At 52.2% G+C, this 57,671-nt stretch carries 53 protein-coding genes, 3 tRNA genes and 1 pseudogene (2 of these 57 cut by a window edge); 28 read left to right on the forward strand and 29 right to left on the reverse strand.

Features of this window, described 5'->3' with window-relative positions:
- The 4 genes from AABA21_RS19050 to AABA21_RS19065 form a co-directional block, all read right to left on the reverse strand.
- A protein-coding gene (locus AABA21_RS19050; RefSeq protein ID WP_338252966.1) for a glycosyltransferase crosses the window boundary here: on the reverse strand, window positions 1–494 show its beginning. The gene continues 730 nt to the left of window position 1, outside the view; only the first 494 of its 1,224 coding nucleotides appear in the window; its start codon is at window positions 492–494; its stop codon lies off the left edge, out of view.
- 178 nt (window positions 495–672) lie between these two features.
- Window positions 673–1,509 carry a hypothetical protein gene (locus tag AABA21_RS19055; protein ID WP_338252968.1) on the reverse strand — a complete coding sequence of 279 codons (837 nt, stop codon included), beginning with the start codon at window positions 1,507–1,509 and terminating at the stop codon, window positions 673–675.
- 86 nt (window positions 1,510–1,595) lie between these two features.
- Entirely contained in the window at window positions 1,596–2,441 is an 846-nt protein-coding gene (locus tag AABA21_RS19060; protein WP_338252970.1) for a histidine phosphatase family protein, read from the reverse strand.
- Between the two features lie 655 nt (window positions 2,442–3,096).
- A complete protein-coding gene (locus tag AABA21_RS19065) occupies window positions 3,097–4,128 on the reverse strand; it encodes a DUF929 family protein (RefSeq protein WP_338252972.1) in 1,032 nt (343 codons plus the stop codon).
- 287 nt (window positions 4,129–4,415) lie between these two features.
- On the opposite strand from AABA21_RS19065, the gene AABA21_RS19070 reads away from it, so the two are divergent.
- The 3 genes from AABA21_RS19070 (at window position 4,416) to AABA21_RS19080 (ending at window position 6,428) form a co-directional block, all read left to right on the forward strand.
- Window positions 4,416–4,832 carry a VOC family protein gene (locus AABA21_RS19070; protein ID WP_338252974.1) on the forward strand — a complete coding sequence of 139 codons (417 nt, stop codon included), beginning with the start codon at window positions 4,416–4,418 and terminating at the stop codon, window positions 4,830–4,832.
- A gap of 182 nt (window positions 4,833–5,014) precedes the next feature.
- A tRNA-Glu gene (locus tag AABA21_RS19075) sits at window positions 5,015–5,088 on the forward strand.
- A gap of 113 nt (window positions 5,089–5,201) precedes the next feature.
- Window positions 5,202–6,428: a molybdopterin molybdotransferase MoeA gene (locus tag AABA21_RS19080; RefSeq protein ID WP_338252976.1), complete on the forward strand. Its 1,227-nt coding sequence runs from the start codon at window positions 5,202–5,204 to the stop codon at window positions 6,426–6,428.
- On the opposite strand, the gene AABA21_RS19085 is transcribed toward AABA21_RS19080, so the two are convergent.
- The 4 genes from AABA21_RS19085 to serS all read right to left on the reverse strand — a co-directional run bounded on the left by AABA21_RS19085 (window position 6,425) and on the right by serS (window position 11,507).
- Entirely contained in the window at window positions 6,425–7,489 is a 1,065-nt protein-coding gene (locus AABA21_RS19085; protein ID WP_338252978.1) for a sigma-54 interaction domain-containing protein, read from the reverse strand. The two genes, AABA21_RS19080 and AABA21_RS19085, sit on opposite strands and share 4 nt — an antisense overlap.
- 58 nt (window positions 7,490–7,547) lie before the next feature.
- Window positions 7,548–9,074 carry a DUF4388 domain-containing protein gene (locus AABA21_RS19090; protein ID WP_338252980.1) on the reverse strand — a complete coding sequence of 509 codons (1,527 nt, stop codon included), beginning with the start codon at window positions 9,072–9,074 and terminating at the stop codon, window positions 7,548–7,550.
- 294 nt (window positions 9,075–9,368) lie between these two features.
- A tRNA-Ser gene (locus AABA21_RS19095) sits at window positions 9,369–9,451 on the reverse strand.
- Between the two features lie 715 nt (window positions 9,452–10,166).
- On the reverse strand, window positions 10,167–11,507 hold the full coding sequence (gene serS, locus AABA21_RS19100; protein WP_338252982.1) for a serine--tRNA ligase: 1,341 nt from the start codon (window positions 11,505–11,507) through the stop codon (window positions 10,167–10,169).
- 101 nt (window positions 11,508–11,608) lie between these two features.
- Between serS and AABA21_RS19105 the strand changes: the two genes are divergently transcribed.
- From AABA21_RS19105 to AABA21_RS19145, 10 genes and pseudogenes are all read left to right on the forward strand, one after another.
- Window positions 11,609–12,433 (forward strand): sugar phosphate isomerase/epimerase family protein, encoded by an 825-nt coding sequence (locus AABA21_RS19105; RefSeq protein ID WP_338252984.1) that lies wholly within the window; start codon window positions 11,609–11,611, stop codon window positions 12,431–12,433.
- 521 nt (window positions 12,434–12,954) lie between these two features.
- The gene (abc-f, locus tag AABA21_RS19110) at window positions 12,955–14,592 is read left to right on the forward strand and encodes a ribosomal protection-like ABC-F family protein (RefSeq protein ID WP_420917162.1); all 1,638 of its coding nucleotides are present in this window, start codon (window positions 12,955–12,957) and stop codon (window positions 14,590–14,592) included.
- A 223-nt stretch (window positions 14,593–14,815) separates the two neighbouring features.
- A complete protein-coding gene (locus AABA21_RS19115; protein ID WP_338252986.1) occupies window positions 14,816–15,511 on the forward strand; it encodes a hypothetical protein in 696 nt (231 codons plus the stop codon).
- Between the two features lie 142 nt (window positions 15,512–15,653).
- On the forward strand, window positions 15,654–16,127 hold the full coding sequence (locus tag AABA21_RS19120; RefSeq protein WP_338252988.1) for a ribonuclease FAU-1 family protein: 474 nt from the start codon (window positions 15,654–15,656) through the stop codon (window positions 16,125–16,127).
- A gap of 59 nt (window positions 16,128–16,186) precedes the next feature.
- The gene (locus AABA21_RS19125; RefSeq protein ID WP_338252990.1) at window positions 16,187–16,624 is read left to right on the forward strand and encodes a HEAT repeat domain-containing protein; all 438 of its coding nucleotides are present in this window, start codon (window positions 16,187–16,189) and stop codon (window positions 16,622–16,624) included.
- Window positions 16,625–16,793: 169 nt separating this feature from the next.
- Entirely contained in the window at window positions 16,794–17,141 is a 348-nt protein-coding gene (locus AABA21_RS19130; RefSeq protein ID WP_338252991.1) for a GlsB/YeaQ/YmgE family stress response membrane protein, read from the forward strand.
- 241 nt (window positions 17,142–17,382) lie between these two features.
- Window positions 17,383–17,847, forward strand: coding sequence for an HAD family hydrolase (locus tag AABA21_RS19135; protein ID WP_338252993.1), 465 nt, complete (start codon window positions 17,383–17,385; stop codon window positions 17,845–17,847).
- Between the two features lie 169 nt (window positions 17,848–18,016).
- Complete coding sequence (locus tag AABA21_RS19140; RefSeq protein ID WP_338252995.1) at window positions 18,017–19,687, forward strand: class I adenylate-forming enzyme family protein; 1,671 nt, start codon at window positions 18,017–18,019, stop codon at window positions 19,685–19,687.
- 7 nt (window positions 19,688–19,694) lie between these two features.
- Window positions 19,695–19,748 (forward strand): annotated as a pseudogene (locus AABA21_RS39445) (hypothetical protein); the annotation flags it as partial.
- Between the two features lie 6 nt (window positions 19,749–19,754).
- On the forward strand, window positions 19,755–20,495 hold the full coding sequence (locus AABA21_RS19145; protein WP_338252997.1) for a lysophospholipid acyltransferase family protein: 741 nt from the start codon (window positions 19,755–19,757) through the stop codon (window positions 20,493–20,495).
- A gap of 52 nt (window positions 20,496–20,547) precedes the next feature.
- Here AABA21_RS19145 and AABA21_RS19150 read toward each other — a convergent pair whose 3' ends face one another.
- The 4 genes from AABA21_RS19150 to AABA21_RS19165 form a co-directional block, all read right to left on the reverse strand.
- Complete coding sequence (locus tag AABA21_RS19150; protein ID WP_338252999.1) at window positions 20,548–21,408, reverse strand: DUF429 domain-containing protein; 861 nt, start codon at window positions 21,406–21,408, stop codon at window positions 20,548–20,550.
- Between the two features lie 86 nt (window positions 21,409–21,494).
- Window positions 21,495–22,070 carry a GTP-binding protein gene (locus AABA21_RS19155; RefSeq protein WP_126595049.1) on the reverse strand — a complete coding sequence of 192 codons (576 nt, stop codon included), beginning with the start codon at window positions 22,068–22,070 and terminating at the stop codon, window positions 21,495–21,497.
- 15 nt (window positions 22,071–22,085) lie between these two features.
- On the reverse strand, window positions 22,086–22,580 hold the full coding sequence (locus AABA21_RS19160; protein ID WP_338253003.1) for a roadblock/LC7 domain-containing protein: 495 nt from the start codon (window positions 22,578–22,580) through the stop codon (window positions 22,086–22,088).
- A 61-nt stretch (window positions 22,581–22,641) separates the two neighbouring features.
- Window positions 22,642–23,007, reverse strand: coding sequence for a roadblock/LC7 domain-containing protein (locus AABA21_RS19165; RefSeq protein ID WP_126595051.1), 366 nt, complete (start codon window positions 23,005–23,007; stop codon window positions 22,642–22,644).
- Between the two features lie 447 nt (window positions 23,008–23,454).
- On the opposite strand from AABA21_RS19165, the gene AABA21_RS19170 reads away from it, so the two are divergent.
- A complete protein-coding gene (locus AABA21_RS19170) occupies window positions 23,455–23,979 on the forward strand; it encodes an N-acetylmuramoyl-L-alanine amidase (RefSeq protein WP_338253008.1) in 525 nt (174 codons plus the stop codon).
- Window positions 23,980–24,141: 162 nt separating this feature from the next.
- Here AABA21_RS19170 and AABA21_RS19175 read toward each other — a convergent pair whose 3' ends face one another.
- The 3 genes from AABA21_RS19175 to AABA21_RS19185 form a co-directional block, all read right to left on the reverse strand.
- On the reverse strand, window positions 24,142–25,464 hold the full coding sequence (locus AABA21_RS19175) for an IS4 family transposase (protein WP_338253010.1): 1,323 nt from the start codon (window positions 25,462–25,464) through the stop codon (window positions 24,142–24,144).
- A 147-nt stretch (window positions 25,465–25,611) separates the two neighbouring features.
- Window positions 25,612–27,114 carry an IMP dehydrogenase gene (gene guaB / locus AABA21_RS19180; protein ID WP_338253012.1) on the reverse strand — a complete coding sequence of 501 codons (1,503 nt, stop codon included), beginning with the start codon at window positions 27,112–27,114 and terminating at the stop codon, window positions 25,612–25,614.
- A gap of 313 nt (window positions 27,115–27,427) precedes the next feature.
- Window positions 27,428–27,595 carry a lmo0937 family membrane protein gene (locus AABA21_RS19185; protein WP_126595054.1) on the reverse strand — a complete coding sequence of 56 codons (168 nt, stop codon included), beginning with the start codon at window positions 27,593–27,595 and terminating at the stop codon, window positions 27,428–27,430.
- A gap of 261 nt (window positions 27,596–27,856) precedes the next feature.
- Here AABA21_RS19185 and AABA21_RS19190 point away from each other — a divergent pair, with 261 nt between their 5' ends.
- From AABA21_RS19190 to AABA21_RS19200, 3 genes are read left to right on the forward strand one after another with little or no spacing between them, the layout of a single operon-like run.
- Entirely contained in the window at window positions 27,857–28,825 is a 969-nt protein-coding gene (locus tag AABA21_RS19190) for an ABC transporter ATP-binding protein (protein WP_338253016.1), read from the forward strand.
- 4 nt (window positions 28,826–28,829) lie between these two features.
- Window positions 28,830–29,627 carry an ABC transporter permease gene (locus tag AABA21_RS19195; protein WP_338253018.1) on the forward strand — a complete coding sequence of 266 codons (798 nt, stop codon included), beginning with the start codon at window positions 28,830–28,832 and terminating at the stop codon, window positions 29,625–29,627.
- A gap of 18 nt (window positions 29,628–29,645) precedes the next feature.
- The gene (locus AABA21_RS19200) at window positions 29,646–30,164 is read left to right on the forward strand and encodes an MOSC domain-containing protein (protein ID WP_338253020.1); all 519 of its coding nucleotides are present in this window, start codon (window positions 29,646–29,648) and stop codon (window positions 30,162–30,164) included.
- A gap of 43 nt (window positions 30,165–30,207) precedes the next feature.
- Here AABA21_RS19200 and AABA21_RS19205 read toward each other — a convergent pair whose 3' ends face one another.
- The 5 genes from AABA21_RS19205 to AABA21_RS19225 form a co-directional block, all read right to left on the reverse strand.
- Complete coding sequence (locus tag AABA21_RS19205) at window positions 30,208–30,723, reverse strand: vitamin K epoxide reductase family protein (RefSeq protein WP_338253022.1); 516 nt, start codon at window positions 30,721–30,723, stop codon at window positions 30,208–30,210.
- A 174-nt stretch (window positions 30,724–30,897) separates the two neighbouring features.
- Window positions 30,898–31,935: an ABC transporter ATP-binding protein gene (locus tag AABA21_RS19210; RefSeq protein ID WP_338253024.1), complete on the reverse strand. Its 1,038-nt coding sequence runs from the start codon at window positions 31,933–31,935 to the stop codon at window positions 30,898–30,900.
- A gap of 33 nt (window positions 31,936–31,968) precedes the next feature.
- Window positions 31,969–33,045: an ABC transporter ATP-binding protein gene (locus AABA21_RS19215; RefSeq protein ID WP_338253026.1), complete on the reverse strand. Its 1,077-nt coding sequence runs from the start codon at window positions 33,043–33,045 to the stop codon at window positions 31,969–31,971.
- On the reverse strand, window positions 33,042–34,802 hold the full coding sequence (locus tag AABA21_RS19220; protein WP_338253028.1) for a RecQ family ATP-dependent DNA helicase: 1,761 nt from the start codon (window positions 34,800–34,802) through the stop codon (window positions 33,042–33,044). The genes AABA21_RS19215 and AABA21_RS19220 overlap by 4 nt, the downstream gene beginning before the upstream one ends.
- Window positions 34,803–35,004: 202 nt before the next feature.
- Window positions 35,005–36,462, reverse strand: a complete 1,458-nt coding sequence (locus tag AABA21_RS19225; RefSeq protein WP_338253029.1) for a response regulator — start codon at window positions 36,460–36,462, stop codon at window positions 35,005–35,007.
- Between the two features lie 323 nt (window positions 36,463–36,785).
- On the opposite strand from AABA21_RS19225, the gene AABA21_RS19230 reads away from it, so the two are divergent.
- A complete protein-coding gene (locus AABA21_RS19230) occupies window positions 36,786–37,916 on the forward strand; it encodes an ABC transporter ATP-binding protein (RefSeq protein WP_338253031.1) in 1,131 nt (376 codons plus the stop codon).
- 28 nt (window positions 37,917–37,944) lie between these two features.
- Here the strand turns inward: AABA21_RS19230 and AABA21_RS19235 are convergent, their stop codons facing one another.
- Window positions 37,945–38,112 (reverse strand): hypothetical protein, encoded by a 168-nt coding sequence (locus AABA21_RS19235; RefSeq protein ID WP_338253033.1) that lies wholly within the window; start codon window positions 38,110–38,112, stop codon window positions 37,945–37,947.
- Window positions 38,113–38,312: 200 nt separating this feature from the next.
- On the opposite strand from AABA21_RS19235, the gene AABA21_RS19240 reads away from it, so the two are divergent.
- Complete coding sequence (locus AABA21_RS19240) at window positions 38,313–38,693, forward strand: hypothetical protein (protein WP_338253035.1); 381 nt, start codon at window positions 38,313–38,315, stop codon at window positions 38,691–38,693.
- 118 nt (window positions 38,694–38,811) lie between these two features.
- Here AABA21_RS19240 and AABA21_RS19245 read toward each other — a convergent pair whose 3' ends face one another.
- Window positions 38,812–39,696, reverse strand: a complete 885-nt coding sequence (locus tag AABA21_RS19245) for a beta-ketoacyl-[acyl-carrier-protein] synthase family protein (protein ID WP_338253037.1) — start codon at window positions 39,694–39,696, stop codon at window positions 38,812–38,814.
- Between the two features lie 303 nt (window positions 39,697–39,999).
- The gene (locus AABA21_RS19250) at window positions 40,000–41,763 is read right to left on the reverse strand and encodes a thiamine pyrophosphate-binding protein (protein WP_338253039.1); all 1,764 of its coding nucleotides are present in this window, start codon (window positions 41,761–41,763) and stop codon (window positions 40,000–40,002) included.
- 969 nt (window positions 41,764–42,732) lie between these two features.
- On the opposite strand from AABA21_RS19250, the gene AABA21_RS19255 reads away from it, so the two are divergent.
- Window positions 42,733–43,302, forward strand: coding sequence for a hypothetical protein (locus tag AABA21_RS19255; protein ID WP_338253041.1), 570 nt, complete (start codon window positions 42,733–42,735; stop codon window positions 43,300–43,302).
- Between the two features lie 83 nt (window positions 43,303–43,385).
- Window positions 43,386–44,468, forward strand: a complete 1,083-nt coding sequence (locus AABA21_RS19260; RefSeq protein ID WP_338253043.1) for a hypothetical protein — start codon at window positions 43,386–43,388, stop codon at window positions 44,466–44,468.
- A gap of 97 nt (window positions 44,469–44,565) precedes the next feature.
- Here the strand turns inward: AABA21_RS19260 and AABA21_RS19265 are convergent, their stop codons facing one another.
- Both AABA21_RS19265 and AABA21_RS19270 read right to left on the reverse strand, forming a co-directional pair.
- Entirely contained in the window at window positions 44,566–45,786 is a 1,221-nt protein-coding gene (locus AABA21_RS19265) for a restriction endonuclease (protein ID WP_338253045.1), read from the reverse strand.
- A gap of 379 nt (window positions 45,787–46,165) precedes the next feature.
- The gene (locus AABA21_RS19270; protein ID WP_338253047.1) at window positions 46,166–47,698 is read right to left on the reverse strand and encodes a cellulose-binding protein; all 1,533 of its coding nucleotides are present in this window, start codon (window positions 47,696–47,698) and stop codon (window positions 46,166–46,168) included.
- Window positions 47,699–47,712: 14 nt separating this feature from the next.
- Here AABA21_RS19270 and AABA21_RS39450 point away from each other — a divergent pair, with 14 nt between their 5' ends.
- Window positions 47,713–48,138, forward strand: coding sequence for a tyrosine-type recombinase/integrase (locus tag AABA21_RS39450; RefSeq protein WP_420917163.1), 426 nt, complete (start codon window positions 47,713–47,715; stop codon window positions 48,136–48,138).
- 137 nt (window positions 48,139–48,275) lie between these two features.
- Here AABA21_RS39450 and AABA21_RS19275 read toward each other — a convergent pair.
- From AABA21_RS19275 to AABA21_RS19290, 4 genes are all read right to left on the reverse strand, one after another.
- Window positions 48,276–48,347 (reverse strand) — tRNA-Arg (locus tag AABA21_RS19275).
- Window positions 48,348–48,584: 237 nt separating this feature from the next.
- Window positions 48,585–49,559: a tyrosine-type recombinase/integrase gene (locus AABA21_RS19280; protein WP_338253048.1), complete on the reverse strand. Its 975-nt coding sequence runs from the start codon at window positions 49,557–49,559 to the stop codon at window positions 48,585–48,587.
- Window positions 49,549–51,045, reverse strand: coding sequence for a hypothetical protein (locus AABA21_RS19285; protein ID WP_338253050.1), 1,497 nt, complete (start codon window positions 51,043–51,045; stop codon window positions 49,549–49,551). The genes AABA21_RS19280 and AABA21_RS19285 overlap by 11 nt, the downstream gene beginning before the upstream one ends.
- 1,023 nt (window positions 51,046–52,068) lie before the next feature.
- Window positions 52,069–52,308 carry a hypothetical protein gene (locus AABA21_RS19290; RefSeq protein WP_338253052.1) on the reverse strand — a complete coding sequence of 80 codons (240 nt, stop codon included), beginning with the start codon at window positions 52,306–52,308 and terminating at the stop codon, window positions 52,069–52,071.
- 202 nt (window positions 52,309–52,510) lie between these two features.
- On the opposite strand from AABA21_RS19290, the gene AABA21_RS19295 reads away from it, so the two are divergent.
- From AABA21_RS19295 to AABA21_RS19320, 6 genes are all read left to right on the forward strand, one after another.
- Window positions 52,511–53,356: a hypothetical protein gene (locus AABA21_RS19295; protein ID WP_338253053.1), complete on the forward strand. Its 846-nt coding sequence runs from the start codon at window positions 52,511–52,513 to the stop codon at window positions 53,354–53,356.
- Between the two features lie 10 nt (window positions 53,357–53,366).
- On the forward strand, window positions 53,367–53,981 hold the full coding sequence (locus AABA21_RS19300) for an SRPBCC family protein (protein ID WP_338253055.1): 615 nt from the start codon (window positions 53,367–53,369) through the stop codon (window positions 53,979–53,981).
- Window positions 53,982–54,259: 278 nt separating this feature from the next.
- Entirely contained in the window at window positions 54,260–54,601 is a 342-nt protein-coding gene (locus tag AABA21_RS19305) for a hypothetical protein (protein ID WP_338253057.1), read from the forward strand.
- A gap of 744 nt (window positions 54,602–55,345) precedes the next feature.
- A complete protein-coding gene (locus AABA21_RS19310) occupies window positions 55,346–55,996 on the forward strand; it encodes an SRPBCC family protein (RefSeq protein WP_338253059.1) in 651 nt (216 codons plus the stop codon).
- Between the two features lie 180 nt (window positions 55,997–56,176).
- A complete protein-coding gene (locus AABA21_RS19315; protein ID WP_338253061.1) occupies window positions 56,177–56,962 on the forward strand; it encodes a ComEA family DNA-binding protein in 786 nt (261 codons plus the stop codon).
- A 256-nt stretch (window positions 56,963–57,218) separates the two neighbouring features.
- On the forward strand, window positions 57,219–57,671 hold the 5' portion of the coding sequence (locus AABA21_RS19320; protein ID WP_338253064.1) for an RRXRR domain-containing protein. The gene runs 642 nt beyond the window's last position; 453 of the gene's 1,095 nt are visible here — the first part of the coding sequence; it begins with the start codon at window positions 57,219–57,221; its stop codon lies off the right edge, out of view.

Below are 57,671 nucleotides of genomic sequence, written 5' to 3' on the forward strand. Positions count from 1 at the left end.
TGATGAATCAGTCGCTGCTCCATCTCCAGGCGCAGCGGCGGCTCTGCCTCAGAGGGATTGGCCAGCTGCTTTAAGCGGCCCAGGGTGTGAAACATGGTGATGTGTGGCACACCCCAATGGCAGGCCAGGCGCATTGCGGCCACTCCCGACAGCCAGTAATGGCTGTGGATAATGTCGTAGCGGCGATGTTCACGACGACGGAATTCTTCAATGTGACGGGCAAAGGTAGGGGTGTACTGGTAGAGATCGTTCTTATGCAATGGGGCAACAGGGCCCGCTTTGATATGAATGATGCGCACATTTGGATGCAGTTGTACGACGGTCGGGGTATCTTCCCGGGTGCGACGCGTAAATATATCAACCTGAACGTTCAGGGCGGCCAGTTCCAATGTTAATTCGCGCATATAGACGTTCATGCCTCCAGCATCCTTCGTACGCCCTGGATTATCCAGCGGCGACGTGTGAATGCTGAGCATGGCAACAGCATACGACATGTCGTAGGACTCCTCTATTTCTATTGTGGGCTGCAACTAAAGGTTGCAGATACGTGGCCAGCGTCCTTCGCTAGCATAAAGCTGAATTAAGGACATAGGTGCTCCCTCCTTACGTTTCATACCTGTATAAACACAATCTACTAGAAGCTATATTCCAGCGCCGAAATGAAAAACCTATTTAAGCTTCTTTTTCATGCAGATCACTAATTGCTTCAAACATATCTTCCATATCGACACCTCCCTGCTGAGAAATCTCTTGCATGCAGGCGATCCGACGCTGCAGGGCTGATTGAAAATCCTGAGGCTTCATACCGATCCAGCCCGCCAGGTCTGCCAGCAGAAGGGCATCGGCATGCTCAAACGTGTCGTCAAAAGAGTTCCAGAGTGACAACGGAACCGGAACAATGGCGTCGGGACGGTCAGGATCAGCATAGGGCTGGACAAAATGGGTGCTAAACCAGCGCCGGCGCGCCGGATACGCCCGCCCGACCAGGCCGATATTAATAATCAATCCCAGGCGCCTCACGTCTTCCGGACGCAGCCGCAGATCGTGTTGATACATATACATTACGTCATCAATCGTGTCTGCGTGGACACTGGTCGCCACGTGGTATCCCTGGGCAGGCAACTGTAAATAGCGACGCGCGATGCGGCCCCACATATAAATTGGCAGGTGATCGCTGACTTCATTACAAAGCGCATAGGTAGTGGCAGGATCGATATCGGGCAGGCGCGTAAAAGAAAAATTTTCATACATGCCTGACATATACGCCAGCGCCGTTCCCTCTGGCAAAAATTGGAGTAGAGCATTGAGTGTCGTGGTCTTACCAACGCCAGGCTGCGGATCAGTTGGGCCCGCGACGGTCAGCGATACCCCATTCTCCAGCAAGAGCCAGACCAGGGCTGCGGTCTCCGCATCGACACTTTGTAACGCAACGATTTGAGCGACTGACAACGGTCGGCGTGACTCGTAATGCCAATAGTAACGCTCATAGGGATCACGGGGATCAAACATGCTCAATTTCCTTCCAGACACAAGCGGATAGTGCTTGAAACAAACGCGCTACGCAAGATCGACAGATAGAGAGATAAGAAATTTATCTACGTCTTTTGCTCACCGGCCTCCTGGGTATCGGTCGGCGCTGGCTTCTCGGGCTCGGGCGCTTTGAGCCAACCGGGCTGGGGATTCCATCCAATCGCGACAACATGCGGATGGGATTCCTCTGGCTTGTCTCTGGGAATCTCGACCATGCTCACGGAGGCGTTGTCTATCGTGAGTACGCCGGCCTGCGCTGGATTGAGGCCCGCGTAGTGAGCCAGCAGGAGTTTGACCACATCGGCGTGGGCGACAAAGACTGGATATGCTCCGATATTCTCTCTGGCCAGCCAGCGCTCTACCGCTGCCACCACGCGCTGCTGCACCTGCGGAAACGTCTCGATCCCTTCGGGGGCGACCGTCGGATCTTTAACATAGGCTTTCCAGGCGGGATCGTTTTTTGCCAGTTCATCAATTACCTGGCCAGCCCAGGGACCCACGTTGGTATCCATCAGGTCTGGCTCACGTATGATCTCCAGGTCGCGGCCCTGGGCCAGATACTCAGCGGTATGATAGGCACGCTCTAAAGGGCTGCTAATAATGGAACTTAACGGCAGCACCCGCAGCGCTTCCGCCAGGCGCGCGGCCTGCTGGCGTCCCACTTCATTGAGCGAGACGCCAGGTAGCTGACCGGGTAAACGATGCTCTACATTCCAGGTGGTCTGCCCATGTCGGACAATCAGCAAAGTCTGTTTCATCGGCGTTTGTATACTTTCTCGTTGCTCTGGATACAGCCAGAGGCGCATCCGCCAGGAGACATAACGCCACTCAACACCAAGGCAAAACCACCATAGACGTAACCAGCCAGACAACCCTGTTCGCCATCTCGGTTGCGTGTCTTGTTGTCCCATATCAGTATCTTTTCTATCGACGCTGGACGTGCCCGCTATCAGGTGCCTGTACTGGATAGATTGGTAAATACAAAAAAACCAGAAACCCATCTGGTGGACACAACAATCCAGGAAACATGCGCGTCTCCAGTGGACTGAGCTTATAGAAGATATATAGTGGCAGCAGTGTTGATCGCAATATTCTCCAATGGTTGCTTTTTCTCATAGCTGACAGGCTTCCAGTTGAGCCAAACTAATTGTCTTTTATTGTACCAGCGTAGCTATTCAAGGTGCAACTGGCGATATTGCATATCGTTGTCACTGACAACTGCCTTTTTTATAGAGGGTGCCTTGTTCTCATCGTATTGGGGCACGTGAGCGCCCCCGCACGGGCGTCCGCTACGCGGCCGCATTAGTTTTATATGTTGGTGCATCGGGTGCGCAGATGCGCACCCGATGCACCAACACAAAACTGGTATGGGGACATGCGTGCGCTTTCGCTCCTGCGGCGCTCCACGATCCTCGTTGAGTTGATGCGACAGGGACGTAGTAGCGCCTCTGTCACATCAATTCAAAAACTGGTATGGGGGCATGTGTGCGCTTTCGCTCCTGCGGCGCTCCATGGCCATAGTCGAGTTGATGCGGCAGGGCGCTAACGCGCTCCTGTCGCATCAACTCAAAAACTGGTGCGGCCGCGCACGCGGACGCCCGTGCGGGGGCGCTCACGTGCCCCTGTACTCGGCAGGGGGGCATTGCCACCAGATGGAAGAGCAGCCCTGGGCAACTTACCCTGAATGGTGGGGATCGGATCGGCTGTGCATACATTGCCTGGCTGGTTATCAGTCGTTTTGCAGATCTGCGCGATGAGATAGTTCGCCGAACCAAGTATGTTACGCGACATATCAGTGGTGGGATCCTGTATCTGCCTGATGATGTCATCATAAGTATGCCCCACCAGCGTATCAGGAGAAAAATACGCGCCAACAGAGAGATATCGATTGCCCACGCTCACAAAAGGGAAACTTCCAGCGCTCTCCTCGCTGGTATAGGGGGGAGCGTCGTACTTTTTTACCAGCGCTTCTTGTTCAGGAGTCAGCTTGTCCAGCGGCTTTGGCGACTGCTGATTGTCGTTGACTTCAACCGGTACAAAATCAAGATAATTGCTTTTATAAGCGGTCGGATGGAAGGAGTACGTGGGGACATTCGATTCGCTAGAAACAATGGCCGTCAGCGGCGTCTCAAATGTCCCAAACTTACTCAGGGCGATAATCATCGGCCAGCGTTGCGCCGCACAGAACGGGCAAAAATCACCACCCATATAAAACAGTTCTGGCTTACCAGATGGTCCCTTGAGGAGGGGAGCACTTTTTACCGGCTTCAGGATCGAACTGACGGTCTTATCTAGTCCACCGCTCCCAACCATGGAGAGCAGTTCCGGCTTTACCGTGGTCAACTGCTGAAAAACACCAGGGGTTGCGGTCCTGGTGACGGTAGCCTTTTGTTGCTCCCCGAAATAGATAAACCCTCCAATTATAAGAACCAGGGCCACGATGATTCCTCCCAGCAAGAGCCAGGTATTACGTGATGATCTACGCTTCCTGCGCCTGCCACCATTCCGCGAACGTGTATTGGTATTCTGCTGCACACGCCGGAGCCGTTCCTGCTCACGCCGCTGCGCCGCTGATGCTGGATGCCTGGGTTTTGCCATGCGTCTCTACCTCTTCAACGAGTGGTTTAGATTAAGAAAAAACTCTCAATCCGTTATAGTGCAGGGGAAATGATTATGGCTAGATGACAATCTACTATTCGTTATCTATTCCATCATATAAAGGATCAGCCATCCCCCATCAGGATATGGCCGCTTGCCCCTGTTTCCTCCCCCTCTATATTCCATGATAAGAAATCAAGATAATTCTATGTATGGTATACTGGGCATATCCCATAAATGCCGGTAGAGTGTCCACAAAAATAAAGTAACAGTCCAGGAGGAAAAACATGCCGTCCAGTCATGAGCGCGATGGGATCAAGCTTCCCCGCCTACAACATGTCTCCCTATCGATCAAGAGCGGCTCGCAAGATCAGATTCGAGCTTTCTATAGCGGCCTGCTTGGATTTCAGGAGAAGCAGGCGCCAGCTAGCCTGGCGGCCAGAGGTGTCGTCTGGTTTGCCGCAGGCGTAGGTGAGATAGAGCTCCATTTTGTGCCAGATAGCTATTTACAAAGATCGGAAGAGGCCCGTCATTTTTGTCTGGAGGTTAGCGATGTAGAGGCATATCGCAACGCCCTCAAAGAGGCGGGCTATCAAATCATTGAAGCCGAGCCGATCCTCCATCGCCCTCGCTTCTTCACCATCGATCCCTGCGGCAACCACCTGGAGATCACCACTATCCTTGGCGATTATACCGAAGCCTGAGAAAGCGTATTAAATATTATGAGTCATCCCGGGTTTTGATACCGCTGGCTAACCGAAGGGTTAGCCAGCGGTATCAAAACCCGGGATGACTCATAATAAAAAAAGATAGAAATGCACGCTTGACAAAGTCTCCACAGTAAGATATAATCCACTTCGTTGACGCAAAAGCGAAAACAAAACCAGCCTCGTTCGTCTAGCGGCCTAGGACATCGCCCTTTCAAGGCGGAGATCACGGGTTCGAATCCCGTACGAGGTACTTTTTTTTAGCAATAGATATTGCGGTATTTAGAAGAGCCTGGCATCACAAGATTATTTACGTGGGCCAGGCTTTTCTGCATTACCGGCATTGTTTGAGGAGGACCCCATTTCATGATCAGTGTTGAGGAAGCACTCGCGCGTATCCTGGCGGAGATCGCTCCGTTGCCGACGGTTCGTGTCCCACTCTCGGAGGCTCTGGGCCTTGTTCTGGCCGAAGACGTGATCGCCCAGGAAGCTATCCCTCCATTCGACAACTCTGCCATGGATGGCTTCGCATTGCTGAGCCAGGATAGTAAGCAGCAGCAGGACCAACCCCCTCGCTTGAAGGTGACCGGTACGGTGGCGGCGGGCTACGTAGCTGATCACGCGGTTGAGCCCGGCACAGCCATGCGTATTATGACCGGGGCCCCGGTACCTCCGGGAGCCGATACGGTCATTCAGGTTGAGCTAACGCGCCACGGTGGGCCGGAGAGCGACTGGGTTGAGATTTTGCAGGAGGTCAAACCAGGCAACAATATTCGTCCGGCCGGTGAAGATATGCGCCATGGACAATTGATCTTGCCACGCGGCACCGAGATCGGTGCGTGGGAGATCGGGGTCCTGGCAACGCTCGGCTGGGCCAGTGTGCCCGTGACGCGCAGGGCTCGCGTCGCTATCCTGGGGACGGGCGATGAGGTGATTGAGATCGATCAGCCGCTACAGCCGGGCAAGATCCGCAATAGCAATAGCTACCTGCTCGAAGCCGCGGTCAGGCGCGCCGGTGCCATTCCTGAGCGGTTAGGGGTCGCGCGCGATACCGTGGAGAGTCTGCGCGAAAAGTTTTCGCAGGCCATCAACGCCGATCTGATCCTGACCTCCGGTGGAGTTTCGGTGGGCGATTTTGACCTGGTCAAGAATATTATGTCTGAACAGGGCGAGATACAGTTCTGGCGCATCAATATGCGTCCCGGCAAACCGGTGGCCTTCGGTCATATTGGCACGGTTCCACTGCTTGGATTGCCGGGTAATCCTGTCTCCAGCGCGGTGACCTTCGAGCTCTTTGGGCGTCCCATTCTGCGCAAGCTTCAGGGCCATACCCACTTGCTGAAACCTCAAATAGAGGTGACGGTAGAAGATGGGGTCCAGGAACGAGCCATGCGACGCCACTATGTGCGTGCCTACGTCAAGTGGCAGGATGGAAAGTTTGTGGCCCGTACGACTGGCAACCAGGGTTCACATATCATGACTTCACTGCTACAAACAAATGCCTTGCTGATCGTGCCAGAGGGAGGCGTGGCCGTCCAGCCCGGCGATACCGTACAGGCCATTATGCTCGACTGGCCCGAAGACGCCAGCTAGCCTGCCGGCGACCTCATCGCTTTTTCAAGCAGGCGGTAGCGCAGCTGGTCGCGCGAGAGGCCGAGGAGTTGCGAGGCGTGCACCTGATTTCCTCCGCACCGTTTCAAGGCCTCTTGAATAAAGGATCGCTCGATCGTATTCAACAGGGCTGGCAGGTCCAGGCCCTTGTCGGGGAATTGAAGCTTCGAGAGAAGTTCGATCAACTGCTGGTCGGCATACTGGGGCGTAACAGGAAGGGAGCTGAGAATATCTTTAGGCTGAATGACATTATTGTCGCATAGGATATCACCGCGCTCGATAGCATTTAACAGTTCACGGACGTTGCCCGGCCACGAATAGCTCTCCATGAGACGCATGGCTTCAGGACTTACCGTCAGCGGCGCCTCCCGATTGGCGCTTACGCGGCGCACGAAGTGCTCAATCAGTAGCGGCAAGTCTTCACGCCTTTCACGCAGCGGCGGCATGTAGATGGGGAAGCCATTGAGCCGGTAAAAGAGATCCTGTCGAAACGCTTTACGCGCCACGGCCGCCTGCAAGTCCGTGTTGGTAGCCGAGATGATACGCAGGTTGACGTGTATCTCTTTCATCCCACCAACCTTGCGGAAGCTGCGCGTCTCTAATACACGCAATAACTTGGCCTGCAGCAACAGCGGCATCGAGCCGATCTCGTCGAGGAAGAGCGTTCCCCGGTGCGCCCGTGAAAGCCAGCCATCGCGTGAAACCTTGGCATCGGTATACGCGCCCGCCTCGACACCAAATAACTCGCTTTCTAACAGCGTCTCCGGAATCGCCGCGCAGTTGATGGGGATAAACAGGCTGCCTGGAGACGTAGCGGTGCGACCCAGTTCGTGGATGGCACGCGCCAGGACATCTTTGCCGGTACCGCTCTCTCCCTGGATTAATACGGTGGCGGTCGCGTGCGAGGCTATCTTACGTGCCGCCGCGATCACTTGTTGGATCGCCGCACTCTTCCCAATAATCATGCCCTCAATCGGATCATCCGGCTGCAGCGTCGTTACCGATTGAGCGGCCAACCCCTTTTCAGATGAAAATTCGTCCATCACAACCTCCTCCACATAATCATCCACACAGGGTCACAATGTTATTGCTAGCGCGGATTTAAAACCCATTTCCGGCTGGAGCGTATGTACCGCCTGGCGCAAAGTTCAAGGGCCCACTTGATTGCAGCGGCTGTATGGGTTGGGGCGTGGTGACCCAACCGCGTCCGGGCACAAAGGTCGCGCCATTTCCACCATTGCCCCACTGCGATTCGGTCTCTACACTATTTCCAATCACCGACCCACCGGGCATCGGGGTGTTCCCATCAGATGCTGGAATAGCTGGCATGGAGGCCGACCAGGGTGAAGCGGCGGCCGAGGCATAGCCTGGCGCGACATAACCGTTACCCAGCCCCGAGGCGACCAGTTCACGCGCCACCGGCGAGGTTTCCTGCAAAGACTGTTCACCGGGCAAGGAGGCCGTAATCAGCCCTTCTGCGATCAATTCACCTATAATGGGACATACAATGTCGGGCGTCGATCCCAATTCCTGGCAGATGACGGTCAAGGGTGTGCGACCATCGACACGTGTGAGTATGCACCACTGATCAGGCGTTAATTGTACCTGGGGGTTCTGCTCACGATAGGCCGAGAGGTCCGTGGGCAGCAGTACCATGTCGGGCAACATGAACGAGGTATCGATGCGCCTGGGCGGAACCGGATTCATCACTGGCACCGGCTGTAAGGCGGGCGCGGCCTGCGGAGCGCTGGGCTCATCGTCACCAAATAAAGATGGAAATCCACTATCGGTCTGCGACGGCGCCACATCGGCAAATGGAGTGGAGATATCGGCAAATGAAGCTACGTCGGCAAACGATGGCATCTCTGGCTCGGCCTTTTTCACCACAGGCTCTATACCCTCAGTAGCCGGAAATGAGGTGGCAACAGATGATGCGGCAAAAGATGAGTCGTCCAGGAATTGAGACGCGCTCATCAGGGTCGGCACGCGCGCGACATCTGGTGACGGGGTGCGTGGAGTGGTTGCCGGCCTGGTCATCTGCGGTGTCGCTGGTGCTGCCGCCGATGACATAGGTGGCACTGGCTGCACCGGCATGACTGGTGTAGTGCCAATTGAGGTATATACCGATGGCTTGACAGCAGGAGTAGGTGTGGATAGGGCGGCCGTAGCACTGGAAAGCAGGGTAGAAATAGACATAGAGACAAGCAACCGCTCCGTAGGAGCCGGAGCACCCTCATCAAAATAAATCTCGCCCGAGGTCCACATCAGTAACACCTTGAGGACTTCCGTTGTATTCTTGATCGTCCAGTTGCGCAGATCATCACGGGTGACGTGGCGAAGCTCCATTAAAGTGCGGGCCGTCTGAGCTTCATTCTTGCTGGCCTCGCCGAGTACGCGCGAAATCTCCTGAAAAGCAGCGGGCGAAATAATGCCGTCGTGTAGTAGACGCTCACCCAGCGTTGCATTTGTACGCAGTGGACCCACGCATAAGAGGCGGCCGTCACGGATGTAAAACTCGATCCACTGCGCACCCTGGCGGATCGTCAGCAGACCAGTCTTTTCATGTCCCTCTGTTCGTTGCAACACATTTGCTAGACTAAATTGCTCTAATGTACCTATCAGTGACACAATACTTCACCGTCCGTCCAGAAAACGACCCTCATGCAGTCTATGAATCCCGCTCTCCACCCGTTCCCAGATTTCTTTATCGTCATCCATAGACCGTCGTATAAGAGAGCCAACTACTACTTTTCGTATTCTTTTGTGTGCACAGTGTAGATTCTCGTAAAGCACCTTGAGATTTGCTGGTAGCGTCGATAGCGGCCAGATGCAACAGGGAGCATTACATCCCCGGCACGTGTGGGGCGAACAAAAGTTCGTAAAGACAAATCTAGAGCAGATGTATATTTATCTGCTCTAGTACGGAAGGAGAGGGATTCGAACCCCCGGGGCTCTCACCCAGCTGTTTTCAAGACAGCCGCAATAGACCACTCTGCCATCCTTCCGCAGATAATATACCACAACTGTGCCACCTTGTGAAGGGGGTTTTCTGTCATTTTAATAAATGTTGTAAACATTTATTAAAATGACTGCTCCCTTATTTGTGTTGCCGCCTGCGGCGGCGGGAGAAGGTTTGGCGGGGACACCCCGCTCCCCGGCAGGAGGGGCTCATCGCCCCTCCTGCACCTCCCCCTCTTTTGTTCGCGTGCCGCCTGCGGCGGCGGGAGAGGGAGAAGTTCGTGGGGAACACCCCCACTCCCCCGGCAGGAAGGGCTCGTCGCTCCTCCTACACCTCCCCTCTTTCGTTCGCGTGCCGCCTGCGGCGGCGGGAGAGGGAGAAGTTCGTAGGGAACACCCCCACTCCCCCGGCAGGAGGAGCTCGTCGCCCCTCCTGCACCTCCCCTCCTTTGTTTTGTTGCCGCCTGCGGCGGCGGGAAAGGGGGGTTCCTCGTAGATTCGGCCCTTGCGGCCGATTTCTCTCGCCTCGTGATCATGCCTCTTGTGGGTTCGGCCCTTGCGACCGATTTCCCTCGCCTCACGATCATGCCACGGTGGGTTCGGCTCTTCCGGAAATGCCCTCTTTATTGTATGCACGTTTTGGGAGGGCTTTTTTTGCGCTTCCCCTTTTTGGGTATTAAATATGAGAATCTATCGATGTTTGGCTTTACCTGATTTTGAATCGATTGAGATAAATATTTTGCCTTTATAAGGGTACGTAGGTTAAGAGAGTATAGATGTGCCCATGTAGGGGCGTAGGACTTTTGGGACGACTATCGTGCCATCTGCCTGTTGATAGGTTTCTAGAATGGCGGCCATGGTGCGTCCAACGGCGAGTCCGGATCCATTCAGGGTGTGAACATAGCCGGGCCGCGCGTGATTTTCTGGACGGTACTTGATGTTGGCTCGCCGGGCCTGAAACGCCTCGCAGTTGCTGATGGAGGAGACCTCTATGTATTCTTGAATGCCTGGCATCCAGACTTCAAGGTCATAGGTTTTGGCGGCAGCAAAAGGTAGGTGCGCGCTGTTGAGAACGACGATACGATAGGGCAATTCGAGCATCTGTAGGATGACTTCCGCATGCTGACGCATGTGTTCAAGCCGGGCATATGAATGCTGGGGCTCACTGTATTGAAATAATTCAATTTTATTGAATTGATGCAGCCTGAGCAGACCACGGGTATGGCGCGAAGCAGAGCCCGCTTCACGCCGGTAGGCGGTTGTCCAGGCCACGTAGCGTAGAGGCAGATCTTCTTGCGCGAGGATGCTGTTGCTGTGCATACCTACCAGCGGCACTTCGGCCGTGGGGTTAAGGTAGAGCGCGTCTTCGCTGCAGACGTATGCCTGGTCCTCAAATTTGGGCAGCTGACCTGCCCCGATCATAACTGAGCGGCGTACCAGCTGGGGCGGCATGATCTCGGTATACCCATGTTCGCGGGTATGGATATCTAGCATAAAAGAGATCAGCGCTCGCTCCAGGCGCGCACCATGGCCTTTAAGCACGATGAAGCGGTTGCCGGCAATGCGTGAGCCCATATCTGTATCGATCAGCCCCAAACGCTCGGCCAGAACCCAGTGCGGCTGTAGCTCAAAGTGCAAATGCTGAGGATTGCCAGGTTCTCCCCATGTTAAAACAACGTCATCGGGAGAGTCTGGCCGGCCGATCGGTACGCTCTGATGAGGCAGGCTCGGTAGGGCAAGCAACAACATCTGCAGACGCGTGTCCAGGTCCGCTTTATCCAGTTCGAGCTTGCTGATCTCCTCAGACAACGCTTTGATGCTCTTATTGAGATCAGCACGGCGGTCGATGGGAGAGACGCGAACAGCCTCCCGCTGCTGCTTCAGCGTCACATAAAGACCATCCCGCTGGGCGGCCAGGCTTTTATGCTGCTCGGCTAGCTGCAGTATCTCATCAATATTGCGCGTCTCGGCGCGCTTTTGTAGCGCATCCCGTACCACGTCGGAATGCTGACAAACAAAATCAAGACTCAGCATATAGTGTAGTATAGCATAGCACAAACGTTTTATCCGCTTTTTGGTACCACGCACTGCTACCTTCTCCACGACAGAGACGATCTCCCTGGTTGCGTATTGTCTCCAGTGATGCATACAATGGCAGAGAAGCCAGGTTCTCTATATTTTATGAGGAGAGAAATACAATCCATATGAGCCAATCCATACAACTACTCTGTTCTACAGGAGTCTTTAGTCGCTATCCCGATCTTACCGGTTACAAAGCCATTGTGAAATATGGTCCCTTGCTGGATGCCGATGGCTTTGAAGTTATGTTTTATCCATCCTGGTATTCCCGCGTTGAGGAGATCGCCGATGAGCTGCGGCGCACAGGACTGCGCTTCCCGGCTATGCATACCGAGAAAAATATCGGTACGGCCCTCGGGCAACCCGATCCTGTAGAGCGCGAGCGGGGTGTGCGGCTACTAGCGGAGAATTGCCGCCTCGCCAGTCTGCTTGGCTGTCGAATACTGGTGCTCCACCTGTGGAACTGGCCCGAGTTGGATGATAACCTGGATAACAATCTATCTTTGCTGGACAAGTGCTACGATATCGCTCTGAGCAATGGGATAGAGCTGGCGCTGGAAAGTATTCCCGGTCGTCACTTTGACCCTCTAACCAATCTGCACCGGGCCCTGGAACGTGATGCACGCAGCCACTTTGGCCTCGATACTGAATTTCTGGCGAACTACAATCAGCTGGAGCAGGTCTTCGAGACCCCCTGGCTCTGGCAGGATGATCGTACCCATCATGTTCATATCAAAGATTCCAACGGGCAACCGTTTGTTGATGGCAAGCGCCGCTATCTTCATCCCGGCGAGGGTAATATCGATTTTACCAGCTTTTTCAGCCGCCTCAAGCAGCGCGGCTTTACAGGTAATCTGAGCCTGGAATCGCCCGCCATCACCATCGATGGAGAGGTCCACCTGGATCAACTGCATGATAGCCTGAATTTCATTCGCCGCTACCTTTGGTAATAAGGTTTTAGTAGGTAGTTGGTGTAACGCAACAGGTGAGGCGCATCCGCGCCTCACCTGTTGCGTTACACCAACTACCTACTAAAACTATCCTCTATTTTTGCTTGACAAGCAACTTATGGATCAGGTATGATTATTATGTTATGCAGAATGAATATATTTGCCGCGCCGAGCAAGATAAGATTGCTCAGTTTCTGGCTTACCACTACCCCTATAAAGCCATTACGCATGTGCGCGCCGCATAAGCCTGGTACATCGCTTATGCGGCGGAAAGCAGTGCTGATGTCGTGGATGACGTACGGTCGCACTTCAAGTAGACCGTAAGTTCGTTGCTTCCTGTCTGTACTCCTCTCCTGCCTGATCTGTGCCCATACGCTACCCATCATCTCATCGTCTTCCTCTGCAGTTGATGGCCAGGTTCTATCCCCAACGGTAACGCTGTCTTACGTACTCTCTACCCGTACGCAGCTCACCCCCGGCCTGGTTGTGCGCTGCCCCATTCGTTTCAGAAGGAAGCTACGATGTTATTAGTACAATTCTCCAAGGTCAGCAAGGATTATGCTGGCAATGCCGTCTTTGATCAATTGGATCTAGAGGTTCTCACCGGCGAACGCATTGGCCTGGTGGGTGAGAACGGCTGCGGTAAATCTACGCTGCTGCGCCTGATGGCCGGCCTGGATACGCCAACGGAAGGGACCATTTCGCGCAAGCGCCGCCTGACAATAGGCCATCTCTCACAGGAGATTGACCCGCGCCAGCACGCGAAGACGATCTTTGAGGTCGTGCAGGAGGTTTCGGAGGAGTTCGCCGCCCACGTGGCCTATCAGCAGCACCTGGAGCGGCAGATGGCTGTTCCAGCCGTCTGTGCCGATCCCGATGCCCTGGAAAGGGTCCTTGAGGCTTATGGCAAGGCCCAGGAGCGCTTTGAAGCTCTGGGCGGCTATATAGTGGAGCATAAGGCCAAAGCTGTGCTGAGCGGACTGGGTTTTAAGGATTCCGATTATACTCAACTGGTCGGAACCCTCAGTGGCGGCGAGAAGAAGCTGGTCAACCTGGCGCGCATCCTGGTGCAGACACCAGATCTGCTGCTGCTGGATGAGCCCGATAATCACCTGGACATGCAGGTCAAACAATGGCTGGAGGCATACATCCAGGACTATCCCGGCGCGGTAGTAATCATCTCGCACGACCGTCATCTGCTCGATCGTACCGTCAATAAAATCTTCCAGCTGGAGGATGGCGCGATCGATGTGTATATAGGAAACTACACAGCGTATGTGAAGGAGCGCCAGCTGCGTCTGCAGCAACGCTACGAGTACTATATGACGCAGCAGGACGAGATTAAACGTCTGGAAGCTAGCCTGGTGCAGTTGCGCGAATGGGCGAAGATGAACGATAAGTTCGCGGGTCGCATGCACAATATGGAGAAGCGCATCGCGCGCATTAAAGAAGATCTGGCTGAGAAGCCGGTGCTCGTACGCAACAAGATGAAGGTAAAGCTGGATCCTGAGCGCAGCAGTAAGAAGGTGCTGGAAATTAAGAATCTGGGAATCTCCGTTGCCAACCAGGTCCTGTGCAAGCCATTTGACCTGACGATCATGCACGGTGAGCGGATCGGGATCGTGGGCGAGAATGGCAGTGGCAAGTCGACACTGATGAAGACGTTACTTGGTCTGCTACCGGTGCAACAGGGCGAGGTGCGCATCGGCCCCAGCATCATTCCAGGTTACTATTCACAGGAACAGGAAACCCTGCCATTCAACAGCACACCCATCGAGTTTGTGACGCGGCTGAAAAACATGAGTGAGGGACAGGCCATCGCCCTGCTGCATCGCCTGCTCTTCTCGTACCGGGACATGCACAATACGATCGCCAATCTCAGCGGCGGCGAGAAGAGCCGCCTGCAGATCGCCCGTTTGATGCTGACCGAGGCCAACTTTCTCTTACTCGATGAGCCAACCAACAACCTGGATATCCCATCCGTCGAGGTGCTGGAGACCGCCCTGCAGCAATTCGATGGCACCCTGCTGATGATCTCACACGATCGCTACTTTCTTGATAAGCTGGCGACCAGGATCATCGCCATCGAATCCGACCAGACCCTGCGCGTCTATCCCGGCAACTTCTCGTACTATAGCGAGAAGCTGCAGTGCGCCTGAATATAGCATTGTGGAGGGGAGAATAGCTTTTATCCTCCCCTCCGTTCTCTATCAACTGGCACGAAATATCCATTTATCCCTTCTTCAAATAGATTTGTTATAGCTGTGCAGTTTACACGTCCTTTCTATTGATGAGTTCCAAGACATGCATATATCTTCTAGCTCTTTATGGTTGACATATTTTTATCGTTCTTTTATGTACGTACAAGGAAGTAGCTACATTATGTATTTCAGACCTAGAAATAGAAGTAGCGATATCGCTTTTCGCATGGTCGCCTATCTCTTCCTTACCCATGTGGGCAGGATTATTATGGGCTCCGCATTTTTAATCGGTGGACTGCTATACGGTTTCAACTCGCACACGATTTCTTATCAGAGTGTTAATCTTGTCCATTTTCAGCTCTACTCTAGCCAGCAGGATGTAAAATACTACCTGCGAGATACCAGTACCGGCCTGATCTATACGGCGAACCTGACCGACTTCTCCACCTATTTTTCTGAGCAGGATATTGCGCAGTCCCGGCTCGCGCTTATCTATGATGACAGTTCTCAGAGCGTTACTATGCCTCTGGTGGATGGAAGTTCTCTCACCGGTACAGGTCACCAGATTCTTAAGTTGACCATTCTGAGTCAACAGGACAATGCCAGTAATTCATTTGAAACCTATCAATATCAGAGCCACCCACAATCGTATTTTGAGAATCACTGGGGCATCGCCAGCATCCTGGCCGGGATCGGTGCCTGCATTCTTCTGGCAACGCTCCTCATCTATCTAATAGCGCGCCAGCACAATCCCGAGGAACAGCCGCAGCTTTCAACCGAGGAGGTCGAACAGGCGTATCGTAAACAGACCAGGGATGCCTGGCGCCTGGGAATGGATTCACGCGGGCCAATCGATTTTAAGAAATTGACGCGTTAAGCCTGAAGATAAAGACTGGCACGTAGTGTTTTGAAAACCCGTGCCAGCCATTGAATATTAGATAGATTTGAGCTACACTATAAACTGTTTGCAACAAACGGTTGCTTATTAGATACGTGTCATTCGTATATTGAGAGGAACCATGGTTACCGTTATTAAACTCGATCCACTTGGGACCGAAAAAATTCGCTATGATGGCGATGTGATCAAGCAGTCAGACAAGGAGATCGTCATTCAGGCCAGCTGGACGATGGGAGAGCGCGACCTGGGCTATACACGTTTCGAGCCGGGGGATCGCTTTATCGAGTATTATTACGCGGATCGCTGGTTCAATATCTTTGATATCGCGCATAAAGATGGGCAGCGCAAAGGCTGGTACTGCAATATCGCGGAGCCTGCACATATCCAGGAGAACACCATCGAGCAGGTGGATCTGTTCCTGGATGTCTGGGTAGATGTCAGTGGTACCCCGCTGCTTCTCGATGAGGATGAATTTAACTCGGCGGCAATGCTCACTACCAGCCAGCATCAGGGCGCACTTCAGGGTCTGCAGGCCCTTCTACACATGATAGAGAATCGCCAGGAGGTCTTTTCCAGCCTGGCCGTGTATTCGTAGCGTTTTGTTGAATTATTAGCAGCAAGGGCCAGACCAATGCCCTGAAAGGACATATCTTGATGGAAAGATGGGACGCCAGGCCGCTCCAATCCGTCGAACTTGCTCAAGAAGAGGCTGATTGGAACGTTGTAGAGCTTGAGTCTCGTAAAAATCTTCACAGTAAGATCCACGAGTTAATCGACCTGACCATTAATAGTACCCTTTCAACCAGTGACCTCCACTATCACCTGCACCTCTGCCAGGCCCAATATGGCAAACCCTTTACCACACAACTGGTCCATTCACTCCAGCGCACCGATGCCTTAGAACGCGAGGCGGTTGTCTGGCTGCTCACACAACTGCGAGACCCGGACGCTATTCCACTATTGCAAAAACTCTCTCAACAATCACACTATTCACGGGCGATTCGCCTTTCAGCTGCCTTGACACTGGCAGGACTGGGCGCCACCGATGAAATATTACAGACGCCGACCCGGCGCCTCTACGCTATTAGTTGAAAAGCCTGAGCATTATACCCTTCCTCCGTGTGTTGGATTGCGTGAGCGCGCAATCCAACCAGTCGGCCCATTTCAGCTCGATTTCCAGATCGTGTGAAGCGAAAAAGCTAAACCATACGTACTACAAACAACTGGAATTATACAAACAAACCGACAAGGAGGTTCGTATATGCACTTCACGCTTGGAGACTTCATCGTCTGGTTGATTATTGCTTTAATCGGTGGCTTTATTGGTGAAATGATCGCCCGTCGGCGCGCACGTGATGGTATCCTCGGTGCTACCGTCGTTGGCTTCATCGGTATGATCATCGTGGTTGGATTGCTGGGCCTGCACTTCTCAAATGATTATTATATTGGAGGTGCCCCGCTGTTCACATCACTCCTGGTAGCAGCCCTCTTTGTGGCACTCTGGAGTGGATTGGCTTATCGCCGCGTCTACCGTCCCAGCTACGAGCGCTACTATCATCGCCGTGGCACCTATGCGCGTCGCCCACGCCGTCGCCGCCGCTTCTTCTAATCCCCCAAACCATACATTATAAAAAAGATGGAGTGCCAGAAATAGTGTTCTGGCACTCCATCTTTTTTATAATGTATACTTATAGAGAGATTAAACCTCATCCTTCCGCGCGGCAATGCGAGCGCAGTGACGGCAGCGAGGCCGGCATTAACCAACCAGACGGTTTAGTACTTGCACACAATCCTTTCAGTACGTTATGCTTAGATCATATTTTATTGATCATTGAGGGAGAGGCACGCAATTGGCTATAAGAATCGACATTCCCCAAAGAGGTGTGATTGAGCTGCAGCATGCAGTCTTCGATGTGAACGGTACCCTCGCCGTAGATGGTATACCGATTCAGGGAACGGGTGAAAAGCTTAAGAGACTCTCCGAACACATCACCATCCACCTGATCACAGCTGGTACCCATGGCAATCTGCCAGCTATCCAGAGTACGCTGGGCTTTCCTATTCATGAGATACTGCGCGGCGATGAGAAGATGCGCTATGTACAGAATCTAGGACCAGCCTCTGTCATTGCCTTTGGTAATGGCGTTAATGATGCCAGTATGCTCCGCCTGGCAGCCATCGGGGTCGTCGTTGTGACCCCTGAAGGCATTTCCACCAAGACACTGCAGGGGGCCGACGTCGTCGCGGCTGGACCTCTACAGGCGATCGATCTCCTCCTGAAACCAGATCGCCTGATCGCTACCCTGCGCGGCTAAACAAGGCTACAGCAGTTTATTTTTCGCGACCAGCCCGTTTTCTCTGCGCTGGTCGCTCCCTCCCTACCAGCTATCCTCCTCGTCACCCCGGATCATGCCGATTCTTTATATTGTTGAAGTCACTGGAAGGTTTTAATGGATTATAAAGACGTCCCTGGGAGATTCATTCATGCGCAACCTGGGTCAGTTTCTCGATACATATGCTCGCCTGCACGGTACTCACATTGCATATGAAATGAAGAGCGGCTTTAGAACAGAAAAGTTGAGCTTCGCTGATGTCTACGTCCTCGCATTAAAAACCGCCACGTTCTTGCGCTCACGCGGGCTTACAAAGGGAGATACGGTGGTTATCTGGGCTCCCAATATGCCTGAATATGCAGTCCTGTATTTTGCCTGCTGGTTGCTTGGTATAGTTGCGGTGCCAATCGACATTCGCACAACCACGGAGACGCGTCAGATGTTTGTGGCGTCCGCCCGCTGTAAGCTCGGATTTAAGAGTAAGGTGATCACGGGTGACTTTTCGGCCGCCGCAATACCCACCTGGCACCTTGAAGATTTAATCGAGCTGGTGCAAACCTTGCCCGAGCTTAAGGAGTTACCCGACGTGGCGCCCGATGACCTGGCGGAAATCGCCTTCACGTCCGGTACGACAGGTACCCCAAAAGGGGTGCGCCTGACCCACCACAACTTTCTGGTCAATGTGTCCGCGCTCTGTCGGACTTTCCCGTTTAAACAAGAGTATAGAACGCTGTCGCTCCTGCCACTATCTCATGCCTTTGAGCAGGTGGTTGACATGCTGGCGGTTTTCCAGGTTGGCAGCACGGTAACCTATCTTGAACGTATCAATCAGGTCACAATTATGAACGCGCTGCGCAGGCATGGGATTAGCACCGCGTTCGTTGTTCCCCAATTTCTGCAGCTACTCATGACGGGCATCGAACGTGAAGTAGAGAAAAGCGGCGCGCGCAGAATATGGTCAGCGCTACAGCGCATCGCCCCATTTCTTCCTATGCGCGTGCGCCGCGCCATGTTTTATCCATTCAGGCAACGGCTGGGCACGCATCTGCGATTTTTCTGCTGCGGCTCCGCGCCGTTAAATAGCAAACTGGCACGGAAATGGGAGTATCTGGGCATTGCCATTTATGAAGGCTATGGCGCGACAGAGACCACGGCGGTCCTGACCCTCAATACGCCCATTGCAAAGCGTCAAGGATCAGTGGGGAAAGCGCTACCAGGGGCACGCATTGAGATCGATCCTGCCACCCATGAGATTATCGCCCAGGGTCCGAATATCTCACCCGGCTATTTTCAAGATGTGCGGAAAACACAGCAGGTGTTTTCCCATGGTTGGTATAGAACCGGGGATATCGGCAGGTTGGACGCCGAGGGATACCTCTATATAACGGGCCGTGAGGTATCGAGAATCGTCTTGCCGGGCGGTGAGAAAGTATATCCAGAAGACATCGAGAAGCGTTTCAATGCACATCCCCTGGTACGCGAATCCTGCGTAATTGGTGTGAAGAGGGAGGAAGGGGAAAGGGTACACGCCGCCATCATCACCAGGTATCCTCAAGAGCTGAATGAGGTTGTGCGGCAGGTAAACCGGGGATTATCCTCCCATGAGCAGGTTATGGAATGGAGCCTATGGCAACACGATGACTTTCCACGAACGCCTATTATGAAGATTGATCGCGCTAAAGTCACCGACGCGATCGTGAAACGTGGAGAAATGCCAGCAGCGGTCCAGGTAGATGAAAGCGATACCCTGCGCTCACTGATCGCTCGCAGCAAAAAAAATTCCGGCGGCACAGATCAAAGAAACCGACGTCTTAACGACTGATCTGGCACTGGATTCGCTACAACGGGTTGAACTGCTCTCTTTAATCGAGCAGGATTTAGGCGTAGCGGTGGCGGAGCCCGCAATTACCGAACACACCACCGTCGCGCAACTGAGGGAACTCATCCAGAACGCGGAAGCCATCCCATCTGACCTCCCCTTCCATGCCCTCGACTACTCTCCATTCATTGTACGTCTCAGGGTCTTGCTACAGACCCTGCTGGTCTTCCCGCTCCACGCCCTGTTTGTGCCGCTGGAGGTGAGTGGTCAGGAACACCTGGCTGGCCTGGAACTGCCCGCGATCTTTTATTTCAACCACATGGGGATTATGGATGCCGTGTGCGCGCTGCGCGCCTTGCCATTAGCTATACGCCGGAAGTTGGTCATAGCCGCCACACAGGATCTCTGGCACGAGTGGCGACGCCCCTTTGTGGAGTTCTGGGGTGGTGGCTTTCCTTTTGATACCAGGCACAATATCAAAGCGTCGCTCGAACGAACGGGAGATTTTCTGGATGACGGCTTTTCGATCCTCATCGCGCCCGAAGGCGGCATATCCAGAGATGGCACCCTGCAGCCATTCAAACCCGGCACAGGCTTTATCGCTACACATATGCATGCGCCCGTAGTTCCCATCAAAATTGATCCCGCCTACCGCACCATCTTCCCACCCATGAATGAGCTGATATTTGAAAACCTCCCCAAGAAAAGAAAGCGCATCTGGGTCAGAATAGGCCAGCCTATGACCTTCTCCAATCAAACATCTGTAGAGCAGGCAACGCAGAAGATCCACCAGGCGATGATAGAACTATAGAAACACGCCTTCAGGCTGGCCCGTTGCTTCACATGAACATGTAAAGCAACCTCTACTTTTTGCTGCGGGAGGCCTTGTGCAGTTGGAGCAGGAGCGGGTCCACTATCCAGCCGTCAGCTTCAAATCCTGGAGGGATGCCATAGTTCTGACTGCGCTGATGATAGGCCCAGGCGGCCTGGATAGCACAGAGAACAGCGTCGAGCTGATCGGCCCTGGGGTCATCGATCAGTCGCTGACGCATGTCTTCCGTTAGATCTATCCGTACACCATACGCAGCGTCCAGAGCATCCGAGCAGATGGCATCAAGCAGTTCTATACGGGCCTGGCGCTGCTCTAACGTCTGGCGCGCCCGCTCGTCGCTCTTGTAGCTCCGCCTGCCTAACCAGCGCCGCGCGACAATGGCGGGATATCCTTCTACCACCACCCTTGTGTCCGGCTGAGGATAACAGGGAAGTACGCTTACGCCAGATCTCAGCAGGCGCGGTGCTCCCTCAAAAAACATTTTTCCGACCGGTACCCGGTACATCATCATCGGACTAATAGCGCCGGCCAGTTTGTCCGCTAAGCGCAGATGCAACTTATCACCGGCTAGCCTCTTTCTGCTATAGGAAATCATGGTCTGGTTGAAGAGGGCCTTGCCCATCGCGTGTACGGTGGCTACATAGTCGGGCCAGGCGAAGGGCCAGCCGAGATTGTTAATCAGCTTCTGGGGTTGCCCAAAGGGGAAATCACAGGCCAGCAACCAGGGACCGGGCCGCTGCAGGAATTGTTCAAACGCGTCAAATTGGGCAAAAGAGAGGCATGCCTGTATACGAAGGGTGGTCACCCGCAGTTCACATACAGCACAGGTGATGGGTTTGCGGATAGAGGGGGCGCTGGTAAAATCCAGGCCAAAAATAGCTATAGATGACAACGGATATTCCACAACAGAGTCTAGCAGTGTGATCTCCCCCTCCCTTCCACGAACGAATAGCAGCTCAGACTTAATAGACATAAATATTACAATTGCGCCATCACGTTTTTACTGATGGCGCGCAACGTTGCGAAAACACCCCGTCCATTGGACGCGACCGCCTCAAAGCTGGGAACATGGCGGCGGTTGAGATAGCGCTCCAGCACGGGAACCGGGAGCGCGTTAGGCATGTCACGCTTGTTCCACTGCATCACCAGAGGGAAGGTCGCCATATTTTTGCCGATGCGACGCATATTCATCTCAAGCTCAGCAATGCTCTGCACGTTTTCCTCAAATTTTTCAGCCTGCGAGTCCGTGACAAAGACAATGCCATCGGCACCGTTTAAGACAGCCAGACGTGTGCGCTCGTACAGAATCTGACCCGGCACCGTGTACAGGTGGAAACGCGTACGGAAGCCATGCACCGTTCCCAGGTCTAAGGGCAAGAAATCGAAGAACAGAGTGCGCTCTGTCTCCGTGGCGATAGAAAGCATCTCACCACGGGCATTGGGATTGATGCTTCTATGCACGTGCTGCAAGTTCGTCGTCTTCCCACAGTATCCAATCCCGTAATATACAATCTTACAGTGGATCTCATGGGTTGCAATGTTGATGAGAGCCATAAAAGACAGGTTCCTCTAATCGCGGAAAAGCAGATCGATGGTATCTTCAACGGATGAGCGAAACTGAAGGTTGAGCACAGAAGATTTGGTGCGCGTGGTATCGTTACGCACACGCTCCAGAATGCGCCCAAGTTCATCAGAAGCCTTCTTCGAGAGAACCTTGACCAGGCCAATATGAGTGAGTTTATCGAAAATAATTACCAGGAGCCATTGCTCTTCGACCATGGTGGTGTAGATGTTTTCCTGCACCCCCTGTTGAAAAATATTGCGAAAGTCCTTTTCATCCAGGAGCCTGGCAACTTCACGTGACGATGAAAAAACACCAGCCAGCAAAGCTCCAAGCGTGGTTGCGTTGCGACGTGTCCCTGTGCCTTGCACCGCAACCACCTGGCCACTTTTATCCAGCAGCATGGCCGATGTGGCATTGGTGTCATTCATCAACTTCATCAACACAGCTGAAATTGTAGCAAGTTCGCGATCAGAAATGATAAGATTTGTTAATTGTTCCATGGACGCGCCGCCCTCCGTGTACACGTCTGGCATAAGGTATAATACACCATTTTATGCTGCGCTAAGCTATATCTAGGGCCTCAAGAATTTCATTGCGGCTCGCTTTAACCAGATGGCGTACGCGACCAATATTCGAGGCATTGTCTGATAGTGTGACCAACAGGGCAAAATCACCCAGCGGATCAACACTCACTAACCCATTTTCGTATTCTAAGAGCAACCCTACAGTGCTTCCGCGCCCTATCTCCTGCCCCAATGCTTCGGCGGCACTAAAGCCAGTCGTTGTAATCGCGCCGACCGCCTCCATGTCGTCTTTCCCTTCACGAGTCATGCCCTCGATCATCAGGCCGTCTCGGCCAACCAGGATCGCTTGCCGCACGCCGGGAATCGCCAAGAAGCGGCTCAGCATTTGTTTTAGATCAACCATTCATTCCTCCGCACTGGTCGGTTGCCATCTTGTTCTTGGTAGTGAGTCTAAGACCCTAGTTATTCTAGCGTATGATCTATTGAGGCGCAATCATATGGGACATCTTGGCTAATGTCGATCAATCACGATCAGACAAACAACGTCTCTTCCCCATGTATTGCCCGCCTATCCCTTTTCGACCAGGGCAGCAGCTCATTTCGTTTTAAGCAACCGCATCAATATGCTACAATTATATTCTCTATGAACGTACGACACCATACCTTTCGCGCCTACGGCGCTCAATTTATTTTATGAGGAGTTGGCACAGCGGTGACAGGTGGGTGCGAATGCACCCACCTGTCACCGCTGTGCCAACTCCTCATAAAACACGGTGCGGCCGCGCATGCGGGGGCGCCTCCGCTCCAGAAGCATCGCGCCGGTATATATTTGTTTAATGGGAGGCTGTAAATGGATGAGGCAGAGGCCTTATGGCTACCTTCGCCAAATTATTTCCCTGGCCGGGCGGGGCATACGCCTCGCTGGATCATCGTCCATGGGACCGCTGGCTTCTCCAGCGCCGAGGAGGTTGGCCGTTATTTTCAGCAGGCAGATGTGAGCACCCACTATACCGTTGGGCGTGATGGAGTGATCGTCCAATCGGTGCGTGAACACGATGGCGCCTGGGGCAACGGCGGCGTCACTGCCGGACACGATCCCTGGTGGACGCGCGACATCAATCCCAACAACGTCACCATCTCGATCGAACACGTCAAACCCCATCGCGACAACTCTGACGAGCTCACGCAGATTCAAAAGGAGGTCAGCTTTCGCCTCATCCAGCATATCTGTGAGCGCCACCAGATCCCGACCTGCAAAGCTAATGCATCCGGAGGCATTACCGGCCATCGCTCGATGGATCCTGTAATGCGTAGCTTCTGCCCCGGTCCATATCCCTGGGATGAACTCTTTGAGTTCCTGAACGCTTCCTCATAGGCATATCTCGCGCCTTCGGCGCTTAAAAAGTTTAATGCAGTGATGCAAAAAGTGCGCAAAACGCACTTTTTGCATCACTGCATTAAAAAAGAGATTGGAGGCGTCAGCGCCTCCATGCTGGCATTAAAAAGAAGAGGCATCGCAAAGATACCCCCATAGGCGTCAAGTTAAGCCCCAATACTCCCCATCAAGAAGCTGATGGGAAGTGCTGGGGCACGTTGTTCGTGCTGGGATAGAAGCACTAGCAGCCAGGGCCTCGTGAATGAGTTGCAAGACGTACTCCAAAGGGAGCCGCCCTCGGAGTCCTTGAAGGAAGAGGGAAACCTGATCACGCAACAGATCTGCCGAGAGCATCCAACTGCGATGAGGATCATCCCAACAACTCTCCATGAGGACCCAATGTTGTACCAGCATGGCAAGAAGCTTTGCATAGAACTCACATAAGATCTGCTGCGGATTGGCACTGCTCCATTGATCCACCTGTCCATGGCTTTTCCAGAGTTTGAAGAGTAACTCCACCTGCCATCGCGCTCGATACAGAAGCAGAACTTCCTGTGCTTGCAGCACTGTCGCCGGAATCGTGGTCACGAGCAGATTCCAGGGAGCCAGAGCGAGCGCTTCAGCTGAGGGAGTGTGTCCCTGGTTTTTGGCCTTTTCTACCAAATGCGCTCGTCGTTGCTCTGCGACCTCGGGAGCCACGGGCAACGCCACCAAACGAGCCGGTAACCACAAAGCCGGGATGGAACCAAGACGAACGGACAGATCAATGACCTTTCCCGTTTGCTGGCTCAGATACCTCGCTAAGGGCAAACGTTTCCCATCAGGGGTCGAGACCGCCAGATCGCCACGCGGACGAATGACAAAAAAGATGCCTCTCTGGGCCAACTGACGCAGATAGCGTAAGCTGTAATAGGCTGCATCGGCCACCCACACGCCTCCGACCGGAAGGGCAAGGGCGTGCACAGGATTGTGCGTTTCATGGCTTTTGCCATCTTGCAACAGCGGTCCCCGCAATTGCCCCGAACGCAGATCCCAGCGTACCCCAAGCTTGACCGAAGAGGCCGAGCCACTGCCTCCACATCCCTTCCACAGGAATGCCAGCGCATCTGGCAATTGTACACTAGAGGCATCTTCCAAAATGACGGCGGGGAAGCGCGCTAGGAGTCCTTGCGTCAGAGGAGCAACCAGGATCAGTGTTGAGACTGCCTGTTCCAACACACTGCGAAGCCAGGAAGCTGTTTGAAAGCTCAATCGCCCCACAATAGCTTGTTTACTGACGCTGACGCCGGCGGTGTGAGCAAAGCGTGCCAGTTGACTCGGACCAGCCAGTGGATGCTGAAACCATCCCAGGACCAGCACGAGGAGGAGATTTGTGGCAGAAAAACAGCGCTGCCGCTTGATGACTTTTTGCTCTTTCGCCAAGCGAGTAGCATCTTCAAAAAAGAGAGTCCGCAACGCTTGGCTCAGTGATGCTATACTTTCCATAAGAAAACTCCTGTGGGTGATGTGTGTTTCACAACCTTCATCGTCTCACAGGAGTATTTTTTGCCTAGCTCGACTTTTTCTGCTTAACTTGACGCCTATGGAGGCATCGCAAAGATACCCCTTCTTTTTATTCCACTTGATCGCTTGTTAGCGATTTTTGGTGCCGTAGTTGGGCGCCTCTTTGGTGATCATAACGTCATGGGGATGGCTTTCACGCAGGCCAGCATTGGTGATGCGGGTAAACTGCGCGTAGTTCTGCATGTCGCTGATGGTTGCCGATCCGGCATAACCCATGGCCTGACGCAGGCCACCAACCAGCTGGAAGACCAGGGGTCCCAGCATACCTTTATAAGGTACGCGGGCCTCGATGCCTTCGGCGATCAGTTCTGTTTCGTCGACCTCGCCCTGGAAGTAGCGGTGCTTGCTATAGCTCCTCTGCTTCATGGCGCCGATCGAACCCATGCCACGGTAATCTTTGAAGCGCTCACCGTGGGAGATCATCAATTCACCTGGACTCTCATCCACACCAGCCAGCAGGCTGCCCAGCATGACGCTGTCAGAACCGGCGGCGATGGCTTTGGCGATATCACCCGAATACTGGATACCACCATCACCGATGATGGGGACGTTGTAGCGACGAGCAACGGCAGCACAATCATAAATGGCGGTAATCTGGGCCATACCAACACCCGAGATAATACGCGTGGTACAGATGGAGCCCGCGCCGATACCTACCTTCACGGCATCAACTCCGGCCTGAATCAGGGCCTCGGTGGCTTCGGCCGTGACGACGTTGCCAGCCACCAGCTGAACCTTCTTGCCGAAGCGGTCGCTGATCTGGGCCACTCGCTCCACAACCATGCGAGAATGTCCATGCGAGGTATCTACTACCAGTGCGTCGACCCCCTCTTCCACCAGCGCGGCACAGCGATCTAACGAATCGGGACCCACGCCAACGGCGGCGGCCACGCGCAGACGACCATATTCGTCTTTGGCGGCATTGGGATACAGAATCTTCTTCTGAATGTCCTTCATGGTAATCAGGCCTTTGAGCATGCCATGCTCATCAACCACGGGCAGTTTTTCAACTTTGCTTTGATGGAGGATTTCGCGGGCCTGTTCCAGGGTGGTACCAACGGGGACGGTTACGAGGTTTTCACGGGTCATCAGATCGGCGATAGGACGGTCAACATTCGTTTCAAAGCGCATGTCGCGGTTCGTCAGGATGCCTACCAGTTTTCCCTCTTCGGTGATGGGAATACCAGAGATATGGAAGCGCTTCATGACCAGTAGCGCTTCATTGAGAGCAGCGTCAGGTTCCAGCGTGATTGGATCAGTAATCATACCAGACTCAGAACGCTTGACCTTATCTACCTCTTGAGCCTGGAAATCGATGGACGCATTACTATGTATAACACCAATACCACCTTCACGCGCTAGAGCAATGGCCATACGGGCTTCAGTGACTGTATCCATAGCGGCACTAACGATCGGAATATTGAGGGATATTGTACGGGTGAATCGTGTCTGGGTGGAAACTTCGCGGGGAAGAACTGAAGATGCGGCGGGAATGATCAACACATCATCAAACGTGAGGCCTTCTTTAGCAAACTTCTGGGCAAAGGAGTCCGGGTTTTGTGCCAGAGACATGGTTTAAGACATCCTCCTTATAAAAAACACCAGCACACATTATTAACGTGTACTGGTCCCTTGGCGGGTAAAACAGGCAAGTACCTGCACTGCTTATAAGACAAATTTACTCGATAATTTTTGATAGTGTAACATCTATAATTGGAGGTCGTCAAATAGATAATCTCATACCCATGGCTGACTTTAACATATGGCCTATTTAGCTGCGGGTAATCAGGGTATAACGCTATTCAGCACAACTATAAAGAAAAAAGCTCTCCCGTATAAAATAGCCGGAGGAGCTTTTTCTATCTGTATGGCCGCTTACTAAGAGTTATAGGGTGCGGCGACCACGTGAACCCATCACCAGGTTGTAGATGATAACGACAACGGCGATGACCAGCAGAATGTGAATCAATGCGCTGGAGACGTGCAGGACGAGAAATCCAAGCAGCCAGAGGATGAACAATACAACCGCTACTGCCCAAAGTAAACCAACCATGATGTATCTCCTTTGACAAAAAAGGTTAAGACTGACAAAAATGTATTTTCCGATTATGACTTGTGGAAACATTCTTTATGTAACCACTTTATATACGTTTCACAAACCAAAATAGATGTACGATCCTAAGGCTACGCTTGTCATCTGACCAAAACTGCTGTACTTTATACAGAGGATTTCTTACTTTCTGGTTGACGCGATCCTGTGCGCTGTGTTTCAGGTCGCGCCCATGAAATGGTTGCATATTAAGGAGTAGCTCTTATGTCTGCTCACACGCAGACAACGACACATATGGTACAGCCGCAATCGTCAGATGGCGCGGCCATCGTCGTTGAGAATTTCAGCAAAAGCTACGGCGCGCATCGCGTCGTCAATCATTTACAATTTCAGGTTCAGCCCGGCGAGGTGTTCGCGCTGCTGGGCCCTAATGGCGCAGGCAAAACGACAACGGTTGAGACCCTGGAGGGCTATCGGACTCCCGACGAGGGGACGATTAGAGTGCTGGGACTCGATCCCGTGCGCCAGGCGCAGGCGTTAAAACCACGCATCGGGGTCATGCTGCAGCAAGATGGCCTCTATCCGGCTCTGACGGCCCGCGAGGTGCTCAGTCTTTTCGCCGGCTACTATGCGCAGCCACAGGCGGTGGATGCGCTATTGGAACGCGTGGGGCTGACCTCGGCGGCCAAAACACGTTGTCGCCGTCTTTCGGGCGGACAGAAACGCCGCCTGGCACTGGCGGTAGCCCTGATCGGCAACCCTGAACTGGTCTTTCTGGATGAGCCTACGGCGGGCATGGATCCCCAGGCGCGCCAGACGACCTGGGAGATTGTGCGCGAACTGAAGCGTAGTAGCGTAACCATCCTGCTCACCACCCACCTGATGGATGAGGCGGAGCGACTGGCTGATCGCGTCGCCATTATCGATCATGGTCAGTTGATCGCTATGGATACACCGGGCAATCTCACCGGCGGCCAGAACGCCAATATCGTGCGCTTCGTGGCGCCCGAAGGACTGGACTGTACGCGACTGGCGGCACTACCGGCGGCGAAAAGCGCGGAAGAGGTGCGGGCCGGTAGCTACGTCATTGAGTCCGATAATATTCCAGCACTCCTGGTGGAGTTGACTACCTGGCTACGAGATCAAAACATCGCTCTCTCTGAGCTACGTGTAGGCCACGGCTCACTGGAGGATCTCTTCTTACGCTTAACTGGATCAGAGGTACGAGATTAACATCATGGCCACACATTCATCATTAACGACAGATACGGCAAAAGTTCAGTGTAGCAATGCGCCTGCCTCAACGGGACGTCAGATTCTCAAGCAGACGCAGTTCGAACTATTGCTCACCAGCAGGCGCGGAGAAAACGTGCTGGTCACACTGATCATTCCTGTAATGCTGCTCATTTTCTTCGCCTCGCTGCGCATCATTCCTGTTGGTCCAGGCGAGAACGCGGCATCGTTCCTGCTACCGGGCATCCTGGCGATCGCTATTATGGCCGCTGGCATGGTCAATCTGGGCATCGCGACCGCCTATGAACGTTACTATGGCGTGCTCAAGCGTCTGGGCAGCTCCCCACTATCCCGCAGCGGACTTATTATCGCCAAGATTATCTCGATTCTGGTTCTGGAAGTGGTGCAAGTCTTGCTGCTGGTTGGCGTGGCGATGGCGCTCTATGGCTGGCGCCCGGTCGGCTCGCTGCCTTTCGCTCTGCTCTCGATCGCCCTGGGCACCATCACCTTCGCGTCTCTGGGGCTGGCGATGGCGGGCGCGCTCCGCGCGGAGATGACGCTGGCCGGAGCGAACGCGCTGTTTTTGATCTTCATCCTGCTGGGTGGTGGCATCCTGCCACTGGACCATCTGCCGGCGCCGATCGCGGCTCTTGCCCAGCTGCTACCAGCCTCAGCGCTCACGCAGGCCCTGCAACAAACGATGTCCAGCCACGGCAGCTTCCCACTCTATCCCATTCTGCTGCTAGCCTTCTGGGCTATCGTGATCCTGCTGGTCGCGATCCGTACCTTTAAATGGGAGTAGGTAAGTAGTTCATACATTATGACGAGCAATATACAGACAGGGACGGTGATCGCGGTATGCCGCAATCCTCAACCCGGGCTTCCTAAGCCGGTCGTGGATGAGATTCAGCTGTTGGATGACCTGGGAGTAGAGGGGGATTATCACGCCGGAAAACTTGTCCGACACCGCTACCTGGCCAGAAAATACCCTGATCGACCAAATCTGCGCCAGGTATTGCTCGTCGATGCCCAGGCCTACCAGGATATCGAACAACAAGACATCCAGCTGGGTCCAGGCTCGATGGGCGAGAACATGACTGTTCAGGGGCTGCCATTGATGCTGCTGGCTATCGGCACACAGCTCTTGATCGGAGATGTCCTCTTAGAGGTTACTGAGGTACGCACTCCCTGCAAGCAGTTAAATGGCATGCATCCCGACCTCCTGCAGGCAGTAACGACCAGGGAACAGGGCAAAAAACGCTTTAAAGCCGGCATTATGGCCCGCATCTTGCATGGCGGAGCTGTACGCGCCGGCGACCACATCACTATCGCCTCATAACAATGCAACACCGTAGTAGGTGCGCCGCTTTCGGGCGCTTTTATTAATTCGCGCGCCGGCTCACCTGGGGCACTTCGGCTTCCCCTTCGTCCTCATAATAATCCTCGTCATAGTCCTGTGACCGCGTTAACTGAAATACAGCAACCAGGAACATGACCAGCATGATGATGTGGAGAACCGTACACCAGGCGCAGATGTTATGCAGGTAAACCAGTTCGGCATAGACCAGGTAGAGGGCAGTCAGCACACCGGTGGCGAACCAGATCGCTTCCACGACTTTAAGCAGGCGCTCCTGCGGCCAGATCTTCCAGTTGGCAAAGGCCAGGGCGCCGCTCACCAGAAACCAGAGCAGGCCAGGCACGGAGATGGGGATAGCTGTACCCGGCACAACCGAGAATGAGCTCGAAAGTACCCGTTCACAGTTGACGATGCCACTGGTGGAACAAACAACCGGCACTTTATCATAGTGGGCGATCGTCAGATAAATGGAGATAGCTACACCAACAACCGACAAAATCATATACGTAAACTGGACACCATAGCTACGAAAATACGTCATGCAAACCTCGCTGGCCTCTATGTTGAACTAGTATGGGATAGCATTACTCACTATGCTCTACCAGGATAGCATAAAGCCGAGCACAGCCACTTGTCAATGAATTCTCCACCGCTCTGATACATTTATATGTGCGCACGCTTCACAGCGGCAGAGAACCTCATCACGACTGTCTACCTACTCCCTTACAACTTCATTTGCGACCGGAGCAGTTACCTGGTCGGAGAAGTGGCAGGCCGCGTAGTGTTCATGACCTTCCTTGGCTTCGAATGCGGGCTCCACCTCGCGACATATCTTCTGCGCCATAGGGCAACGCGTATGGAAACGGCAACCCGATGGCATGTGCATAGGACTGGGCAGGTCACCGGTCAGAATGATGCGCTGCCGCTTTTTCTCAATTTGTGGATCCGGAATGGGAACCGCCGAGAGTAAGGCACGCGTGTAGGGATGTTTGGGAGCGACGTAGAGCTCATCGCGATCGGCCAGCTCGACGATTCTGCCCAGGTACATAACGGCCACACGGTCCGCCACGTGGCGGACAACGCTCAGATCGTGCGAGACAAACAGATAGGTCAGATTAAAGCGGCGCTGCAGACTCTGCAGCAGATTCAGGACCTGCGCCCGCACCGAGACATCGAGCGCGGAGACCGGCTCATCAGCGATAATAAGCTCGGGATTCAGCGCCAGGGCGCGCGCCACCGCGATGCGCTGGCGCTGCCCCCCACTGAATTCATGGGGATAGCGATCGATATATTCAGAACGCAGTCCAACCAGGCGCAATAACTCTTCCGTCCGGGTGCGAATCTCCTGCTTGCTCCCCATCTGATAAATATGCATGGGCTCGGCGATCAACGAGCCAATCGTAAAACGGGGATTGAGGGAGGCAAAGGGGTCCTGAAAAATCATCTGGACCTGCCTGCGCATCTTCCACAGGGCCTCGCTATCCATCGTTACCAGGTCCTGACCATCAAAAAGCACCTGGCCGGCGGTCGGCTTATATAAACGGACAATCGAGCGGCCAATCGTGGTTTTTCCGGAGCCACTTTCACCCACCAGGCCCAGCGTTTGACCGCGCTCAATGCTAAAGCTTACGTCGTCGACCGCCTGTACGTTTCCGACGGTGCGCTGGAAAATAATGCCCCGGGTCACCGGAAAATACATCTTCAGGTTGCGCACATCGAGCAACACCTTGCTACCCACTACTGTCTCGGCCATCACCGCGACCTCCTTTCAGCCTATAAATGACTATCATCCCTGCGAGACCTTCTCACCAGCGGTTTGAAACGTCGTCTGTAAAGCCTGGCGTCGCGCCTGTTGACGCTGCCGCGCCATGCTCTGCTGTTTGGGATCGGTCACGTCAGCCCAGCAGGCTTTACGATGAGCCGACTGGTCGGTCAATGCTTCTAACGGGGGCATTTCCCGGCAGGCCGCGCGCGCAAATGAGCAACGAGGCATAAAAGGACAGCCCGTGGGAGGTCGCAGTAGATCAGGTGGTGAACCCTCGATTGTATTGAGTTCCTGCTGCCGTGCTTCGTCCAGGCGCGGCACCGAAGAGAGCAGGCCCAGGGTATAGGGATGGCGTGGATTGGCAAAGAGCTCGTCGGTCGGCCCCTCTTCCACCACTTTCCCCGCGTACATCACGACCACGCGATCGGCGATCCCCGCCACAACTCCCAGGTCATGGGTAATCAAAATAAGTGAGGTGCCCAGGTCTTTACAGACCCCACTGATCAATTCGAGGATCTGGGCCTGCACGGTCACGTCGAGGGCGGTTGTGGGCTCATCGGCGATCAGCAGGCGAGGATTGCAGGCCAGAGCGATGGCGATCATCACACGCTGGCGCATGCCGCCGCTGAACTGGTGCGGAAAGGCGTCTATGCGATGCTGAGGATCTGGAATGCCTACCTGCTCCAGTAGCTCAATAGCCCGCCTGCGCGCCTCACCACTTCCCAGCTTCAGATGGATGCGTAACCCTTCGGCGATCTGCTTGCCGATCGTCATGGTGGGATTCAAACAGGCCATGGGGTCCTGAAAAATCATGCCGATCTGCCCACCGCGAATGCCACGCATGGTCTTCTCGGGCAAATCCAGCAGGTTCTGTCCGGCGAAAAAAACCTCTCCGCCTATATACTCGCCCGGCGGCTGAGGCACCAGGCGCATAATCGAGAGGGCGGTCACGCTTTTGCCGCAACCACTCTCTCCTACCAGCGCTACCTTCTCACCAGGCCGGACCGCAAAACTGACGCCATCCACAGCATGCACGTAGCCAGCCCTGGTTTTGAAGTATGTCTTCAGGTCCTGTACATCTAAGAGATACTCCTTCAAATCATACGTCTCCTTGCTATCAACGATTGTCGTTCTGACATGGGTTGAGCTATCGAGAAAAAAACATTCCCTATCATATGAGACGCCGGACAAATGGAAAAAGTGAAAGAATATCTTGATTCAAGATAAACTGGCAAGCAAGCCGCGCTCCACGACCAGGTCAACAAACAGGGTTTTGTAGCCAACTTCATTGAAGAGGACCACCATTTTGTCGCCTTCGTAACGCAATACCAGGCCATCACCCCAGCTCTTATGCATGACTTTGCTGTTGATCGGGAAAGGCTGCTGCAGGCCATCAACCACGGTGATGCCAGCATCGCAGTTATCACAGTTGTGGCAGGGGGGTCTTCCATGTTCTCACCAAAGTAGTTTAAGAGGTATTCACGGCGGCAATCCCCAACTTCAGCATAACAACGGATCATCTCGATACGCGAACGATCAAACGCGCGCCGTGAGTGGTGCGCCTCCATTGCCCCCTGCGTCACTTCATCAATATTCTCGATGATGCCTTTAGACATCACTTCACCGGTAGGTAGTGTAGTGATAGCCCCGCTCTCTTCCAGCCGGGTCAGAGCTTCGGCCAGCTTTGAACGCGAGAGATGGGTCTCTTCCGAGAGTTCTTGCAGGGTTACTGGCTCGATCTGCTCTTGAATGACGCGCGCGACCAGCTCCACCTGGTCGATATCGATGCGGCCAGCACCGGCAAAGAAGCGATGAATACGCAGGTCTTCGGTGCGATAGAACAGAATAGCCCTGGCCGGAAGACCATCACGGCCCGCTCGCCCAACCTCCTGATAGTACGAATCCAGCGAGTCACTGATATCGTAGTGATAGACGAAGCGCACATTCGGCTTATCAATGCCCATGCCAAAGGCTACCGTGGCGACGATGACCTCGATCTCGTCATCCATAAACTGATGCTGTACCTGCTCACGATCGACCGCACGCATTCCCGCATGATAGAAAGCCGCTTTGACCCCTCGTTCGCAGAGTGCCCTGGCGATCTCCTCGGAGTGTTTGCGCGTCGCAGTATAGATGATCCCGGGCCGTTCGCTTTCCAGAACGCGTTCCAGCAGGGCATTCCTCTTATCCGCCTCACTCCGAAACTTCTCAACACCCAGCCAGATATTGGGTCGGTCAAATCCCTGAACAACGATTTGCGGATCATTCATCTGCAGGCGTTCGATGATCTCTTCACGCACCAGAGGCGCGGCGGTCGCGGTCAGGGCGACCACTGTTGGATGGCCGAGGGCCTGGATAACAGAGCTCAGGCGCAGATACTCGGGTCGGAAGTCATGGCCCCATTCACTGATGCAGTGGGCCTCGTCAATAACGAAGAGGGCTGGCTGCGCAGCCCTTAACTGCTCAAGCATATCTTCGTTATTGAATTGTTCCGGGGCCAGGAATAGGAAGTTGAGCTCACGCTTTTTGAGCCGCTCTAGCACTCCTTCACGCTCAGCATCACGCATCGTTGAGTTGATTGAGGCCGCGTTTCCCACATTGAGATCCTCGATAGCTTCTACCTGGTCGCGCTGCAGTGCGATCAAAGGCGAAACAATAATTGCCGGACCCTTCAGCAGCAGAGCAGTCACCTGGTAAATCAAGGATTTGCCCAGCCCGGTAGGTAGAATAGCGATGGTGTCGTGACCGTCTAAAATCGAACGGATCGCCGACGCCTGCCCAGGCCGTAGCTCTTCATAGCCAAATTTCTCACGCGTAATCCGTTCCAGTTGACGCGTGCTCTTTCGTCTAATCATCCCGGTCATCCATTTCATCTATTGTTTTTTTGCTTCATTGCAACGTTTTTTATAGTTATCGCAATATCAGGAACGCGGGCTCATAGCACATATGTTGCGCAATGTGTTTAGAGAACCAAAGCGAATACTATATATATAAGAAACGGATGATAAAGATAAACAGATGACCTCATGTATAAAGGGAAGATAAGGCCCGAGACTTTCAGGCTAAGGCGCCACTACCGCCACAGCTGATGGTCCAGATGGCGTGGGTTTGTGGGATAGGAGACGATGTCTCCTGGCGCTGCACATAATTATCTTCAGAGAGAGGCAGCTTCATAAAAAGCGCGCGCCGATCTTCCGGAAAATTTTGAATTTCCATGTGCCCATTGTGGCGCTCCACTATCTTGCGCGCGATGTAGAAGCCCGCGCCCAGTGAATGCGCGCCCTGGTCGCGCAGGGTGAGAATAGCTTCTGTGCCCACCTGCTGCAACGTAATGGTGGTAGGGTATTGCTGGCGGATCGAGCTCTGAGTACCCTCGATGAGCGTGCTCAATACCTGGCGAATCTGCTTCTCGTCTACTTCCACCTCCAATGGTCCGGCCAGACCCTGATGATCAAGCTGCATATCGGTATCGGAGGTCTCTTCCTGCAAGATACGATGGCAGAGACGGGCCAGGTCACAGCGTTGTCGGCGCAGGATGAAGCGTTGCGTCTCTATGCTGGAAGTGTTGAGGAGCTCATGCACCAGCGCCTCGGTCCGCTCAATCGACTCCTCAATGGTACTAAAGCTCCTGGTCACGATCTCGGAGAGTTCGCTGCCCTCCAGTTTCTGGCGTAAAAGCTGGGTCAAACTCTTGAGCCGCGTGATCGGCTCTTTGAGCTCCTGCGATACCAGGCTGATCACTTTATCTTTGGTGGTATGTGCCTCGGCCAGTTCTTCTGTGCGTTGCTGCACCAGCCGCTCCAGAGAACGCGTGTAAAGCTCCAACGCCTGCTGTTGTTCCTGTACCTGGCGACGCAATTGACAGGTCTGGATGGCGCGCAGCAAGGCGGCGACAAAGTTATCGCGCTCAATGGGCTTCTGGATATAATCATAGGCGCCCCCACGTAGAGCCTGGATCGCCAGGTTGTGTTCTCCATGGCCGGTAATCAGGATGGTGGGAGTCTCGGGCTGGGACTCGCGGATTTTCGACAGTAGCGTCAGGCCATCCATCTCTGGCATCTTGATATCGCTCACGATGGCATCGTAGCGCTTTTCCTTCAATAACTGCAGCGCCATTTGGGCAGACTGGGCGGTGGAAACATCCACGTGCGGCAGGCGCAATGAAATAGTTCTGGGCAGTGCGTGCAGCAGAGCGGGATCATCATCCACAATCAAAATATTGGGTGTTGGTTGCTGCTGCTGTGAAACGGGCTGCGCTACGACCTGTGGCGAAAAGCGAAAGTCGCAGGAGCGTGCCAGTAGTCCAGAGTGCAATCGTATGCCGACCTGGTCAAGCGTCACCAGGTACCAGCCGGCCGCATCTATAGCGACATGGCCCGGTATCCAGGAGCCAAAGACATGAATTTCTATATTCTCGCCGCTAGACAATTCATGTCCGTCTAACAGCAGACAGTTCCGCTCCTCATCAAATGCCAGCGTACCGGTCATCTCTTTGGTATTTTTCTCATCCATCATTCTCAATCAATCCAAATTTCGTCAACTTGCTAGCCTTAGATAGAGATACTAAGCATATTACAGAAAAAGACACAAGATGCTTTCTGATTACAATAACATTGTCGGCTCACCAATAGCAATTTGACTAGAAAAGTAGCCTATAGTAGCCCATAAAGATATAGAACGATAGTACCCCGAGCGGCACACTTCATGCCCAAAAATCAATATGGGACGTCTCCTAATTTATACTATATTCTTGTATTATAGGGCCATTCGCTTGTATTGTGACTCAGATCGGATGAAAGCTCATCAAAGCATACCTGAATCAAGGGAGACCACAGGTGATGAATATGCTGGACGTGCAGGATGTCGTGAAATGCTTCGGGACAACAATAGCGCTCGACCACACAAGCTTTAGCTTGCACAACAATGACTTCCTGGTTCTGGCGGGACCCTCCAATAGCGGCAAGACAACGCTGTTTCGTTTGCTCAGCGGGCTTGAGAGGCCGGACTCAGGTGCGATCTTGCTCAATGGTGTCAATATAGGGGAGAGGGAAGGAGGAGCACGCAAGGTGGCGCTGGTGTCGCACAAATATGGGGTCGCCTATAAGCTAAGCGTTTATGACAATATTGCGCAGTCGCTGCGCTTCCGGCGCCAGTCAAAGAAAATGGTCGACCAGCAGGTACAGAGCGCCCTGGAGATTCTAGAGCTACAGCATCTTCAGAAAATGCACATGAGGCAGCTTTCGGGAGGGGAGATACAACGGGTCATGATCGCGAAGGCTATGGTCAGAGATGCTGATCTTTATCTCTTCGATGAGCCACTAGCACAACTTGATCCACATACCCACCATCGCGCTCAGCAGGCCATACAGATGGTACATCGTCTCAAGGGAGCGATCAGCATCTACGCGACACAACATCCTACCAGCGCCCTGACCATCGCGACCCGGCTGGCCCTCATTCACCAGGGACGCATTCAGCAGATAGGGGCACCGGAGGAGGTTTTGCGCCGACCGGCCAATCTCTTTGTGGCCGAATACCTGCATCAACCCAGGTTCAATCAGGTTCCCGCATCCGTGCACGCCACGGATACCGGCTATCTCATTCAAGCCGATGGGTTCAGCTTTATCTTGCCACCAGCATGGCAAGCGCCGCTCGCTCAACTCGCCAATCAAGCTGGCGTCATTCTCGGCATTCGCCCAAATACCATTCTCTCAACCTGGACTCCTTCATTGCTCGATGCCAGTGGATACATACACATACCAACGCAGATCACCCATATTGATCACTTAATGGGGAAATGGACCATGCAACTCCGCGTGGGACAACAGACCAACCTGGTCGCTGAGCTGAAAGATATCTATCATCCTTCACTCCAGGCCGGCACGCACATAGAGATCGGCCTTCATCCAGATGATATCTGCCTCTTCCATCCCACAACCAGGACGCTGCTGCTACCTCCATCGGGATAGCATCCGCCGTTCCACAGGTATGGATTTCTCATTCTTCCGTCTGGTTGGAGAGGGTGCGAAGATACATAACAAGAGAGATAAAACCACAAATATCAATGAGTGCGCTAAGTCCAACATAGCCCGTAAATAACGTGATCAGGCTAAATAGAAAACAGATAATGCCCAGAAGCGCCCATTTACGACCAGGGTTTTCCATCTCTTTGCCCCTTTGAACAGAATAAAAATGCTTTACAATATACTATTTTACGCACAAAAGATCATCATTCTACAAGAGCAGCTTTATTTTTTTGAATACGTCTAGAAACCTTTATGGGTTTTCTTTCGTGTCATTAGTTACCAGCTTCTCTCAATTAGATCCTTGTATGCCCGGATTTTTAGCGAAAAGGAATAAGGACTATGAGCCAACAGGATAAATCACACGAACAGCAATCTGCCCCCCGACCTATCCAGGGGACCAATGATGTTGAGGTTGATGCCGATCTGGGCGATAGCATTGCGCAAGAGCTAGGCAAGCTCTCCACCAGGAAATCTCACCTGGATCCAAAGGCAGTCAAACAAGATCTCGAACGCAAGCGTCAGCAGCAACCATCCGTGACCGGCAGCGAAGATATCGAGGCCGATACCGACCTGGGCGATGGAGAGATCGCCAGCGAACTTGGCAGCCTTTCTGGCCGTCGGGTAAAGCAGGAATTGAAGAAAGCACAGAATGAAGAGCAGGCGCTGAGTACCGACTTCGAAAATAATCAGACCCGTACCGACATTAATCAAAGGACCTGATAGTAACACAGTCCCGGCTTGCGCATATACAAGCCGGGACTGTGTTACTATGCCGTTGCTTACCCTGCATAACTCACGGCACCTTCTCCAAATCAGTCCCCGAGGGCAGATATTATAATCAGCGCTCACTCATATTGATTGAACGCTTGAAAAGAAGCACCGTTTGATGGTAGCCAACCCCTACGGCCGCAAGGACCAAATATGGCGCAGTAATCAGCGGATAGTGATATGCCAATGTGACAGCGTAGGAGGCCAGGGTCAGGTTTCCAAATTGCTCCAGTGTATCCAGGTATTCCTTTGGTTCGATACGAGCAGCCCAATTATCCATCAGAACACGCGAGGCCTGATGCGTGATGAGCGCGATGTCCTTTCCGCTGAGACCGTGTTTTTTCAACAGGGAGAGTACCATCGCCGGGATGCCGTGCATCGCCGACACCTGAAAAGAATGCAGCCCTTGTTCCTCGGTGATCTTATACGTAGGATGCGCGCTCTCGCGGGTCTGCATCGTCATCGCGCCATATTGCTCACTCAGTGTCTGGGTAGCGTAATCCAGTAGAACAAATTCGGCATCCGGACCAATCAGCGCCGCTCCTGCTCCGTCACCTACGCTTAGTGCGTGCCCCTGCGTGTAGTCCATGTATTGGGTCCAGTTGGTTCCACAAACAACGAGCGCGTGTTTGCTGTGGCCGACGGTGATGGCTTCACAAGCTTGCAAGATCCCCACCAGGAAGGTCGAGAATTCATTGTTCAGTGGGATGACCATCGTCTGTTCTGGCAACTGAAGCGCGTGATGGACCTCGTAAAGGCTGTTCGGGGTAAGATATTCCGCTACTGACGTGTAACCGTACAGTCGATCAATATCCAGCACGGTTCTATGGGCTCTTTTAATGGCTACTCTTGCCGCCTCTACCATAAATGTTTCAACTCGTTCATCGCCTGCTAAGTGGCGCCGCTCCTTCAGACCCGTAAAGAGGTCCACTTCCGAGATCCCCTGCGCGTTCATCGTCCTTGTGAGCGTCTTGAAAATAGGGTCGTCGTTCGTGCGGATGTGAGGTGGGACGCTGAAACCACACGATTTGATCCCGACTCTGTTGTTTCTTGGCTCTCGCGCCGTCGCATCTCGGGATCGAAAGGGAGATCGATCTTTGAAAATGTGATACATCGTTCTACTGCTTCACTTTCGATATTTCCACAGCACCTTGCTCTCCGAGGAGAAAACATTCTCTCTCTGGTGAGATCAGCACAGACACAAGGGAATGGATGGATATCTCACTGTCAGAGAGAGAAGTTTATCGAGAGGCGCTTATTATTGCTTTCCGAAGAAGGCTTTTAATGTATCGGCTCGTTGTTGCAAAGCGCGAGGCGTCTCCTCTATGTCGACAATAGCTTCGATCAGGCACGGTTTTTGCAAGCGAAGCGCTTGCTGCAGGCTCTCTTCAAATTCAGCGAGTGTGGTCGCGGTAAACGCTTCTACCCCCGCGCCACGGGCAATGGCGCTCACATCCATGGGCTTGCTATACCTGGTCAGGTACGAGGTACCCGAGAGGAGCTTTTCACCGTTGTATACCATGCCGTGGCCACCATTGTTAAGGACCACCCAGATGACTGGAAGGTGGTAGTCTACCGCAGTATGGATTTCCAGGCCATTCATCCCAAAGGCGCCGTCCCCGAGCAGTGCGACAACCGGTTTGTCTGGCGCGGCAACTTTTCCGCCGATGGCCGCCGCAATAGAATACCCCATCGATGCGACATTGGTCGCGAAAAACATTGTGCCCGTCTGGCGGGCCTCGTAAAACTGGCCCGCCCAGCTGAGGCAGTTCCCGTTGTCAACGAACAGCAGGGTGTCATCGGGTAGAATATCATTCATTTTCGTCACAACCGCCTGCGGTTTGAGGACAGGAGCTTCAGCCTGCAATGTCTCGGCATGGTAATAGCGGGGATGCTGCTCACGAAGCGCGTGTAGCTCGGTGTAAGAATCACGCAGTGATCTCGATCCACCCTGGCTGAGTGCATCCGTCAAGGCGAGAAGCACAGCATTTGCGTCGCCAACAATGCTGTAGTCGACCGGATAGTTTTTGCCGATCTCCAGCGGATCAATATCGATCTGTATGACCGTGCGATTGGCCGCCAGGCGTGAGTCCCAGCCGTTGGTCTGGAATTCGCCAAGGCTGGTTCCAATCACCACAAGGGTATCGACGTCTTCAGCACATACGTACGCTTCCGCCAGAGGGTGCCCACCGAAGCCAAAAACGCCGAGTGAGAGGAGGTGCCGTTCAGGAAATGCACTTTTCCCTTTGAGCGTCGTCGCGACCGGAATAGCCAATTGTTCGGCAAGGCGCTGGAGGGGTTTCCAGGCGCCAGACAGATTGATGCCATGACCAACCAGCAAGGCGGGTTTCCGCGCCAATCTCAGCACAGAAACCACGTCTTGAACAGCTTGTGGATCTCCTGCGGGCAGAGTCTGGGTATAAAACTTCGTCACGGGATGTGCGCTCACCGAAACCATTTGTTTGATCACATCGGCCGGCAAATTCAAGTGCACCGCCCCGGTGCGGCCGGTGAGAGCGGTCCGAACCATACGGCGAATCATGTGGGGCATCTGCTCGCCACTCTGTAGCATCAACGACAATTTCGTCGCGGCGCGATAGGCATCAACGACATCAACGTTCCAGTTGCCGCTGCTACTGTCCTGGAGCCCACCTTTGCCAAAAACACTGGTAGCCACCTGTCCGGTTAGGGCCAGGACGGGGATCGAATCGCTGTGGGCGCTGGCGACGCCGGTAAACGCGTTTGTTGCGCCGGGACCACTCGTCGCGCAACACACACCGAGGCCACGCCGGACGCGCGCGTACCCTTCTGCCATAAACGCCGCGCCCTCTTCATGTTTCGCTAAGACGGGCTGGATGTGCTGCCGCTCAGACAGGGCGGCAAACAAAGGGACCAGAGGGCCGCCGGGAACGCCAAAAATATGTGTGACGTGCATTTCCTCAAGAGCATTAAAGAGCACATGGACAGCAGGTAATGTCTGAGTGAGCTCTGCAAGCATAATGTCGTTTTTAAGTGTGTTCATTTCAAGCCAAATCCTTTAATTGCGCCTCTCGTGTCTACTCCTCCACACGAGGTAGAAACACATGCAATCTGCTCTCCCACCGTGGGATGTCGCAGGATATCCATGTCTGCCAGACTCCGGGTTGATACAAATAAAAGGGACGCTGGTATGGTTCATCAGCAAATGATTATGCATCCCCGGCTATCAACGCGAAGGACGAGATGCATCATCATTGAGGCAATCTGATCGTAATAAGTATAGTTAAGAGAGGGGGATTCTTCACAGACAGAGCAATCAAGCAACCATTGGATAGCCTGCATGTGCGTCAACAAATGCCACATTTTCTCTGCCAGGCAGAGAAACAAATAAGTGTCTCCCTTCTCTCTTCTATTAGTAGATTTCCATGTTGTTATAGCATTATTTTCATTCCTTGTCTAATTTTAAATCGATAACATGACCTCTATCTCTTTGAAACTTGTCACTTGTTACTCTTAACACCAAATATGCAAGTTGGGGTTATACTTTCTTGAATGGCTATCACAAATAGATGAGATTACTTGCCTTACGCCTTCTATTTATATTGTTGAGTCTTTTGTCTCTAGCGTAACGCCATATGGACACACCATCTTGCGGTCTATGCAGCTAGAGCTATTTGAACGGGATCTCTAATAGCTTATAGAGGCGCGAGATGCATGGCATTATATCTAATGAATACGACTCAGTATGCGAATTACATGATAAATGTAGAGCTTATCATACGACTATTGGAAGATATTCAGACCCATTTGTAAGAGACAATTGAATTTATGCTTACGGGTGTGATATAGTCGGCATATATAGGATGAAGTGGTTTTAACCATGATTAGGTGTCCTTGTTTTTCTTGCCCAATTTATTAGCAGTATTAGCACAAACCACACCTCATATAAAAGGTGCGAAATGGAGGAAAGAAATCATATCGATTTCGCTGAAACATTCACAAAAGGGGTAGCATGGAAAACAAAGATTATATTGATGCAAGCTTAGGACTTGCATTTAGTCTCGGGGTCTTTGAGCGATACCGAAGGAATGGTTTATTACAAGCAAATGACCTTCGCCATGTGCCGGGTATCCGGGGACGCTGCACCGGGTACCTTCAATTGGTCGAAGGCAAAGTCACTGCGTGTTATGTACAAGAACAAAACGGAAAGCGTCATCCTATAACGATAGACGTTCTCATACGCCTGGATGGGGAACGGGGACCTTTCCAATGGGTGCTTCATCCTCTGCCGGCCCCGCCAACATCTCATCCTGACAAAGATGCACCATCAGAACAGGAGCAAAAGCCTCCGATTCCACGGCAAATAGCCAGACTTAATGTGGACAATTTAATCGGCTGGACGACAATCCAAAAACTGATGTTACAAAGCGTTTACGAGCAGATTGATGGACGCAGAGATATCACTGATATCAAAAAAGCTGTTCCCCTTTCATCAAATGTGGTCGACGAAGCACTGCGGATTCTTTTTTCCCTAAAAGTAATCATTTTCATTACTCCGGACGACCAAAATAAATTTTTTTGATGAAGTCTGCCTGAATACATCAACTATCCTGATGCCATCAGGACACCCATAGCAGTCGCACAATACACTAAAGAAGGAATTCGATGAACAACACGCAAAACAACCAGGGATGGTCTCCCCAAGAACTTGTCGAGGAGAATAGACAGAGAGCGGGCCTGATAGGATGGTGGTACGCGAATACCGCGCTCCCAACGCCTCCATCGAGTGCGAGTTTTGTAGAACGAGAAGTCGCCCGTAAATCACAGCTCACCTCGACCATTATTTTCTGGCTCCTCGTGTGTTTTATTCTCTTTATTCCAGGCTGCCTCGCCCTGCCCAACCCATTTGTTATATGGGCTGACGCGATTATGATTGTCTTCTCATTCATCGCTATTTTCTTCAATCGGTCGCGGAAGCCCCAGAGCGCTGGATTTCTGTTAACTATAGGCTTTGAAATCGCATTGACCCTGGTTATTTTTACGACCTGGCCGCTAGACGAACCCAGCATCCAGCAATACGAGTTATTTGTCTTTGGAGAGCTGCTCTGCGTATCTCTTCTCAGTTCAAGCAGCGTTTTCATCGTGATGATCTACAATATCGGCATCATCCTGGGCAGCTTATTTTTGCAGCCGCATACAGCCGCGCTCAATCACGATCTCCAGATGCAGTTAATTCCTATCATCATTCGCCCCGTTGGTGTCCAGATCCTGGTGGCTTTCGTCTCGTGGCTCTGGGTCAACTCCGCGTCAAAAGCGCTCAAACGCGCAGATCGGGCTGAGATGATCGCCTACCTTGAGCATCAACTCGTCGATGAACGAGAGCATCTCCAGCAGGGCATCAACCAGATACTGCAGACCCACGTAGAGGTTGCCAATGGCAACTTAAAGGCGCGTGCCCCGCTCAACCAGGATAACGTGCTCTGGCAGATTGCACGATCACTCAATATGCTGCTCGATCGCCTGCAAAGATCAGCAATACAAGAGCAGCGCTTAAAGCGCATGGAGATGGCCGTTCAAGTACAGGTACAGGCAATTCAGCAGGCCGAGAAGCAAAACGAGAAACCGGTCCTGCACTTTACCCAAACGGAACTCGACCTGCTGATTGCGGCTCTGCAGGGCAAAGAGTTGGGCCGAACGACCCAGATGCCGAGCATGCAACGCTCACAACAGGCATTCGGAAGCCAATAACATAAGAGTAATATCCGTATCAGGTATGAGTCACTGTATGTGACAGCCAAACTACCTAACAATGCCGATGTACCCGGCATCGGTATTGTTAGGTGCCTTAGTTTTCGCGAGAGACGTAATAGCGCATCTGCTCATCCGCGCGTTCCAGCACATCCATGACCTCGTAATGCAACAGCTCCCTCCATAAGTACGGCGCGATACGCACTATCCCCTGCTCCTGATCGTATTCCATAAAGTTCTTAATCAGGAATCGCTGAAGTGGATGATTCACGATCAGCCGCTTGATCTCCTGATCGCTGGCCGTCAACGGCTGAACCATCAAGGAGCCGGAACGCTCTAGAGGTTGACCGAGTTCAACGTGTTGTATGTAGATATTGCGAAACTCACGTGCCAGGTCTTCAAGGCTCACCTTTCCTTCACGGTCCACCAGCGAGAAAAAGGCCTTAATCATCACAGGCTTGTATGACCGGGAAAGATTGCGGCTCCTGGCAAAATCCAGGAATTCTTGCTTCCAGTCCTGGCTCGATGCGGGTCGCTGCTCCAGGCGTAATGCCCGGCGGATAGATTCGATGTGATCACGCCTGAAGTAATAGCTGCTGCGACCAGAGGCCTGCGGTTGGACGGCGTCGGGAACAACGATCCCATCTTCTACCCAGCGTCGGAGCCGGGCCGGGTCGACGCGCAGGGCATAGCCCAGCGTATTCAGCATGATCAGGTCTTCGGCCGGATTCAGATCGATCGGCTGGTCGCTGGCCATCTGCTGGACATGCGCCTTATACGGCACGGGCGATTCGCTGACCTGGGCCGACCATAGATTCTTCATGGCTTCGAAGGACGCAAAGTAGTCGCCATCAATATCCAGCTTATCCGCGCTATGCGGCGAGGACCTCAACCCGAGCCGGTGCTCGATCATTAAGGAGACGATCTGCTCACCATTCAGGGTCAGCACGCGTGGAACCGAAGTGGTCGCCTTCTGCAACGCCTGTCGAGCATAGTCGGCGGTGGTAACAAATAAGCCGTTGGAGAAGCGGCCGGACAAAGCGCCCACAAAACGATCAATATCGGGACGCTGCACATTGTTGCGGTACCGCTTCACCTGGATGCCAAGCGGAAGCTGAAAGCTCCCGGCCATCAGCGTACCCTGGGCATCGATACCGCCATCCCCGACATAACGGGTGACGGAGATATCCTCAAGGCCTGCGTAGGGCAAAAAATTGCCAGCAAAAAACTCAAAGCTGCGCGCCGACATCGCCAGCAGCTGCGCCCGCAACTCGCGTCTGAGCTCGGGCTGCACAGGGGGCGCCGGGTAAGATGGCATAACACTCCTTTGCTTACTTCTTCAGATCCTTCTTTTCTTCCGCCTGGCGCATCGCTTCCGGGCTGAAGGCACACCACGTCTAACTTCGAACACACTCTCAATTGTACCAGAAAAAGAGAGGAATAAGTGCAGTAGATCGTGTATCACTACGGCTGGTGCGCGCTGAATGTGAAGCACTCATTCGTGAATGTGGAGCAGCACCAAAACCACTCTGCCTCCTTTCGTTACAGTATCATCCTTTATTTACCAGCAACTTACATACCTGGTAATATGGCTTTCAGAATAGTTAAAGTGTTTGAAGTAATAATGGCGTGGTAGGCGCTGAGCGCCTACCACGCCATTATTACTTCAAACAGATTTTAAGTCCGGCTAATGAAGATTAATCATCGCCGGAAAAGACGACGGTTGTGAGTGAATAGGGAGCGATCGTCTGCGTGTTGGCAGCCGCATTGCCCCTGACATGGGTAACGGTGATGCCTCCGGTGCTGTTGGCCCCATAGCTGTAGACGGTCGCGCCTGTGACATGCCCTGGATGCGCCTGTGACAGGTCGACGCTATAGCTGTTATTCGGATCTTTGTTGATCAGCAGCACGGCGATACTGTCATCGAGTTGGCGTACGGCATGTACTGTGACAAGGCTCTGAGTGGATGAAGCGGTCAGCATGCGATTATAGGGCTGCACGAGATGGCTGACCATCTGCAAACCATAATAGGTGGGGAATGGCGTATTGGCTGGTGGCTCGCTCACACCACCGTCGCTGTTCCCGGCGGAAAGCATGCCATAATCGCCATACGTCGTGTTGCCAAAGAGGGTCGGGCTATTGTTCCCATAGGTCACGATACCATTGTGGGTATCCCACCAATCGACGTTATTGACGCCGTTTTCCAGCCAGGTCATATAATCGTCGTCCAGGAACAGAGCGTTCACCACGCTCACCGTCTGCTTACCAGGATTATAGGGGACCGAGTTGGTCTCGGTCACATCGATCTTAACCTGGCCGGCCCTGTTACCACAATACTGATTGATCAGCGAGTGCAGGGTTGCGACCTTGCCGGGGATGGCCGCGGTATTGCCAAGCAGACCGGCATCCGACTCATTGCCGGGGATGGATGCGTAATCCGCGTACCAGTGGACGGCAGCGAAATCCATCTTAGAGCCGACAATCGAGAGCACGGTATGATTCCAGTCCTGCGTATCGCCACTGGCAACCACTCCATCGGGCCAATCGCCAGGCATCGTCAGCACAATACCGATCTTAATAGTAGGATCGACGGCTTTCATGGCCGAAACAAATTGTAGCGCATTGTTGGCGTAGGCGGCCGGACCCTTCTGGGCGTGCGTATCGTACTCCCAGTTCGCGCCATACGAGCCATTGCCATATATCTCGTTGCCGATTTCCCAGTACTGAACATGGTAGTGCTTCGTGATATTGGCGTATTTTACCCACGCGGCCGCCTCGGCGGGTGTACCCGATCCATAATTAGCAGTAACCATCGCCTGGGCACCGGTCTGATGGACCACGCGCATAAAGGCATCAAAATCATTGGCGCCAGCGCTGGTATTACCAGGCTCAATTGTATTCGTCTGCCAGTGATAGGTATCAGAGGTCGACCCGCCTGGATAACGCATCACCTTGACGCCCGCCTGCTGCAACAGCGAAGGCACCACCGCATCCTGCAGATGAGAATCCCAGACAGCATTGTTGACACCCAGCGCTGTCGCAGGAATACGCCCAGGCCCATGTTGAGCATTTACCGTTACCTTCGCTGGTAGGGTTGCCGTGGAAGAGGCTGATGCGTTGAAGGGCACCGCCATAACCACAGTCAACATGCCAAGCAGTACAGCGGTCGAGGCAATCACGCGCCGCAACCACTGTGTAGAGAAGTAGTAAGAACCAGCCTTCCCTGACATAAAAGATCGCTCCTTTGCTTAAAGATCCCATACAACTGCCATATTTTAGTGCAACAAAGCTAACACACTGCTTTACCACACGGATTCAATGTACAAACTTTTCAGCAGGTGCACAAGTCTTTTTTTCGTCAGTTTTTGCTCACTTTCTCACCTGTGTACTAGAACAGACAAAATTATTTAAATGCACAGGTGCAGGGCATCAATACAGGCCAGTTCAAATATCAGCGCATACCTCCAGGCACATTTTTGCTAGAATTTACCTGGAACAAGGCGGCGAAATTTATAAACTTTCCCGGCTCATGGGACACAGTAGCGTTGAGATTACAGAGGAATATCTCAAGAATTTTGACTCCAGGTCGGCCCGAAAAGAGCAGCATAAGTTCTCTGCCGTGTCGGCTATGGAGCTTTTACGGAAGAAAAAACACAAGCATTCTAATTGACATAACGGGGATGTTTTGGTGTCTAGAAAGTGCCTTCTAGACACCCGGTCTAGGTAAAAAAGAGGCCCAAACAGGGGGTTGTCCACGTCCTCCCGTTTGAGTCCTTTTGGCTTCTGGAGCCGTTTTATATTGTAGAGTGTTCCCGACTGGAATCGAACCAGCGCACCCGGTTCCGGAGACCGGTGCTCTATCCACTGAGCTACGGGAACTTCATCAAGGAGTATACCATATTCGTCAAGCTTTCTCAAGTCGCATCTCAAGCCCGATAGCACCACATCAAAGCAAAACCCCTTAGAGCCTGTTTTTGCAGCACTTTCACGATGTCTTGTGCTCTCAACAGTCAATAAGGGATGTTTTGTGCCCTACCCTAAAGCAAAGCCAGAGGCTTATGCAGGCTATATGCAGAGCAAAAAACTAGACCGTATTGTCCGGTGCCCTACGACATATCAGTCGAACAAGGCATCAGATCTACGAAACCTCTCTCTCTTCATTTCACGTACGCGATTGACAGGAGACAGAGTATCATGATCGCGCCTGGCCTCTCGACTTTGAAATGATTTCAGGTATTCTTCTGTAGTTTTAATGTCACTGTGTCCCAGCAGGCGCGAGAGCTTATAGACATCACCGCCATTCTTGAGGTACATGATCGCAAAAGTATGCCGGAACGTATGAGGAGATACGCGCACCTCAGAGAGGCCAGCCCTTTCACCAGCATCAGATATCAAACGAGCCACGCCGCTACGAGTCAAAGGCTCACCAGCTCGATTGATGAACAAGAGCTGTTCATTCTCATCAGATGTATCCCTGAACTTATGAACATACTTCCAGACGCACTTGATTGTGTCAGAGTGCACGCCCACTTCACGTTCCTTACGGCCCTTGCCCAGGACTCTAACGTAGTCCTTATGAACGTCCTGCAAGCGCAGACCGCACAATTCAGACACCCGAACGCCAGTGTCCAGGAGCAGCATCATTATGGTATAGTCCCTGTACCCACGCTCAGTGCGCAAGTCGCAGGCGCTAAACAATGCCTTAATCTGATCCTCGCTAAAAGTAGTGATGACATACTCACCGACTTTCGGCCTCTCCAACTTTGTAGCGGGATCAGTCTTTAACAGATCCTCACTCACACACCAGCTAAAGAAGCCCTTTATAACCTGCACATAGCCCTTGACCGTGATCTCTGACACGTTATTATTCGTACGCGATTTCATGGCCTGGACATGGAGAACAAACGCACGCAGATGCATCAAAGTGACTGATTTCAGATCCTTAGTACTTTGCTGTTCCAACATGTAAGCACAAAAGAAGCGCAATTTTTGCTCATACCATTCAATTGTCCTATGAGAAAAGCCTTTCGACTTACATCTAACAATGTAGCCGTCTATAGCATCCTTGATCTGAAGAGCTTTACGAGCCATAAGACACCCCCTCAATGTGATAAAGCACGCGCTTTTTATGGACAACTTCCGAGTAGTCTTTTTGTCGCTGGAGCATATATTCTTCTGCTAAACGGTAGTAGGCAGACAAGCTATCCGAGAAATCCGCTTCTACATCAGCAGGCAAACCCTCATCAGAATGAGCGCGCCAGGCTTCAAACGTTGACATACAGCCAGTCAATTGTGCGACCATCCGATTCATATTGACTTGCCGCTTCCGTTCCCGAATGTACGGAGCCAGGTTAAACAAGCGCGGATCGACCACAGGCGCAACATAATCAGGCTGTTTAAACGCCGACTTCTTCACTTTCTTCCCAGGAGACTTTGCTGTTTGCATCGGATGCTCTTCCAGGTACGCATCGACCTCGGCCAGCAATTCTTCTTTTTCTCGCTCCTCTCGTTCATACTCAGACTCTTCCAGCTCAGGAACTGCAAACGCCGATTGAATGACCTGCCAGTCTGGATGCACCTCCCATCGAGAGCGGTTGACATCCGTGTCACTGGGAACCACATAGCGGAGCCAGCCATCCGGCAGCCCATCAGCACCGCCGTCAACGTGTCCCACAGCATACCCCCATAGGCCAGCTATGTACGTTTCCAGTATGAAGGCATCCTCGATCCCATGAAACAAGACTTCCTCATGCTCTTCGCCATCCGTGACGACCTGGGCGACCTGCTTCATTTCCCGCAACGCCGGACGCCGGAAGCGCATCTCGTGGCGGATGACCTGCATATCTTCGCTGTACTCAAAACCCTGAACACGTGCAGCCTCACGCCAGAGATCAAAGAACCAGGACTTCTCAGGCGACTGATATTTAATCTCGTGCGTTTTGTCGTAGATCAGCGCCGAGATAGCAGCTCCACGGGCACCAAACGGCAAGCCAGTAATCCGACCCCAACGACGGTTAATCTCTTCCGGTCCATCCACAAACCCATCACCCAGGCAACCAGGACGCTCTTTTGATGCTTGCGCACGAGTGATAAAACATTCCTTGATGTCATCAGCACACGGCAACTGAAAATGCAGCGTGTCCACCGCCAGATCGAGCGCAGACACTTGAAGACTGATGAAGTCACCAAAGACCTGTGTCAGGAAGAAAAAGACACTGTTGACGATCGTGCTGATATCACGGACTTTCCATAGATATTCAGAGGAGCAACGCACCTGTGCACACAAGTTCATCTTTGAGCTCCGATTGACACACAGGTTGATACTCTCGTTTCTCATGATCCAGTTGAAGCCCTCACCACCTTTCGTCATCATCAGCAGTGGCCGACCATCAAAGACAAAGCGCGTCGGAATGTTTTCCTCTTCCTCTTGTGCCAGATCCTTGAGGGCTTGCAGCTCTTCCTTAAGCTCATCAGACAGCTTTTTCTTCACGATCTGATAATTGCTATCCGTCTGGTAGACATTCAGATACAAAGTATCCAGGAAGGCACCTAATATCTTGACCAAGCTTTCAGTCATATCCACCTCTTTTCCTTATATTTCATCCCTTACACAGAACAGTGATAGAATAGTAGGAAACAAGCTCATCAGGAGTGACTGTGTATGTTTCCATCACAAAAAAAACAGGTTTTTTACTCATCAGTTCTGTTAGCGATTTTATTCATAGCAATGGTGCTCCTGGAGTATGTGGAACTTGTTAACTGGATAAAGGCAGTTGTTGTCTCAACCCTCGTATTTCTATTAATAGCATTAGTAACTCGATTAATACATAAATTCACGAATAGCAGGATTAAGAGAACAAACAAAGACACCTCTCAAGAGACTCCCCAATCACCAAGCGGCCAGTGATGTATTTTGAGCGGTCCGGTTTACTTGCTGGACCGCTAAGGCCAGCGATGAGCCACGTGAGCAAAAGACCGTGTGGCGTCTGGCGTGCAATGAGAATCCGACCAGGACGGGCGCGTGGCGCATGGCGCAAAAAGAGAACAGAGAACCAACAAGAGAAAAGAATGACGTGTCGAGAGAAAATGCCATCGAGTAAGCGGCGTCTGGCGTCTGGCGTCAGTCTTAGACCGTCTATCAGCAATCGGGCGATTTGAAGGGAATGGTGCGTCGGCGATTGAGCATGAGCGCGTGAGTGTGAGCGTGATCATAAAGGAACGGTGTGAGGGCCAGCGTGTCTCGTGACTAGCGTCTCCACCTGGATGCCTGTGATATGCACTCCATGCCGACGGTGCCAAGGTGATATACGCAGGACTTCATCACGCGCACCGTCGCATTCCGAGCTTATCACAGGCATCCAGGTAGTACGCTTGCTTCGCACCGTCACGGCGCAACGCTGGAAGCGCGTGAACGTTGTATGCCTCAGGAAGCCAGATAATGCCGCAGGACTTTTTTTGCTTGACCGTTTCGCTTGCCCCCTGGCAGTCCGGCGTACAGGCGTGCAGGCGTGCAAGAAGCTTCGACGCGAGAGATGAATGCAAACTGCCTGACGATAGGCCGCAGCAGTATCGTCAGGCAGTGTATACAAATAAACAATCATTAAGCAACCTCGATGCTAGCATGAAAGGCAGCCAGTTTATTGATCTTAGTGCACAGGCGCTCAGCAGAGCGACGATCCGCAAATGTTGCATGTTGTCTGGAGTTGGCATCAGAAACACCGTGAATATGTTTCGTGCAAGAGCACACAGCATAAAACTTCCCATCATGTCCAACAGAAAAATACATACATGAAGGCGTTACATGAAACTGAAATTGTTTACCCAAGTGCTGTACTTGCATATCAATATCCTTCCTTGATCGGCTCGCTAGCAATTGCGGAAATTTCATCTAACACTTCCTAAGCATATTATATAATTTCAGAAATTTCAGCTAATTTATGGGCAGTTTTTACCTCAGATTAAAAATCTTCTCAAAGTTTCAGAAATGTTGTATAATTCTAGAAATACATAAAGAGGCCAGATGTAATCGGGAGGAAGCAATAATGACAGAACTTTTGACATCGAGTGAAGCCAGGGCACTGCTAGGGAATATGTCCCCAAGCAGCTTTAAAAATTTAGTTGATAGCGGAAAGATAAGAAAAGTTACACCTCCTGGGAAATCACAGGGTAAGTACATCCAGGAAGATGTGCTAAAAATGGCTGTAGAGTTAAAGCCTTTTATCGAGGCAGAACAGAGCAGCAGGCAACAGCGAAGACAGGCAGGAAGTTACAAAGAAAATCCTAGCCATCCAGCTGCTACCGACTGGGCCAGGGCCAGCGACCTCCCTTACATGCTTGCATATGATTATGAGATGTATGGAGTAGAAAACACAGTAGACATCTCTATCACTCATAAGTGGTGGGAGAAAAACCCCTATATGGCAAGGCTATTATTTAATGCTGACGATCGCCGGGAGATATGGGGAGGCATAACTATTATGCCGATGAAAGAAGAAACAATCTTCCGCATCCTACGCGATGAGATAACGGAGCGGGACATCACAGCAGACGACATCTTGACCTATGAGCCTGGCCGCGAATATATCGGTTATGTGGCATCGGCCACCGTCAAAAAGGAATACGCGACGCACTTCAGAGAACTGCTACAAAGTGTTTTCGCATTCGCCTGTGAGCAGTATCCAGACATCAAGGTAACGAAACTCTATGCGTATGCATCCAGCCCTGAAGGGTGGGACTTAATTAAGCGTCTGTTTTTTTCACCCAGGAAAGATCTTGATAGAAACGCATTCGAGCTGGACCTGTTCGAGAGGAACCCTTCACCTTATCTAAAATCGTTTCATCAATGCCTGAAAAGCAAAGGTGCAAACATTTTTGAACCAGAATGGTAAAAGGAGCGTAATGGACATTACTAAACGTATCGAGGTTGAACGCTCACAGGAAAAGGTTTTTCTCTGGATGCTTCAACCGCAGCACATCGCTCAGTTGATCACTCCGGATTATACAAAAGATTTCACGCTCTATACGAAGAGGCCTGTTCCTCCCGAGGAGGTCGAAAGGGTCGCCAGACATAAGCGGTGGCAGGAACAAGCCGAGACGGTCATTGAGATAGAAGACCTTTCGACGCCAGCATTACAAGCTGGGACCACATTTCGGTACACCATGAGGGCAAAAAACCGTTCTGAAGAATTCCCTACCTCGATAGTGATGGGGAGAAATACAGTCACCATAACAAAATCCGTCCCATTCCGCTTTTTCTCGTTTAGAACAGCGAAAATTGCGTCTGCACTGAATTGCCGTCTGACCTTTCAAGCTCAAGGTGACAGAACCATCATCATCTATCATCAATCGTATCGTTTTTCTGCAAAGGTCGTCAGAAGGATAGGTGGTATTCTCTTATCGCCAGTAATACGCATCGATGGTCCTACTAAATCAGAGTTTGAGGAGGCTTATCAATTGATGGCACAGCATCGATTACTCCAGGCTAAAGATCAAATGGAAGCCGAAATCAACTAAAAAAGACCAAGTCTTGTGCTCTATAAGTGCACATGGCTTGGTTTTTTCCTGCTCATAGAAACGCATTCGAGCTGGACCTGTTCGAGAGGAACCCTTCACCTTATCTAAAATCGTTTCATCAATGCCTGAAAAGCAAAGGTGCAAACATTTTTGAACCAGCATGGTAGGTGAAGATTTAAAGCAAGAAATGGTGGTTTTTCCTATGATACTTTCAATGAAGCCTTGTGAATGCTTCGAACGTTGATAGATGTATTAATATATGAGAGGCGACGGCGGAGATGGTCAAACAAGATTGGTTTTCAATTGATGAAGGACGAACTATCGGCACAGAAGGAACTGAGCAAGGCATTATTCTTCAGGATGAAGAATATGTTCAAGGCGCGCGGATCACCTTGGAACAATGCCACTATCCTCCTTTTGCGATTACCTGTGGGATCTACGGTTGGATGGTTCACACAACATTCGCTTCATCCATGAATGAAGCACGGGAAAAGCTTGAAGCGATGAAAAAGAGTCTAGAAGAAATCTATCAGCTCATCCCCACTCTTGATGACGTGGAGCTAGAGGCAAAAATCCAAAACGTAACGCAAGCACTCGAAGCATTTGTGAGTGAATTTTAATGTCCTCTTCAATCTGCGTCTGCCTTCTCACACGTGTTAGATATGATGTAGGACCCGTTAATGGAGCAAGGCAATACCTGCTTTCCCATACATCATGCGCTTACGGATCTTAGTTAAAGGCAAAGAGCATCTTGAAGAGGCTACCATCGATTTTGATAGTTATGAGGATGATAAGATCGTTGACTATATGCTTGAGTAAACCTAGATAATACCTATCATCCTTATTGATAAAAAGACCAAGTCTTGTGCTCTATAAATGCACATGGCTTGGTCTTTTTTTATGCACAGAAGCGCGTCAATACTTGCTTGAGATGCATATAATTTCAGAAATTTCAACCAGCAGAACCGGTGCTCTTGATGAAATTTCAAAACGTGGAGCGGCTTGAGAGGCTGAAAAAATGGTGTATCTAATCCGGAGACCGGTGCTCTATCCACTGAGCTACGGGAACTTCATCAAGGAGTATACCATATTCGTCAAGCTTTCTCAAGTCGCATCTCAAGCCACATAACACCATATCAAAGCAAAACCCTTTAGAGCCTGTTTTTGTAGCACTTTCACGATGTCCTGTGCTCTCAATAGTCAATAAGCGATGTTTTGTGCCTTACTCTAAAGCAGAGCCAGATGCCTATGTAGACTATATCCAGACCATATTGCCCGGTGGCGTAGGACATATCCATCAAATAAGGCATCAGATCTACGGAATCCTCTCTTTATTTCATGCAAGATAATGCAAAAGGAGTATAATGGACATTACTAAACGTATTGAGGTTGAACTATCACAAGAAAAGGTTTTTCTCTGGATGCTTCAACCGCAGCACATCGCTCAGTTGATCACTCTGGATTATACAAAAGATTTCACACTCTATACGAAAAAGTCTGTTCGTCCTGAGGAGGTCGAAATTGTCGCCAGACATAAGCGGTGGCAGGAACAAGCCGAGACAGTCATTGAGATAGAAGACCTTTCGACGCCAGCATTGCAAGCTGGGACCACATTTCGGTACGCCATGAGGGCAAAAAGCCACTCTGAAGAATTCCCTGCCTCGATAGTGATGGGGAGAAATACAGTCACCATAACAAAATCTGTCCCGTTCCGCTTTTTCTCGTTCAGAACAGCGAAAATTGCATCTGCACTGAATTGCAGTCTGACTTTTCAAGCTCAAGGTGACAGAACCATCATCATCTATCATCAATCGTATCGTTTTTCTGCAAAGATCGTCAGGAGGATAGGTGGTATTCTCCTAACTCCATCTCCGGTAGTGCGCACTCTCTTATATCCAGTAGTGCGCAGCAATATTACTAAATCAGATCTTTCAGAGCTTGAGGAGTATTATCAATTGATGGCACAGCATCGATTACTGCAGGCTAAAGACCAGATGGAAGCCGAAGTCAACTAAAAAACCCAGGGCATTATGCTCTTGAAGAGCACAAGGCCTGGTTTTTTTGCTAGTCTCTGCATATCGTGCTTGAGATATTTAGAAAATCACTAATTTTATGTATTGATATACATAGAGGTATTTGTTATGCTTTGCGGGCGATGATTAGTGTGGTGTGTGGATAGAAGGGAGCAGTAGTCTATGATGCCTTTTCAACCTCTTTCAACTCCTCCTCGTACGACGTCTTTGTATGATATTTCTGAGCAGCAGACGTTGACCGACGCGGTCTCGTCAGGTGAGCCAGAGGTCATTCCTGTGCCTATCCCTGCGGACGCGGATGGGGAGTCGGCACTGGCGCCCGAGTCGACTGCTGTTCTGCTGAAAAAGCGGTACCGTTCGTGGATGCTGCCTTTGGTGCTAATTGTAGCTCTGGCCGGCGGTATTTTCTGGCTCTGGCGGCCGGCTACCACTATGCCAGCATCACCGCCAGTACTGCCAACTGTCAGTGCTACAGCTGAGAATACTGGTGATACTTCAACAGCGAGTAACGCTGATAGTGGAAATATCCTGGTCTATATTACGGGAGCGGTCGCGCATCCTGGTGTCTATACGCTAAGCAATCAGGCGCGCGTGTATCAATTGCTGCAGGCCGCTGGCGGTCCACTGCCAGGCGCTAATCTGACCGCGCTGAACCTGGCGACGCATCTCAGCGATGGGCAGGAGATCTACGTGCTTCATGCCAATGAGACACCAGTATCCAGTGGATCAGCCGCTAGCACTGCCACGAGCACGCCTGGTGGCAAGGTAAATGTGAATACAGCCAGCGCGGATGAATTGCGCCAGGGATTGCAAATCAGCAGTACATCCGCGCAAAAAATTGTTACTTATCGGCTACAACATGGTCCATACTTATCCGTAGATACGTTATCACAGGTACTGAGTAAAACTGTCTATACAAAAATAAAGGATCTGGTAACCATAGCATGACAATTACACGTCATGGACCCCATGCCTCTGCGGCAGGGGCTTGTCGAAGGGCTAAGACAACGTAAGTCATGTCTAGTGAGCTACTTCGGTAGCAGTCGCGGGATGGGCTAATGTTCAAGAACGTTCGAGTACCCCCCTCGCTTGAACCTCTTCTAGCCGCGCCCAAGCTGGCACCCTTTGGGGTTAAGCCCGTCCTCGCTCTCACGAAGGGGAATATTACCCTGGCTTTGACCAGGAGGAAGGAAATCCTTCACCTATGCGCATACCTGTTGTTGATTGTCGTGGCGTCGCACTGATGCCTTGTACCTCTGCGAAAGCACGACAGTTATTCAAGAGTGGACATGCTCGTCCAAAACGCAATCGGCTTGGCATGTTCTTTGTCCAGTTGCGCTACGAGCAGGAACCAAATAATCAACCTCTTGTCGTCGGGGTTGATCCCGGCAGTGCATTCGAAGGCTTGAGTGTCGTTGGCACCCATGATACGGTGCTTCACCTCATGGTGGAAGCGCCTACGCATGTCAAAGATGCCATGGAAACCCGCAGAACCATGCGTCGAGCACGTCGGAATCGCAAATGGCGTCGTCCCATGCGTTCACACAATCGTCTCAATCGGAGAAAACGCATCCCACCATCGACACGAAGCCGATGGGAAGCCAAGGCTCGCATTGTGGCTCATCTTACACACATTCTCCCCCTGACGGATACGGTG

This window comes from Dictyobacter halimunensis (assembly GCF_036245075.1).

Coding starts and splice junctions, on each gene's coding strand:
- AABA21_RS19055 (WP_338252968.1), bottom strand. CDS start 1,509: ATGTTTGATCCCCGTGATCCCTATGAGCGTTACTATTGGCATTACGAG.
- AABA21_RS19060 (WP_338252970.1), bottom strand. CDS start 2,441: ATGGGACAACAAGACACGCAACCGAGATGGCGAACAGGGTTGTCTGGC.
- AABA21_RS19065 (WP_338252972.1), bottom strand. CDS start 4,128: ATGGCAAAACCCAGGCATCCAGCATCAGCGGCGCAGCGGCGTGAGCAG.
- AABA21_RS19070 (WP_338252974.1), top strand. CDS start 4,416: ATGCCGTCCAGTCATGAGCGCGATGGGATCAAGCTTCCCCGCCTACAA.
- AABA21_RS19080 (WP_338252976.1), top strand. CDS start 5,202: ATGATCAGTGTTGAGGAAGCACTCGCGCGTATCCTGGCGGAGATCGCT.
- AABA21_RS19085 (WP_338252978.1), bottom strand. CDS start 7,489: ATGGACGAATTTTCATCTGAAAAGGGGTTGGCCGCTCAATCGGTAACG.
- AABA21_RS19105 (WP_338252984.1), top strand. CDS start 11,609: ATGAGCCAATCCATACAACTACTCTGTTCTACAGGAGTCTTTAGTCGC.
- abc-f (WP_420917162.1), top strand. CDS start 12,955: ATGTTATTAGTACAATTCTCCAAGGTCAGCAAGGATTATGCTGGCAAT.
- AABA21_RS19115 (WP_338252986.1), top strand. CDS start 14,816: ATGTATTTCAGACCTAGAAATAGAAGTAGCGATATCGCTTTTCGCATG.
- AABA21_RS19120 (WP_338252988.1), top strand. CDS start 15,654: ATGGTTACCGTTATTAAACTCGATCCACTTGGGACCGAAAAAATTCGC.
- AABA21_RS19125 (WP_338252990.1), top strand. CDS start 16,187: ATGGAAAGATGGGACGCCAGGCCGCTCCAATCCGTCGAACTTGCTCAA.
- AABA21_RS19130 (WP_338252991.1), top strand. CDS start 16,794: ATGCACTTCACGCTTGGAGACTTCATCGTCTGGTTGATTATTGCTTTA.
- AABA21_RS19140 (WP_338252995.1), top strand. CDS start 18,017: ATGCGCAACCTGGGTCAGTTTCTCGATACATATGCTCGCCTGCACGGT.
- AABA21_RS19155 (WP_126595049.1), bottom strand. CDS start 22,070: ATGGCTCTCATCAACATTGCAACCCATGAGATCCACTGTAAGATTGTA.
- AABA21_RS19160 (WP_338253003.1), bottom strand. CDS start 22,580: ATGGAACAATTAACAAATCTTATCATTTCTGATCGCGAACTTGCTACA.
- AABA21_RS19165 (WP_126595051.1), bottom strand. CDS start 23,007: ATGGTTGATCTAAAACAAATGCTGAGCCGCTTCTTGGCGATTCCCGGC.
- AABA21_RS19170 (WP_338253008.1), top strand. CDS start 23,455: ATGGATGAGGCAGAGGCCTTATGGCTACCTTCGCCAAATTATTTCCCT.
- AABA21_RS19175 (WP_338253010.1), bottom strand. CDS start 25,464: ATGGAAAGTATAGCATCACTGAGCCAAGCGTTGCGGACTCTCTTTTTT.
- guaB (WP_338253012.1), bottom strand. CDS start 27,114: ATGTCTCTGGCACAAAACCCGGACTCCTTTGCCCAGAAGTTTGCTAAA.
- AABA21_RS19185 (WP_126595054.1), bottom strand. CDS start 27,595: ATGGTTGGTTTACTTTGGGCAGTAGCGGTTGTATTGTTCATCCTCTGG.
- AABA21_RS19190 (WP_338253016.1), top strand. CDS start 27,857: ATGTCTGCTCACACGCAGACAACGACACATATGGTACAGCCGCAATCG.
- AABA21_RS19195 (WP_338253018.1), top strand. CDS start 28,830: ATGGCCACACATTCATCATTAACGACAGATACGGCAAAAGTTCAGTGT.
- AABA21_RS19200 (WP_338253020.1), top strand. CDS start 29,646: ATGACGAGCAATATACAGACAGGGACGGTGATCGCGGTATGCCGCAAT.
- AABA21_RS19205 (WP_338253022.1), bottom strand. CDS start 30,723: ATGACGTATTTTCGTAGCTATGGTGTCCAGTTTACGTATATGATTTTG.
- AABA21_RS19210 (WP_338253024.1), bottom strand. CDS start 31,935: ATGGCCGAGACAGTAGTGGGTAGCAAGGTGTTGCTCGATGTGCGCAAC.
- AABA21_RS19220 (WP_338253028.1), bottom strand. CDS start 34,802: ATGATTAGACGAAAGAGCACGCGTCAACTGGAACGGATTACGCGTGAG.
- AABA21_RS19225 (WP_338253029.1), bottom strand. CDS start 36,462: ATGATGGATGAGAAAAATACCAAAGAGATGACCGGTACGCTGGCATTT.
- AABA21_RS19230 (WP_338253031.1), top strand. CDS start 36,786: ATGAATATGCTGGACGTGCAGGATGTCGTGAAATGCTTCGGGACAACA.
- AABA21_RS19235 (WP_338253033.1), bottom strand. CDS start 38,112: ATGGAAAACCCTGGTCGTAAATGGGCGCTTCTGGGCATTATCTGTTTT.
- AABA21_RS19240 (WP_338253035.1), top strand. CDS start 38,313: ATGAGCCAACAGGATAAATCACACGAACAGCAATCTGCCCCCCGACCT.
- AABA21_RS19245 (WP_338253037.1), bottom strand. CDS start 39,696: ATGAACGCGCAGGGGATCTCGGAAGTGGACCTCTTTACGGGTCTGAAG.
- AABA21_RS19250 (WP_338253039.1), bottom strand. CDS start 41,763: ATGAACACACTTAAAAACGACATTATGCTTGCAGAGCTCACTCAGACA.
- AABA21_RS19255 (WP_338253041.1), top strand. CDS start 42,733: ATGGAAAACAAAGATTATATTGATGCAAGCTTAGGACTTGCATTTAGT.
- AABA21_RS19260 (WP_338253043.1), top strand. CDS start 43,386: ATGAACAACACGCAAAACAACCAGGGATGGTCTCCCCAAGAACTTGTC.
- AABA21_RS19265 (WP_338253045.1), bottom strand. CDS start 45,786: ATGCCATCTTACCCGGCGCCCCCTGTGCAGCCCGAGCTCAGACGCGAG.
- AABA21_RS19270 (WP_338253047.1), bottom strand. CDS start 47,698: ATGTCAGGGAAGGCTGGTTCTTACTACTTCTCTACACAGTGGTTGCGG.
- AABA21_RS19280 (WP_338253048.1), bottom strand. CDS start 49,559: ATGGCTCGTAAAGCTCTTCAGATCAAGGATGCTATAGACGGCTACATT.
- AABA21_RS19285 (WP_338253050.1), bottom strand. CDS start 51,045: ATGACTGAAAGCTTGGTCAAGATATTAGGTGCCTTCCTGGATACTTTG.
- AABA21_RS19290 (WP_338253052.1), bottom strand. CDS start 52,308: ATGCAAGTACAGCACTTGGGTAAACAATTTCAGTTTCATGTAACGCCT.
- AABA21_RS19295 (WP_338253053.1), top strand. CDS start 52,511: ATGACAGAACTTTTGACATCGAGTGAAGCCAGGGCACTGCTAGGGAAT.
- AABA21_RS19300 (WP_338253055.1), top strand. CDS start 53,367: ATGGACATTACTAAACGTATCGAGGTTGAACGCTCACAGGAAAAGGTT.
- AABA21_RS19305 (WP_338253057.1), top strand. CDS start 54,260: ATGGTCAAACAAGATTGGTTTTCAATTGATGAAGGACGAACTATCGGC.
- AABA21_RS19310 (WP_338253059.1), top strand. CDS start 55,346: ATGGACATTACTAAACGTATTGAGGTTGAACTATCACAAGAAAAGGTT.
- AABA21_RS19315 (WP_338253061.1), top strand. CDS start 56,177: ATGATGCCTTTTCAACCTCTTTCAACTCCTCCTCGTACGACGTCTTTG.